Origin of the sequence: Planomonospora sp. ID67723 (genome assembly GCF_015711605.1) — a bacterium.
Classification (GTDB): domain Bacteria; phylum Actinomycetota; class Actinomycetes; order Streptosporangiales; family Streptosporangiaceae; genus Planomonospora_A.
On sequence record NZ_JABTEZ010000005.1, the window covers coordinates 55,318 to 112,718 of the forward strand.

The 57,401-nt window shown below is 71.6% G+C and carries 49 protein-coding genes (2 of these 49 only partly in view); 26 read left to right on the forward strand and 23 right to left on the reverse strand.

Features of this window, described 5'->3' with window-relative positions; genetic code table 11:
- From HS041_RS31160 to HS041_RS31190, 7 genes are all read right to left on the reverse strand, one after another.
- On the reverse strand, window positions 1-402 hold the 5' portion of the coding sequence (locus HS041_RS31160) for a PadR family transcriptional regulator (protein ID WP_196444449.1). It extends 309 nt beyond the left edge of the window; the window shows 402 of its 711 coding nt (coding positions 1-402); the start codon lies at window positions 400-402; the stop codon falls past the left edge of the window.
- 49 nt (window positions 403-451) lie between these two features.
- Window positions 452-1,249: a DUF4097 family beta strand repeat-containing protein gene (locus HS041_RS31165; RefSeq protein ID WP_196444450.1), complete on the reverse strand. Its 798-nt coding sequence runs from the start codon at window positions 1,247-1,249 to the stop codon at window positions 452-454.
- Window positions 1,250-1,334: 85 nt separating this feature from the next.
- Window positions 1,335-1,511: a DUF6104 family protein gene (locus tag HS041_RS31170; RefSeq protein WP_176728604.1), complete on the reverse strand. Its 177-nt coding sequence runs from the start codon at window positions 1,509-1,511 to the stop codon at window positions 1,335-1,337.
- Between the two features lie 112 nt (window positions 1,512-1,623).
- A complete protein-coding gene (locus tag HS041_RS31175) occupies window positions 1,624-5,286 on the reverse strand; it encodes a multifunctional oxoglutarate decarboxylase/oxoglutarate dehydrogenase thiamine pyrophosphate-binding subunit/dihydrolipoyllysine-residue succinyltransferase subunit (RefSeq protein ID WP_196444451.1) in 3,663 nt (1,220 codons plus the stop codon).
- A 317-nt stretch (window positions 5,287-5,603) separates the two neighbouring features.
- On the reverse strand, window positions 5,604-6,269 hold the full coding sequence (locus HS041_RS31180; RefSeq protein WP_196444452.1) for a B3/B4 domain-containing protein: 666 nt from the start codon (window positions 6,267-6,269) through the stop codon (window positions 5,604-5,606).
- A 37-nt stretch (window positions 6,270-6,306) separates the two neighbouring features.
- Window positions 6,307-7,974, reverse strand: coding sequence for a GH39 family glycosyl hydrolase (locus HS041_RS31185; protein ID WP_196444453.1), 1,668 nt, complete (start codon window positions 7,972-7,974; stop codon window positions 6,307-6,309).
- Window positions 7,975-8,405: 431 nt separating this feature from the next.
- The gene (locus tag HS041_RS31190) at window positions 8,406-10,889 is read right to left on the reverse strand and encodes a glycoside hydrolase family 9 protein (protein ID WP_196445046.1); all 2,484 of its coding nucleotides are present in this window, start codon (window positions 10,887-10,889) and stop codon (window positions 8,406-8,408) included.
- Window positions 10,890-11,256: 367 nt separating this feature from the next.
- Here HS041_RS31190 and HS041_RS31195 point away from each other — a divergent pair, with 367 nt between their 5' ends.
- Window positions 11,257-13,011 (forward strand): sensor histidine kinase, encoded by a 1,755-nt coding sequence (locus tag HS041_RS31195; protein ID WP_196444454.1) that lies wholly within the window; start codon window positions 11,257-11,259, stop codon window positions 13,009-13,011.
- Here the strand turns inward: HS041_RS31195 and HS041_RS31200 are convergent.
- Window positions 13,000-13,896 (reverse strand): glutathione S-transferase family protein, encoded by an 897-nt coding sequence (locus tag HS041_RS31200; protein WP_196444455.1) that lies wholly within the window; start codon window positions 13,894-13,896, stop codon window positions 13,000-13,002. The two genes, HS041_RS31195 and HS041_RS31200, sit on opposite strands and share 12 nt — an antisense overlap.
- A 110-nt stretch (window positions 13,897-14,006) precedes the next feature.
- Here HS041_RS31200 and HS041_RS31205 point away from each other — a divergent pair, with 110 nt between their 5' ends.
- The 4 genes from HS041_RS31205 (at window position 14,007) to HS041_RS31220 (ending at window position 18,765) form a co-directional block, all read left to right on the forward strand.
- Window positions 14,007-15,059, forward strand: a complete 1,053-nt coding sequence (locus HS041_RS31205) for an MBL fold metallo-hydrolase (RefSeq protein WP_230880046.1) — start codon at window positions 14,007-14,009, stop codon at window positions 15,057-15,059.
- Window positions 15,060-15,279: 220 nt separating this feature from the next.
- The gene (locus HS041_RS31210) at window positions 15,280-16,044 is read left to right on the forward strand and encodes an alpha/beta fold hydrolase (RefSeq protein ID WP_255530153.1); all 765 of its coding nucleotides are present in this window, start codon (window positions 15,280-15,282) and stop codon (window positions 16,042-16,044) included.
- A 19-nt stretch (window positions 16,045-16,063) separates the two neighbouring features.
- Window positions 16,064-17,326, forward strand: coding sequence for a PP2C family protein-serine/threonine phosphatase (locus HS041_RS31215; protein ID WP_196444457.1), 1,263 nt, complete (start codon window positions 16,064-16,066; stop codon window positions 17,324-17,326).
- Between the two features lie 92 nt (window positions 17,327-17,418).
- A complete protein-coding gene (locus HS041_RS31220) occupies window positions 17,419-18,765 on the forward strand; it encodes a GAF domain-containing sensor histidine kinase (protein ID WP_196444458.1) in 1,347 nt (448 codons plus the stop codon).
- On the opposite strand, the gene HS041_RS31225 is transcribed toward HS041_RS31220, so the two are convergent.
- Window positions 18,658-19,716, reverse strand: coding sequence for an NAD(P)H-dependent amine dehydrogenase family protein (locus tag HS041_RS31225; RefSeq protein ID WP_196444459.1), 1,059 nt, complete (start codon window positions 19,714-19,716; stop codon window positions 18,658-18,660). The two genes, HS041_RS31220 and HS041_RS31225, sit on opposite strands and share 108 nt — an antisense overlap.
- A 243-nt stretch (window positions 19,717-19,959) precedes the next feature.
- On the opposite strand from HS041_RS31225, the gene HS041_RS31230 reads away from it, so the two are divergent.
- The 6 genes from HS041_RS31230 (at window position 19,960) to HS041_RS31255 (ending at window position 27,045) form a co-directional block, all read left to right on the forward strand.
- A complete protein-coding gene (locus tag HS041_RS31230; RefSeq protein ID WP_196444460.1) occupies window positions 19,960-20,856 on the forward strand; it encodes an SDR family oxidoreductase in 897 nt (298 codons plus the stop codon).
- A 270-nt stretch (window positions 20,857-21,126) separates the two neighbouring features.
- The gene (locus HS041_RS31235) at window positions 21,127-22,632 is read left to right on the forward strand and encodes a sugar ABC transporter ATP-binding protein (RefSeq protein WP_307845534.1); all 1,506 of its coding nucleotides are present in this window, start codon (window positions 21,127-21,129) and stop codon (window positions 22,630-22,632) included.
- Window positions 22,629-23,726, forward strand: coding sequence for an ABC transporter permease (locus HS041_RS31240; protein WP_307845535.1), 1,098 nt, complete (start codon window positions 22,629-22,631; stop codon window positions 23,724-23,726). The genes HS041_RS31235 and HS041_RS31240 overlap by 4 nt, the downstream gene beginning before the upstream one ends.
- A 66-nt stretch (window positions 23,727-23,792) precedes the next feature.
- Window positions 23,793-24,863: a substrate-binding domain-containing protein gene (locus HS041_RS31245; RefSeq protein WP_196444462.1), complete on the forward strand. Its 1,071-nt coding sequence runs from the start codon at window positions 23,793-23,795 to the stop codon at window positions 24,861-24,863.
- The gene (locus HS041_RS31250) at window positions 24,860-26,041 is read left to right on the forward strand and encodes a Gfo/Idh/MocA family protein (protein WP_307845536.1); all 1,182 of its coding nucleotides are present in this window, start codon (window positions 24,860-24,862) and stop codon (window positions 26,039-26,041) included. Before HS041_RS31245 ends, HS041_RS31250 begins: the two co-directional genes overlap by 4 nt.
- On the forward strand, window positions 26,038-27,045 hold the full coding sequence (locus HS041_RS31255; RefSeq protein WP_196444463.1) for a sugar phosphate isomerase/epimerase family protein: 1,008 nt from the start codon (window positions 26,038-26,040) through the stop codon (window positions 27,043-27,045). The genes HS041_RS31250 and HS041_RS31255 overlap by 4 nt, the downstream gene beginning before the upstream one ends.
- A 76-nt stretch (window positions 27,046-27,121) precedes the next feature.
- Here HS041_RS31255 and HS041_RS31260 read toward each other — a convergent pair whose 3' ends face one another.
- The gene (locus HS041_RS31260) at window positions 27,122-27,955 is read right to left on the reverse strand and encodes a dioxygenase family protein (protein ID WP_196444464.1); all 834 of its coding nucleotides are present in this window, start codon (window positions 27,953-27,955) and stop codon (window positions 27,122-27,124) included.
- A 284-nt stretch (window positions 27,956-28,239) separates the two neighbouring features.
- On the opposite strand from HS041_RS31260, the gene HS041_RS31265 reads away from it, so the two are divergent.
- Complete coding sequence (locus HS041_RS31265) at window positions 28,240-29,172, forward strand: AraC-like ligand-binding domain-containing protein (protein ID WP_196444465.1); 933 nt, start codon at window positions 28,240-28,242, stop codon at window positions 29,170-29,172.
- Between the two features lie 196 nt (window positions 29,173-29,368).
- Here the strand turns inward: HS041_RS31265 and HS041_RS31270 are convergent, their stop codons facing one another.
- The 3 genes from HS041_RS31270 to HS041_RS31280 are packed head-to-tail and all read right to left on the reverse strand — an operon-like array spanning window position 29,369 to window position 31,143.
- Window positions 29,369-30,454, reverse strand: coding sequence for a Zn-dependent alcohol dehydrogenase (locus HS041_RS31270; RefSeq protein WP_196444466.1), 1,086 nt, complete (start codon window positions 30,452-30,454; stop codon window positions 29,369-29,371).
- 10 nt (window positions 30,455-30,464) lie between these two features.
- The gene (locus tag HS041_RS31275; protein WP_196444467.1) at window positions 30,465-30,659 is read right to left on the reverse strand and encodes a ferredoxin; all 195 of its coding nucleotides are present in this window, start codon (window positions 30,657-30,659) and stop codon (window positions 30,465-30,467) included.
- A gap of 19 nt (window positions 30,660-30,678) precedes the next feature.
- Window positions 30,679-31,143, reverse strand: coding sequence for a pyridoxamine 5'-phosphate oxidase family protein (locus HS041_RS31280; RefSeq protein ID WP_196444468.1), 465 nt, complete (start codon window positions 31,141-31,143; stop codon window positions 30,679-30,681).
- 77 nt (window positions 31,144-31,220) lie between these two features.
- On the opposite strand from HS041_RS31280, the gene HS041_RS31285 reads away from it, so the two are divergent.
- Window positions 31,221-31,877 (forward strand): class I SAM-dependent methyltransferase, encoded by a 657-nt coding sequence (locus HS041_RS31285; protein ID WP_230880047.1) that lies wholly within the window; start codon window positions 31,221-31,223, stop codon window positions 31,875-31,877.
- A gap of 44 nt (window positions 31,878-31,921) precedes the next feature.
- Here HS041_RS31285 and HS041_RS31290 read toward each other — a convergent pair whose 3' ends face one another.
- The 4 genes from HS041_RS31290 to HS041_RS31305 all read right to left on the reverse strand — a co-directional run bounded on the left by HS041_RS31290 (window position 31,922) and on the right by HS041_RS31305 (window position 36,222).
- The gene (locus tag HS041_RS31290) at window positions 31,922-33,049 is read right to left on the reverse strand and encodes a DUF1702 family protein (RefSeq protein WP_196444469.1); all 1,128 of its coding nucleotides are present in this window, start codon (window positions 33,047-33,049) and stop codon (window positions 31,922-31,924) included.
- A 103-nt stretch (window positions 33,050-33,152) separates the two neighbouring features.
- Window positions 33,153-34,202 carry a prenyltransferase gene (locus HS041_RS31295; protein WP_196444470.1) on the reverse strand — a complete coding sequence of 350 codons (1,050 nt, stop codon included), beginning with the start codon at window positions 34,200-34,202 and terminating at the stop codon, window positions 33,153-33,155.
- A gap of 35 nt (window positions 34,203-34,237) precedes the next feature.
- Entirely contained in the window at window positions 34,238-34,951 is a 714-nt protein-coding gene (locus tag HS041_RS31300; protein ID WP_196444471.1) for a class I SAM-dependent methyltransferase, read from the reverse strand.
- Between the two features lie 26 nt (window positions 34,952-34,977).
- On the reverse strand, window positions 34,978-36,222 hold the full coding sequence (locus tag HS041_RS31305; RefSeq protein ID WP_196444472.1) for a glycosyltransferase family 4 protein: 1,245 nt from the start codon (window positions 36,220-36,222) through the stop codon (window positions 34,978-34,980).
- Between the two features lie 304 nt (window positions 36,223-36,526).
- Between HS041_RS31305 and HS041_RS31310 the strand changes: the two genes are divergently transcribed.
- A complete protein-coding gene (locus HS041_RS31310; RefSeq protein ID WP_196444473.1) occupies window positions 36,527-37,555 on the forward strand; it encodes a GDP-mannose 4,6-dehydratase in 1,029 nt (342 codons plus the stop codon).
- A 25-nt stretch (window positions 37,556-37,580) separates the two neighbouring features.
- Here the strand turns inward: HS041_RS31310 and HS041_RS31315 are convergent, their stop codons facing one another.
- The gene (locus tag HS041_RS31315) at window positions 37,581-38,327 is read right to left on the reverse strand and encodes a hypothetical protein (RefSeq protein ID WP_196444474.1); all 747 of its coding nucleotides are present in this window, start codon (window positions 38,325-38,327) and stop codon (window positions 37,581-37,583) included.
- A gap of 202 nt (window positions 38,328-38,529) precedes the next feature.
- On the opposite strand from HS041_RS31315, the gene HS041_RS31320 reads away from it, so the two are divergent.
- Window positions 38,530-39,519 (forward strand): polyprenyl synthetase family protein, encoded by a 990-nt coding sequence (locus HS041_RS31320; RefSeq protein WP_196444475.1) that lies wholly within the window; start codon window positions 38,530-38,532, stop codon window positions 39,517-39,519.
- A gap of 10 nt (window positions 39,520-39,529) precedes the next feature.
- Here HS041_RS31320 and HS041_RS31325 read toward each other — a convergent pair whose 3' ends face one another.
- Window positions 39,530-40,729: a cytochrome P450 gene (locus tag HS041_RS31325; protein ID WP_196444476.1), complete on the reverse strand. Its 1,200-nt coding sequence runs from the start codon at window positions 40,727-40,729 to the stop codon at window positions 39,530-39,532.
- A gap of 486 nt (window positions 40,730-41,215) precedes the next feature.
- Here HS041_RS31325 and HS041_RS31330 point away from each other — a divergent pair, with 486 nt between their 5' ends.
- From HS041_RS31330 to HS041_RS31360, 7 genes are all read left to right on the forward strand, one after another.
- On the forward strand, window positions 41,216-42,058 hold the full coding sequence (locus tag HS041_RS31330) for a fumarylacetoacetate hydrolase family protein (protein ID WP_196444477.1): 843 nt from the start codon (window positions 41,216-41,218) through the stop codon (window positions 42,056-42,058).
- A complete protein-coding gene (locus HS041_RS31335; RefSeq protein WP_196444478.1) occupies window positions 42,055-43,398 on the forward strand; it encodes an L-fuconate dehydratase in 1,344 nt (447 codons plus the stop codon). Before HS041_RS31330 ends, HS041_RS31335 begins: the two co-directional genes overlap by 4 nt.
- Window positions 43,391-44,137: an SDR family NAD(P)-dependent oxidoreductase gene (locus HS041_RS31340; protein ID WP_196444479.1), complete on the forward strand. Its 747-nt coding sequence runs from the start codon at window positions 43,391-43,393 to the stop codon at window positions 44,135-44,137. Before HS041_RS31335 ends, HS041_RS31340 begins: the two co-directional genes overlap by 8 nt.
- Window positions 44,138-44,208: 71 nt before the next feature.
- The gene (locus tag HS041_RS31345; RefSeq protein ID WP_196444480.1) at window positions 44,209-45,264 is read left to right on the forward strand and encodes a sugar ABC transporter substrate-binding protein; all 1,056 of its coding nucleotides are present in this window, start codon (window positions 44,209-44,211) and stop codon (window positions 45,262-45,264) included.
- Entirely contained in the window at window positions 45,264-46,784 is a 1,521-nt protein-coding gene (locus HS041_RS31350; protein ID WP_196444481.1) for a sugar ABC transporter ATP-binding protein, read from the forward strand. Before HS041_RS31345 ends, HS041_RS31350 begins: the two co-directional genes overlap by 1 nt.
- A gap of 25 nt (window positions 46,785-46,809) precedes the next feature.
- Complete coding sequence (locus HS041_RS31355) at window positions 46,810-47,829, forward strand: ABC transporter permease (protein WP_196444482.1); 1,020 nt, start codon at window positions 46,810-46,812, stop codon at window positions 47,827-47,829.
- Window positions 47,830-47,833: 4 nt separating this feature from the next.
- Complete coding sequence (locus HS041_RS31360; RefSeq protein WP_196444483.1) at window positions 47,834-48,781, forward strand: aldo/keto reductase; 948 nt, start codon at window positions 47,834-47,836, stop codon at window positions 48,779-48,781.
- 151 nt (window positions 48,782-48,932) lie between these two features.
- Here the strand turns inward: HS041_RS31360 and HS041_RS40260 are convergent, their stop codons facing one another.
- The 4 genes from HS041_RS40260 to HS041_RS31380 all read right to left on the reverse strand — a co-directional run bounded on the left by HS041_RS40260 (window position 48,933) and on the right by HS041_RS31380 (window position 52,712).
- Window positions 48,933-49,607, reverse strand: a complete 675-nt coding sequence (locus HS041_RS40260) for a FadR/GntR family transcriptional regulator (RefSeq protein ID WP_196444484.1) — start codon at window positions 49,605-49,607, stop codon at window positions 48,933-48,935.
- Window positions 49,608-49,645: 38 nt separating this feature from the next.
- A complete protein-coding gene (locus HS041_RS31370; protein ID WP_196444485.1) occupies window positions 49,646-50,668 on the reverse strand; it encodes an MBL fold metallo-hydrolase in 1,023 nt (340 codons plus the stop codon).
- Between the two features lie 35 nt (window positions 50,669-50,703).
- Window positions 50,704-51,861 carry a steroid 3-ketoacyl-CoA thiolase gene (locus tag HS041_RS31375; protein ID WP_196444486.1) on the reverse strand — a complete coding sequence of 386 codons (1,158 nt, stop codon included), beginning with the start codon at window positions 51,859-51,861 and terminating at the stop codon, window positions 50,704-50,706.
- Window positions 51,862-51,992: 131 nt separating this feature from the next.
- Window positions 51,993-52,712, reverse strand: coding sequence for a TetR family transcriptional regulator (locus HS041_RS31380; protein WP_196444487.1), 720 nt, complete (start codon window positions 52,710-52,712; stop codon window positions 51,993-51,995).
- Between the two features lie 189 nt (window positions 52,713-52,901).
- On the opposite strand from HS041_RS31380, the gene HS041_RS31385 reads away from it, so the two are divergent.
- The 4 genes in view from HS041_RS31385 to HS041_RS31400 are tightly spaced (each overlapping or abutting the next) and all read left to right on the forward strand, a layout consistent with a single transcriptional unit that may run on beyond the window.
- Window positions 52,902-54,701 (forward strand): AMP-binding protein, encoded by a 1,800-nt coding sequence (locus tag HS041_RS31385; protein WP_307845537.1) that lies wholly within the window; start codon window positions 52,902-52,904, stop codon window positions 54,699-54,701.
- Window positions 54,701-55,813, forward strand: a complete 1,113-nt coding sequence (locus tag HS041_RS40265) for an acyl-CoA dehydrogenase family protein (protein WP_196444488.1) — start codon at window positions 54,701-54,703, stop codon at window positions 55,811-55,813. Before HS041_RS31385 ends, HS041_RS40265 begins: the two co-directional genes overlap by 1 nt.
- Window positions 55,813-56,967, forward strand: a complete 1,155-nt coding sequence (locus HS041_RS31395) for an acyl-CoA dehydrogenase family protein (protein ID WP_196444489.1) — start codon at window positions 55,813-55,815, stop codon at window positions 56,965-56,967. The genes HS041_RS40265 and HS041_RS31395 overlap by 1 nt, the downstream gene beginning before the upstream one ends.
- On the forward strand, window positions 56,964-57,401 hold the 5' portion of the coding sequence (locus HS041_RS31400; RefSeq protein ID WP_196444490.1) for a bifunctional MaoC family dehydratase N-terminal/OB-fold nucleic acid binding domain-containing protein. 546 nt of this gene lie beyond the right edge of the window; 438 of the gene's 984 nt are visible here — the first part of the coding sequence; it begins with the start codon at window positions 56,964-56,966; its stop codon lies off the right edge, out of view. The genes HS041_RS31395 and HS041_RS31400 overlap by 4 nt, the downstream gene beginning before the upstream one ends.

Sequence of the window (57,401 nt, forward strand, 5' to 3'; positions counted from 1 at the left end):
CTCCCTGCCGCTGCGGCGTACGTCCCGGGCCATCTGGGTGAGCTCCTCGCGCAGGGACCGGACCGTGTCGCGCACGTCCTCCTTGACCTCGCGGGCGATGTCGCGGACGGAGTCGGAGATCTCCTGCTCCAGCTCGGCCAGCTCGTCCAGGCGGTCGTTCAGCTCGGCCCGGCCCCGGTCGGTGAGGGAGAAGACCTTCTTGCCCTCCGAGACCTCGTGGGTGACCAGCCCCTCCTCCTCCAGCCGGGCCAGGCGCGGGTAGACCGTGCCCGGCGAGGGGGAGTAGACGCCCAGGAAGCGGTCCTGGAGCAGCCGGATCACCTCGTAGCCGTGCCGGGGGCTCTCGTCCAGGAGCTTGAGCAGGTACAGCCGGAGCCGTCCGTGCCCGAAAACGGGGCTCATGGGGTCTCTCCATCCGTCGGGGCGGCGCCGCGCCCTCCGGTGTGCTCGTTCATGCCGGCTCTCCTCTCAGCAGCGTGACGTCGGCGGACACGGTGGTGGCCGTCAGGGACGCCATGCCTCCGCCGATCCGGCCGGACACAGTTTTCAGGCCCGGCTGGCTCGAGTGGCCGAGTTCGGAGAAACCCGTGCTGATCCTTCCCGAGGTGGAGCGGATCGTCACGTCCGTCTCCACCTCGTGCGGGAGCCGTACCACGATCTCGCCCGAGACGCTGTTCAGCGTGACGTGCCCGGTCGGCGGGAGGTCGAGGTCGGCGGTGATCCGGCCGGAGACCGTGGTGGCCTTCAGCCGGCGGGGCGTGCCCCGGGCCACGGTCAGCTCACCCGAGACGCTCTTGAACGACAGGTCGCCGACGAGGCCGCGGCTCTCCACCGCGCCGGAGACGGTGTCGGCCTGGACCTCTCCGCTCACCCCGTCGAGCACGATCTCGCCGGAGACGCTCTTGACCGAGGTGCGGGCCTCGAAGCCGGCGACCACGGCCGAGGCGGAGACCACTCCGGCGTTGACCGGGCAGTCCTTCGGGACGGTCAGCGTGAGCACGGTCCGGCGCCGGCCGGGGCGGAGCCAGCCGAGCAGGCCGTCCCAGGTCAGGTCCTTGTAGGCGACCGTGAGCGTGCCGTCCTCATCGTGGGTCACGATGAGGGGCGGATCGCCGACCTCGGCGACCTCCAGGCTGGGCGGGCCCTCGCTGGCCAGCACGGCCAGCTTGCCCGCCACCACCCGCACGTTCAGCCTGCGCACCCCGTCGAAGGTGAGCTGCTCGGGCTTGTCGATGGTCCATTGACGCATGTCGGCGACCTCCTTGTAGAAACACGATATGTCGTGTCGTGGGGAAGGTCAAGATATGTCGCGTCAGCGGGTCGCGACGCCCGGGTCACTCGTCCTCGTCGTCGAGCCGCGCCAGCCAGGTGGCCAGCCGCTCCACCGGGGTCTCGAACTCGGGGTTCAGGTCCACGAACTCGCGCAGCCGCTCGGCGAGCCAGGTCATGGTGACCTCTTCCTCGCCGCGGCGGGTGACCAGTTCCTCGATACCCCGATCGGTGAAGTACATCGTTCTCCCTGTCGTGAATTTCCTGGTCGTTCTTGGTGGATAACGCGGAGGTCCCCCGCAGGCGTTCCTGCGGGGGACCTCCGGCGCCGGTGACCACCTGGTGATCAGAGGGTCAGGCGTAGACCTCGTCGAGGATCTGGGCCAGCTCGGCCTCGTGCGCGGAGTGCGAGCCGGTCGCCGGGGACGAGTTGGCCCTGCGGGAGACCCGCTTGACCGGACGGCCGCCGAACGTGTCGGACCGCTCGGCCATCCTGAGCGTCAGGAACGGCCACGGGCCCATGTTGGCCGGCTCGTCCTGCGCCCAGATCAGCTCGACCCCGTCGCCGTACCGGGCCAGCTCCGTGGCGAGCGGGTTGGCCGGGAACGGGTAGAGCCGCTCCAGGCGGACGATCGCCACGTCGGTACGGCCCTGCTTCTCCCGGGCCGAGGCGAGGTCGTAGTAGATCTTGCCGGAGCAGAGCACGACCTTGCGGACCTCCGCGGGGTTCACCGTGGTGTCCCCCAGCACCGGCTTGAACGAGCCCGAGGTGAACTCGGAGACCGCCGAGACCGCCGCCTTGTGCCGCAGCAGCGACTTGGGCGTGAAGACCACCAGCGGGCGGTGCCGGTTCGACTTCGTCTGCCAGCGCAGCAGGTGGAAGTAGTTGGCCGGCAGGGTCGGCTGGGCCACGGTCATGTTGTCCTGGGCGCACATCTGCAGGAAGCGCTCGATGCGGGCCGAGGAGTGGTCGGGGCCCTGGCCCTCGTAGCCGTGCGGCAGCAGCAGGGTGACGCCGGAGCGCTGGCCCCACTTCTGCTCGCCCGCGGTGATGTACTCGTCGATGACGGACTGGGCGCCGTTGACGAAGTCGCCGAACTGCGCCTCCCAGCAGACCAGGGCCTCGGGACGCTCCACGCTGTAGCCGTACTCGAAGCCGAGCGCGGCGTACTCGCTCAGCAGCGAGTCGTAGACGTAGAACTTCGTCGTGCCCTCGTTGAAGGTCTTGAGCGGGGTGTGCTCGGCGCCGGTGACCCGGTCCACCAGCACGGCGTGCCGCTGGACGAAGGTGCCGCGCCGGGAGTCCTGGCCGACCAGCCGGACCGGGTGGCCGTCGATCAGCAGCGAGCCGAAGGCCAGGGTCTCGCCCATGCCCCAGTCGATGCGGTCCTCGGCGACCATCTGACCGCGGCGCTGGATCACCGGGAGCAGGCGCGGGTGGACGGTGAAGCCCTCCGGCAGGTTGAGCTGGGTGTCGACGATCCGCTTGACGGTCTCCTCGGAGACGCCGGTCGGCGTGTCCTCGTGCGACCAGGGGATGGCCTCCAGGTCGGCCGGACGGTGGAACTCGCCGGTGTGCTCCCTGATCGCCTCGCGGGTCTCGGCGAAGGCGTTCTCCAGCTTGGCCTGGTAGTCGCGCAGCGCGCTCTCGGCCTCCTCCACCGTGATGTCGCCCCGGCCGATCAGCGCCTCGGTGTAGAGCTTGCGGGTGGAGCGCTTGGCGTCGATCAGGTCGTACATCAGCGGCTGGGTGAAGCTCGGGTTGTCGGCCTCGTTGTGACCGCGGCGCCGGTAGCAGATCAGGTCGATCACGACGTCCTTGCGGAACGCCTGGCGGTACTCGAACGCCAGCCGGCCGACCCGGACCACGGCCTCGGGGTCGTCCCCGTTGACGTGGAAGATCGGGGCCTGGATCATCCGGGCCACGTCGGTGGCGTAGACGGAGCTGCGCGACGAGGCGGGCGAGGTGGTGAAACCGACCTGGTTGTTGACCACGATGTGCACGGTGCCGCCGGTGCGGTAGCCGCGCAGCTGCGAGAGGTTCAGCGTCTCGGCCACCACGCCCTGTCCGGCGAAGGCCGCGTCGCCGTGCACGAGCACGGGCAGGACGGTGAAGCCCTCCTCGCCGCGCTCCAGCAGGTCCTGCTTGGCGCGGACCACGCCCTCCAGGACCGGGTCGACCGTCTCCAGGTGGGAGGGGTTGGCCACGACGGAGGCCTTGATCTTGGATCCGTCGGGCGAGACGAAGTCGCCGGTGGCGCCCAGGTGGTACTTGACGTCGCCGGAGCCGTGGGAGCTGCGCGGGTCGATGTTGCCCTCGAACTCACCGAAGATCTGGCCGTAGGACTTGCCCACGATGTTGGCCAGCACGTTGAGCCGGCCGCGGTGGGCCATGCCGATGACGGCCTCGTCGAGCTGGTCCTGGGCGGCGGCGCAGAGCACCGAGTCGAGCAGCGGGATCAGCGACTCGCCGCCCTCCAGCGAGAAGCGCTTCTGGCCGACGAACTTGGTCTGCAGGAACGTCTCGAACGCCTCGGCGGTGTTGAGCCGCTCCAGGACGCGCAGCTGCTCCTCGCGGTCGGGCTTGGCGTGCGGGCGCTCCACCCGCGCCTGGATCCAGGCCCGCTCCTCGGGGTTCTGCATGTGCATGTACTCGACGCCGATGGTGCGGCAGTAGGAGTCGCGCAGCACGCCGAGGATCTCGCGCAGCTTCATCAGGGGACGGCCGCCGAAGCCGCCGGTGGCGAACTCGCGCTCCAGGTCCCACAGGGTCAGCCCGTGCGACTTGATGTCGAGGTCGGGGTGCTTGCGCTGCTTGTACTCGAGCGGGTCGGTGTCGGCCATCAGGTGGCCGCGGACCCGGAAGGCGTGGATCAGCTCGATGACGCGGGCGGACTTGGCCACGTCGTCGTCGTGCGTGGTCGAGATGTCCTGGACCCAGCGGACCGGCTCGTAGGGGATCCGCAGCGCCTCGAAGATCTCGTCGTAGAATCCGTCCTCGCCCAGCAGCAACCGGTGGATCTGGCGCAGGAAGTCGCCCGACTGGGCGCCCTGGATGATCCGGTGGTCGTAGGTGCTGGTGAGCGTCATGACCTTGCTCACCGCCAGGCGGGAGAGCGTGTCGGGGGAGGCGCCCTGGTACTCGGCGGGGTACTCCATCGCGCCCACGCCGATGATCGCGCCCTGGCCCTGCATCAGACGCGGCACCGAGTGCACGGTGCCGATCGTGCCCGGGTTGGTCAGCGAGATCGAGGTGCCCGCGAAGTCGTCGACGCCGAGCTTGCCCGCCCGGGCCTTGCGCACGATGTCCTCGTACGCGACCCAGAACTGGCGGAAGTCCATCTCCTCACAGGCCTTGATCGACGGGACCAGGAGCTGGCGGGTGTCGCCCTTCTGGATGTCGATGGCCAGGCCGAGGTTGACGTGCTCGGGCTTGACCAGCACCGGCTTGCCGTCGACCTCGGCGTAGGAGTGGTTCATCTCCGGCAGGGCCTTGAGGGCCTTGACGACCGCGAACCCGATGAGGTGCGTGAACGACACCTTGCCGCCGCGGCCGCGGGACAGGTGGTTGTTGATCACGATGCGGTTGTCGATGAGCAGCTTCGCCGGAACGGCGCGCACGCTGGTCGCCGTCGGGACCACGAGGCTGGCCTCCATGTTGGCCGCTGTCCTGGCGGCCGCGCCACGGAGTCGTACTTCCTCGGCACCGGCGGGCAACTGCGTCTCCTGCTTGGGCTTGTCCGCCGGGGCTGCCTCGGCCTTCGGCGCTGTGGGGGTGGTCGTCGCGGCGGCCGGAGTTGCCGGGGCCGTGGCGGGTGTCGGGGGCGCGGCGGTGGCCGCTCCCTGGGCCGCGGCTCTGCCGGACCCGGAATCAGGGGTGTAGTCAGCGAAGAAGTTCCACCAGGCGCGGTCCACGGACTCGGGATCCTGGAGGTACTTCTGGTACAGCTCGTCGACAAGCCATTCGTTTTGACCAAAGGCTGCCAGCGGGTTTGTCCGCGACGACTCAGACGACACGGCGGAAATCGCCCTCTTCCGCAGATCGGCGTTGATGATAGAGAACCTGTCCAAGGCTACTCTCCTGGACCTGGGCCCGCGCCAGTCTGGCCGCAGGCCCCCAAACGATCCTCTCAGAGTCGCTCAAACCGGTCACCCTCCGGGGGGCTGTCCGGAGGGTACGGCCATGCTCACCCTGATCAGGGTGGGCGAGCACCCGTGATCCAGGGTGAGCAATCACACGTTCACGGATCGTTCGGCGGGCGGTCACCGAAGGCGGGAGCGGGCCCCGCCGGTCCGTCCCGGTGCGGCGCCCGCGCCTGACGGCCCGTGCCCGTTCAGCCGGCGGTGACGAGCCGAGACTCGATCCGGACGCCGGGGGTGATCTCCTCCAGCAGTGCGGCCAGCTCGTCGCCCGCGGCCCTCAGCTCCTCCGGGGACATGGGCTCCAGCCGCTCCAGCAGGAACAGCGCGTCCACGGTCTCCTCGGTGATCCGGGTCCGCACGCACTGCCGCCAGTTCCACCGGCGGCAGGTGACGCCCCGGTCGTCGCGCCAGACCACCTCGCCGCTCTCCGGGTGGTCGACCGCGGGCTCGCCCTTCTCGACGACCTCGAACGGCTCGTCCCCGGCCGCCCGGACCAGCCTGGCCGCGCCCTCGTAGTGGGCCAGGTCCTCGCCGCCGATCGGCAGGCCGTGCCGGACGCTGATCGCGTTGTAGGCGTCGACCACGAGGTTGATCTCCGGCAGGGGCATCCGCCGTACCAGCGCGTCCACCGACGGCCGGGTCCGCTGCGGTTTGGCGCCGAACGCCCGGTAGGCCTCCCGCCACGCCTCGACCTTCGGGTCCTCGACCGCCACGGCCTTCTCCGCGGCCTCGGCCAGCCAGGCCCGGGACCTGTCGTCCGTCGGGCCGTTGCGCAGGCCGTACACGCACACGGCCAGCACCGCGAAGTCCGGCCTGAGCGCGGCGACGGCGGGGTCCACCCAGATGTCCTCGATCACGGACGCCAGTTTAGGGCCCCGCCGTCCCCGCGGCCGGTCACGGGCGGATGCCGCTCTCCATGAAGACCGGCTTCCCGCCCACGTTGACGACGGTGGGCGAGGACGTCCGCGGCTTGCCGGTCAGGGGCGCCCAGCGCTCGACCCGCCAGCCGGAGGGCACCTTGAAGGTCGTGACGGCACGCTCGTTCCAGACCATCTGAGCCGTGTAGCCGCCGGACCGGGCGAGCGTGACCACGTGCGTGCCCGCGCCGTCCACCGTGTGGCCGGTCATCCGGGCGCCGCGCAGCCAGCCGACGGTCCGGGCGTAGGCCCGGCCCACCCTGGAGGGCGTCCGGTTGTCCGGCTCGGCCAGGTCGAGGACCTGGTCTCCGTGGCGGTCCCAGGTGTACCAGTCGAAGCCGGACACGCCGTACGCCCAGAACAGCGCCAGCGCGCGGGAGGCCGCGCCCTCGGCCGGGCCGGAGACGGAGGTGCGGCCCATCGGCGCGCCCTCGGTGACCCGGAGGGGAAGCCCGCCGAGCCCGTGGGCCTTCATGATCTTCCGGACGTTCCTGATCCGGGGCAGGACGCCCTCCGGACGGAGGCCGAAGTAGATGTGCGACCCGACGACGTCGACGTGCTTGCCCGCGCCCGCGGCGAAGTACGCGTCGAGCCAGTTCAGGCCGTTGGTGGTGATGCCGGGCGAGACGATCTTCGCGGCGGGGTCGGCCTTGCCGATCTCCTCGGCCGCGACGCGGGTCAGCTCGGCGAGCTGGGCGGGGGTGCCGTTCCAGAACTTGGCGTAGTCCGGCTCGTTCCACATCTCGTACATCTGGATGCGGCCCTTGTAGCGGGTGGCCACCTCGCGCACGTAGCGCCGCCAGTCCTCGATGTCCTTGGGCATGGCGGCGCTTCCCGGGCCGTAGGCGCCGGCCTTCTGGTTGGAGGCGGCCCACGACGGGGGCGAGCCCAGCGTGTAGAGGACGGAGACGTCGTTGTCGGCGGCGGACTTCATGAAGTAGTTCATCATCTTGAAGTTCCACTTGCCCTTGCGGGGTTCGAGGTCGCGCCAGCGCACCCCGTTGTCCCACATCCGCCACAGGCCGAATCCGATGGACGGCCAGCTGTTGCCGTAGCAGCCCCGGCAGAGCATGTGCATGCCGAAGTAGTCGGCGGGGACGGGCCCCTCGGCGGGAAGGAGGTCGGGCGTCCCGGAGGAGGAGACCTCGGTCAGGCTCGCGTCGTCCACGAGGACGGTGCCGGTTCCGCCGAGGAAGATCCTGAACGAGCCGGACATGTCGTGCGGTGCGGTCCCGGTGGCCTCGATCTGCTGCCATCCGGTGCCGGCCCGCGTCGTGTGGACGGCGAACGCCTGGTAGAAGTCCTTCTTGAAGTCGTCGCTGCGCATCTGCAGGGTGACCGACACGGGGGAGACGGCCTTCACCCAGATGCTCGCCCTGTAGGTTCGCCCGCCGGTGAACCGGTGCGCCTGCGTCAGGTGGACCCGGCCCGGCTCGGCGTCGACCTGGAACCGCTGGGCCCGCTGCCCGCCGTGGGCCTCCTCCCCGTCCGGGCTGAAGCGCGCCTTCGGCGCGGGGGTCCCCCAGGAGTTGGGTCGCCAGCCCGGGGCCGTCCCGGTGTGCTCACCCTCGAATCCGGGGTTCTTCAGCAGCTCGGCGGGGGCCTGCGCGGTTCCCGTCCGGGGTCCTCCGGCGGCCTCGGACATCCCGGGTGCGGCGGATGCCGCGGCGCCCGTCGCGGGCCACAACAGGACGGCGGCGGCCAGTACGGCGCTCGCGCCCCGCGCCCGCGGGCGTCCCGGACGCCCCCGGCGTTCTGGGCGCTCCGGATGCGCCGGACCGCCGGGATCGGGAGACCCCCCTGTGATCCGTCCCCCGCGGGCGGGCCGGCTCACCCGCCCGGTCACGACCTGGTGAGTTCTTCTCTTCCACACCAATGGAACCTCCGACCTCATTGCTTTCAGGTGGGAGTCATGGTGGTACAGAGGTGAGGGCGATGTCCGACAGGTTGGGAAATTTCCGTAAATTACATGATCGAGTCGATAAATTTTGCCGATCAGCTGATTTCGTAGAGCCTGCTGCCGGTGCCCGTCCGCGCCCCCCCCGGGGCGGGCACCGGCGAAGGTCCCCCTCGGGGTCAGCGGCTGAGGGCGCCGTTGAGGATGAAGCGCTCCGGCTTGGGGTTGGGGCCGGGCGCGTCGGCGCCGATGAAGCCGAAGGTGACCGAGCGGCCTGGCTTGATGACCCGGTTGAAGTCCAGGTTCTTCGCCGTCACGGTCGCGCCGTCCTGGGACAGTTCGGCGCTCCAGTGCCTGCGCACCTGCTGGCCGCCGAGGAAGGACCACCTCAGCGTCCAGCCCTCGATCGCCTTCTCGCCGGTGTTGGTGATGGTGATCTGGGTGTTGAACCCGTCCGGCCATTGGCCGTGGTTGACGTAGGCGACCTTGACGTCGGCCGCCGGGAGGGGGTCGGCGAGGAAGGACGCGATCCAGGACAGCGGCGAGTTCCAGTTGATGGTCAGCTCGTTGGTGGACCACGACTCGATGTCGTCGATGTAGCAGAACTGCGGCTTGCATCCCTGGAGCTTGGCCTGGGCGACCGGGTCCTGGATGGCGGAGTTGGGGCCGCCGGACAGGGTGCCCTTCGGGGGGTTCGGCAGGCCGGGGTCGAGCTGGCGGGCGTACCACCGGCTGTGCTGGTTCTTGGACGCCACCTCGCCGTAGCCGGTCACGTAGGACTGGTTGAGCGCGTTGCGGCCGAGGATGTAGTCCATGCCCTCCAGCACGCCGTCACGATACTTCGCGGCGCCGCTGATGTCGTGCGCGACGGCCATCACGACCATGTTGTTGAGGACCAGGTTGTTGGAGCCCCAGTCGAAGTCCGGCGGGTTGTACGGCAGGCCGTACGGGTGGGCCTTCTGCACGGCGAGATACTTGTCCGCACCCTCGAGCACCGACTGGCGCACCCGCGCCCGGTCGGGCAGGGCGTTGGGCACGGTCGCGAGCTGGAGCCGGCCGAGCTGGGCGGTGTGGCCCCAGTCGAAGCCCCGGTCGAGCCAGATGTCGGCGGTGTGGTGCGGGGAGGCCAGGACGAACTCCTTGAACTCCTTCTCGCCGGTGGTGATGTAGAGCTCCGCGGCGGCCCAGTAGAACTCGTCGGTCACGTCGTTGTCGGGGTAGGCGCCGCCGCCCGTGCCGTCGGCCGGATCGGCGTAGCGGGCCGGGTCGGCCTTGGCCGCGGCCCACGCCTTCTTCGCCGCCGTGAGGTTCCTGGCGGCGAACTCGGCGTCGTACGGCGCGAAGAGCCGGGCCGCCTGGGCGGCGGTGGCGGCCAGGTTGAGGGTGGCGGCGGTGGAGACCGGGTGCAGCTCGCGCTTCTGCGGGTCGAGATGGGGCAGGAGCGGCAGGCCGGTCCAGGCGGCGTCGTGGATCTTGTGGTGGGCCATCCCGGCGTGCGGCTTGCCGTCGGGGACCTGCATGCTCAGCAGGAACTCCTGCTCCCAGCGGGCCTCGTCGAGGATGTCGGGGACGCCGTTGCCGCTCTCGGGGATGTCCAGGTCCCCGTCCTTGTGCGTGCCGTCGGCCTTGGCGCGCTCGAAGGCGGACATGATCTGGTGCACGGAGATGCCGCCGTTGACGACGTACTTGCCGTGGTCGCCCGCGTCGTACCAGCCGCCGCTGACATCGAGCGTGTAGTCGCAGACGCCCGGCTGGCAGGGCACCTCGACGTCGCCCTGGTTCGGGGCGACCCCGGCGTGGCCGGCGGGCCTGCCGTACCCCGGGCGCAGGCCGTCGAGGATCTCGGTGCCGCTGCGCTGGGTGTAGTAGAACTTCAGCGCGTCGGTCTTCATCTCGTCGTAGAGGCCGGCCGCGATGTCGAACGGGCGGCTGGTCTCGCCGTCGGCGGTGAGCGTGTAGCCGGTGCCCGGGGCGGTGACCGAGCCGAAGTCGATCGAGTGCACGTTCTGGCCGGAGCTGGCGTCCACGCCGCGCGGGACGGTCAGGCCCTCGGCGACGGACTGCCCGTCGCGCTCCAGCTTCCAGGCCACGGCCTCGGTCTTCTCGGTGACCACGGTGGCGTTCTTCGGGCCGGTGGGCAGGTAGCCGACCATGTTCACCCGGACACGGGGGCCCGTGTCGGGCGTGTAGACGTCGGGTTCGGCGCCGCCCTTCAGAGAGACGTCGTCCAAGCAGAACCTCCAGGGGGTCGCGCTGCCGCCGACCTGGAACGCCACCTGCGCGTTCGGCAGGTCCACGGGCGAGGTGAACGTGTACGAGTAGTCGTTGCCGGACACGCTCAGCTCGGGGTTGACCGCCAGGAACTGGGTCCAGGGGTCCACGGGAAGCTGGATCAGGGCCCTGGCGACCCGGCCGGGGGTGGCCGTGCCGAAGAACGAGTATCCATACGTCTCGCCCTTGACCAGGGCGACGTCGTTCTGGCCGACGATGACGTCCCAGGGGTTGGCGGTGCCGCCCGGGATGTCAGCGCACAGCCGCCCGCCGTCGGCCTCCAGGGCGGTGTTGGCCGTGCTCCACCAGGAAGCCGTGCCGTTGTCGAAGGTGCCGTTGATGATCTGCTCGGGGCCGTCGGCCGCCGCGGGGAAGGGGGCCATGACGACCATGGCGGCGGAGACGGCGGCGGCCGCGGTGAGGGCGAGCCAGGTGGGGGGTCTGATCACAGGGGGTTCCTTCGGGTGTGACACGACCGCGTGGGAGCGCTCCCACGATTGGGGTGTGTCGATTGTTTCCAGCGGGTTCCCCAGCCGTCAACCGCCGGACCGCCGACCGATCCTGCCGACCGGCACGATGTCTGATTTGCCCGATGAAACTTTCACTCGCCCACCCGAGTGGATCCCGCCGGGGTACGGCCGGCCTTCCGCCGTCTCCAGGGGGCGTATGCGGAATTCCGCCGTTGGGCAATTTATCTGCCCGCCCGTGGTGGTCTGCGGGCCCGGCGGGCAGGGAGACCCACGGAGGAAAGGGGCGGGTGTGCCGGGCGGAGCGCGGGAATCGGAGCTGGTGGCGCTGCTCGGCAACGTCGCCGCGAAGATCCGCACCGGCGACGACCTGGAGTCCGCGGCGCGCGCGGCGCTGGAGATGGTGTGCGAGGCGACCGGCTGGCGGGTCGGCCACCTGTACGTATGGGACGAGGCCGACGGGCGGTTCGTCCCGTCGGATGTCTGGGCGGGCGCGGTCGAGGAGTTCGCGGACCTGCGCGAGGTGACCGCCACGACCCGCTTCGCCCCGGGGACGGGGATCATCGGTCACGCGGCGAAGACCGGCAGGCCGGTGTGGCTGCACGACGTCACCTGCGATCCGGTCTTCCTGCGGGCCCGGCAGGGCGTGGACCTGGGCGTGGGGGCGGCGCTCGCGTTCCCCGTCACGGCCGCCGACGGGGTGGTGGCGGTGCTGGAGTTCTTCTCCCACGAGGTGATACCGCAGGACGCCCAGCTGATGCGCGTGACGGCGAGCCTCGGCCACCACCTCGGGCTGGTGGCCGACCGGTGGCGCGCCCGCCAGGAGGTCGAAGCGGCCCGGACGCGGCTGGAGCAGATCATCGGCACGTCGGTGGAAGCGTTCGTGTCCATCGACGCCGACGGGCACATCATCGACTGGAACACCGCGGCCGAGCGCATGTTCGGCCTCACCCGTGAGCAGGCCCTCGGGCGGGTGATGCACGAGACGATCGTGCCGGCCCGCTACCGGGGCGCCGACGAGGCCGGCCGGGTCCGGTTCCTGGCCACCGGGCGGTCACAGGTGCTGGGGCGGCGGCTGGAGCTGGCCGCGCTGCGCGCCGACGGCAGCGAGTTCCCCGTCGAACTGGTGATGTGGGCCACGCGCGAGGGCGACGCCCGGACGTTCAACGCCTTCATCCACGACATCACCGACCGGCGGCGGGCCGAACACGCCCTGAGGGAGGCCTACGAGCACGAGCAGACCACCGTGGCCCGGCTCAAGGAGCTCGACCGGGCCAAGGACGACTTCGTCGCCGCCGTCAGCCACGAGTTGCGCACCCCGCTGACCGTCATCATCGGCTACCTGGAGATACTCGGCGACGACGACCTGCCCCTCGGCCAGCGGGACCGGATGCTGAGCACCATGACCCACAACGCGATGCGGCTGCGCAAGCTGATCGAGGATCTCCTGGCGGTCAACACCGTCACCGGCGGCAGCCTGGCGGTCGATCCCGTTCCGCTGGCGGTGGCGGAGGTCCTGGACGAGGCGCTGCGGGAGACGGCCGCCGAGATCCAGTGCGCCGGCCACCGGGTCCGGGTGCACGTCGACCCTGCCGTCCCCCGCATCCGCGCCGACCGGGGTCTGCTGGTGGGGGCGGTGGGCGCACTGCTGTCGAACGCCGCCAAGTACTCCGCGAACGACACCCCGATCACCGTGCGCGCCTCCGTAGCCGACACGGACGTGTCGATCGCCGTCATCGACCACGGCGCCGGCATCGCCGAGGACGAACTGCCGCGGGTGTTCGACCGGTTCGCGCGTGCCCGCTCCACCCGTGACGAGGCCATCCAGGGCGTCGGGCTGGGGCTCACCATCGCCAAGGCCGTCGCCGAGGCCCACGGCGGCACGATCACCGCCACCAGCACCCCGGGCGAGGGCTCCGTCTTCACCCTCGTCCTGCCCGCCTCCGGCCCGGGGCCGGAGGCGGGTCCCGGCGAACCGGCGGACGACCGGCGGGCGGCCGCAGGGGAGTCCGGCCGAGGACTTCCCCCAGGTCCCTCAGGGAGCTGACGTCCAGTCGAGCTCCGGTCCCCTGGGCACGATCCGCGTCGGGTTGATGTTCGTCTGAGTGATGAAGTAGTGCCGCTTGATCTGGTCGAAGTCGGTGGTGTCGCGGAAGGCCGGGATCGCGTACAGGCGGCGGGCGTAGGCCCACAGCTCCGGGTAGTCGACCAGGCGGCGGATCGCGCACTTGAAGTGCGAGTGGTAGACCGCGTCGAACCTGGCGAGCGTCGTGTAGAGCCGCACGTCGCTCTCGGTGAGCGCGTCCCCGTGCAGGAAGGGGCGGCCGGCGAGCCGCTCCTCCAGCATGTCCAGTGTGGTGAAGACCCCGACGACCGCCTCGTCGTAGGCTTCCTGCGAGGCGGCGAACCCGGCCTTGTAGACGCCGTTGTTGAGCCCGTGGTAGATCGTCTCGTTCAGGGCGTCGATCTCTTCGCGGAGCGCGGCGGGATAGAGGTCGGGGGCGCCCTCGGCGTGCCAGGGGGCGAAGGCGGTCTCCAGGGTGAGCGTGATCTGGAAGTAGTCGTTGGTGACCAGGCGCCGCGCCGTACGGTCCCAGACGCAGGGCACGGTGTAACGGCCCCGGAAGTCCGGGTCGGTGGCGAGGTAGAGCTCCGAGAGGTATTCGGCGCCGGTGACCGGGTCGCCGCCGGGGACCCGCCAGCCCTTGTCGTCCCTGATCGGGTCCACGATCGTCACGCCGACCGCGTCCCGGAGCCCGAGCAGCTCGCGGACGATGAGCGAGCGCTGCGCCCACGGGCAGGCGTAGGAGGCGTAGATCTGGTAGCGGCCGGGCTCGGGCGGATGCTCGCCGCCCTCCTCGATCCGGGCGGTGAACCGGTTGGGCTGGCGGACGAAGCGGCCGTCGCCCACGATCTCGTTTCCCAGCTTCATGGTTCCACCGTATGACGCCGCGCGGTGCCCGGAGGAGCCCGTACGGCGCCCCCGAGTAGAACATGATTCGGTCCAGGGGGCACAATCGGGGGCGTCGAAGGGAGGCCGGGATGGCCATGGTGACGCCGGCGAGTCAGGCGCAGCGGGAGGCGTGGACGAGCGGGGGCTTTCCCGAGGTGGAGCGGGTCCGGCCGGGGCTGTGGTCGATCCCGGTGCCGCTGCCCGCCATTCCTCTGCGCTACGTGCTCGTCTACGCCCTGGAACTGCCCGGCGGGGTGGCGATCATCGACGCCGGATGGAACACCGACGAGGCGTACGGCGCGCTGGCCGCCGGGCTGAAGGTCGCCGGATACGAGATGACCGACGTCAAGGCGGTCCTGGTCACCCACATCCATCCCGACCACTACGGGCTGGCCGGACGGATCCGCGAGGTGTCGGGGGCCTGGATCGGGCTGCACCCGGCCGACTCACGGCTGCTGCGCGACCGCTACGACGACGACGCGGTCGACACGCTGGTGGCGCAGGAGCGCGCGCTGCTGGTGCGCTCGGGAGTGCCCGGGGCGACTCTGGACGAGCTGGCCGGGGCCTCGATGATGATCCGGCACTACGTGACCATGGCCAGGCCCGACCGGCTGATCGAGGACGGCGACCGGCTCGACCTGCCGGGCTGGGACCTCCAGGCCGTCTGGACGCCCGGCCACTCGCCGGGCCACCTGTGCTTCGTCGAACGGGGGCGGCGGCTGCTGTTCTCCGGCGACCACGTGCTCGCGAAGATCACGCCGATCGTGGCGGTCCACCCGCAGTCCGCGCCCAACCCGCTGGCCGACTACCTCGAGGCGCTGGCGGTGGTGCGGAAGTTCGACGTGGACGAGGTGCTGCCGGCTCATGAGTACCGGTTCCTGGAGCTGGCCGAGCGGGTCGACCATGTGATGGCCCACCACGAGGAGCGGCTGGCCGAGATCGAGGCGGCGGTCGGCGCGGCCGGCGGGATCACCTGCTGGGACACCGCGACCAGGCTGACCTGGTCGCGGCCGTGGGAGACCATCCCGTCGTTCATGCGCCGGGCGGCCAACAACGAGACCCTGGCCCACCTCGTCTGGCTGGAGGCCCGCGGCCGGCTGCGTCGCGTCCCCGGTGAGCCCGATCTCTGGTATCCCGCCTGACCGCCGCGGGAGGTTTGCCGCAGGTCCCGCCGGGGAGTCCGCCGGACGGGTGCGGGTGCGGGTGCGGGTGCGGGTGCGGGTGCGGGTGAGGACCCGCTCCGGGCCGCGGCCGCCCCATGCCTGCGCGTAAGATAACATGCAATTATTCATTAATATCGCATTCGCGAATAACGGGTGGCTTGTGGCAATTAGGAGTAAAGAGCGCAACAACATTAATTTCTTGGGGAACCCTGCGGGAAGGCCGATTCTTTTCTCCCATGGATTCGGCTGCGACCAGAACATGTGGAGGTTCGTCGCACCCGCTTTCACGGACCGGTACCGGGTCGTGCTGTTCGACCACGTGGGCGCCGGGGCGTCCGATCTCGCGAGTTACTCCTTCGAGCGTTACTCCTCGCTCGGCGGCTACGCGCGGGACGTGCTGGAGATCTGCCGGGAGGCGGACCTGGAGGACGTCGTCTTCGTCGGTCACTCGGTCTCCGCGATGATCGGCGTCCTCGCGGAGATCGAGGAGCCCGAGCGGTTCGGCGGGCTGGTGCTGGTGGGCCCGTCTCCCTGCTACATCGACGACGGGGACTACGTCGGTGGATTCACCAGGGAGGACATCGACGAACTGCTCGAGTCGCTTGAGAGCAACTATCTGGGCTGGTCGAGCGCGATGGCGCCGATGATCATGGGAAACCCGGACCGTCCCGAACTGGGCGCGGAGCTGACCAACAGCTTCTGCCGCACGGACCCCGCGATCGCCCGGCACTTCGCCGGCGTGACCTTCCTCTCGGACAACCGGGCGGACCTGCGCCGGGTGAGGACGCCGACGCTCATCCTGCAGTGCTCCAACGACGTGATCGCGCCCCAGACGGTGGGCGAATACGTTCACCGGGCGATTCCCGGCAGCGAACTGGTCGTGATGGAGGCGAGCGGCCACTGTCCCAACCTGAGCGCTCCCCAGGAAACCGTGGACGCGATCCGCGCGTTTCTGGGTGATTGAACGACGACGGGAAAACGGAATGCCTTCCGCGGGCCGATCGGGCGAGGACGTGCGCCGGGCGCGGCGCCGTCCGGCGGCGGAGGGTGTCGACGAGAACCTCGAAGATCTGTATGAGAACGCGCCGTTCGGCTACCTTTCCACGCTCATGGACGGGACGATCGTCAAGGTCAACACCACGTTCCTGACCCTGACCGGATACACCCGGGAGGAACTGGTGGGCCGGGCCCGCATCCAGTCCCTCCTGCCGGTGGGCGACCGGATCTTCTACGAGACGCACTTCGCCCCGCTGCTGGCGATCCAGGGGCAGGTCAGGGAGATCGCGGTCGAGCTGAAGAGCGCCGGGGGCGCACGGCTGCCGGTTCTGCTCAACGGGGCGGTGCGGAGACCGGCTCCGGACCGGCCGGCGCTGGTCCGCTTCTCCGTGGCGCCGGCGACCGACCGCAGGGAGTACGAACGCGAACTGCTGCGGGCACGGCAGCGGGCCGAACGCTCCGAGGCCGAGACCCGCCAGCTCGCCCAGATCCTCCAGGCGAGTTTCGTGCCGCCGGAGCTGCCCCCGGTGCCCGGAATGGACGCCGCGGGGGTGTACCGGCCCGCCGGGCGAGGCGACGAGGTGGGGGGCGACTTCTACGACCTCTTCGAGACGCCGCGGGGCTGGGCCCTGTCCCTGGGGGACGTGTGCGGCAAAGGGGCGCAGGCCGCCGTGGTCACCGGCCTGGCACGGTACACGCTGCGCACCGCGGGCATGCAGCGCACCCGTCCACGCGACGCCCTCGCCCTGCTCAACCAGGCGGTCCTGCGTGAGCGCACGGACCGCTTCCTGACCGCGGTCTACGCCCAGATCGACCGGGACGGCGGGGAGGGGCCGCGCGTGACCTTCTCCCTCGCGGGGCATCCCCCTCCCGTCCGGGTCGCGGCCGCGGGCGGGATCGAGCCGGTGGGCCGCCCGGGGACGCTGCTGGGCGTCTTCCAGGACCCGGCCCTGCACGAGAGCGTCGTGGATCTGTCGCCGGGCGACGTGCTCGTCTTCTTCACCGACGGGATCATCGAGGGGCACGGCGCGGCCGACCTGTTCGGAGAGGAGCGGCTGGCGGGCACGCTGGAGGCGACCCGCGGCCTGGACGCGAAGGGCATCGCCACCCGCCTCGTGGACGAGGTGGTGTCGTTCCAGTCCGGGCTTCCGAGCGACGACATCGCCGTCCTGGTTCTGCGGGTTCCCCGCGAAGCCCCGGTTCCGGACACACCGGAGGGAGTCGAGGGGCCGGGCTCCGGCCTGGCATAACCTGTTGCTGAGTCGGCGCGTCACGGGTCCGGAGCCGCGGTGCGGCCGACTCTGGAGCCCCTGTTCCGGGGCGGGGACGCGGGGGAGGCCCGATGGTGGAGACGCCGGTACCGCCCGACGAGGCCGAACGGGTACGGGAGCTGGAGGAGCTGGGGGTGCTGGAGGCCCCGCTGGAGCCGGACCTCGACGCCATCGCCATGCTGGCCGCGCACGTCTGCGGGGCGCCCATGGCCCTGGTCAACCTGCTGGACGCGGATCGCCAGCACTTCAAGGGGCGATCCGGCGTCACCTGGACCGGTGCCGAGCGGGAGAGCGGCTACTGCCATCGCACCGTCTGCGGCCGGGATCTGCTGGAGATCCCCGACACGCTGGCGGACCCGGTCTTCAGCCGCAACGTCGTGGCCGAAGGCGAGCCGTACGTGCGCTACTACGCGGGCGTACCGCTGATCAGTAAACGCGGTCACGCCCTGGGCACGGTGTGCGTGCTCGACCACCGCCCGCGCCGGCTGACCCCCGAGCAGCAGCAGCTCCTGCGGACCCTGGCCGCCAGCGTCACCACGATGCTGGAGCTGTACCGCCACGCCGCCGGCTCGGGCGAGCCCGTCCCGCGCCCGCCCGATCTGGAAAGGCTGAGGGACCAGTTCCTGACCAGCATCAACCACGAGCTGCGCACCCCGATGACCTCCATCCGCAACGCCCTGCAGCTCCTGCAGGAGGGCGGGCTGGACGAGGCCACCGAACGCAGGTTCATGGCGGTGATGGAGCGCAACAACGACCGGCTGCTGCGACTGCTGGACGAGCTGCTGCTGACGGCCAGCCTCAACGCCGGGACGGCGGCCTTCGCCCCGGAACGGACCGACCTGACGGGCGTCGTGCGCCTCGCGGTCGATGACGTCGCCGACGCGCTCCGGAGCAGAGAACACGCCCTGACCGTGCAGACCCCGACGGAGGCGGTGGTGCGGGCCGACCCCGGGATGCTGCGGATCGCGCTGCGGAACGTGCTGGACAACGCGGTCAAGTTCACCACGCCCGGAGGGACGATCGCCGTGACGGTCACCGCCGGGCCCGAGCCGACGGTGGAGGTCCGCGACACCGGGATGGGCATCGGGGCCGACGACCTCGGGCACGTCCTGGAGGACTTCTACCGCGGAGCGGAGACGGAGGAGCGGGCGATCGACGGCACGGGGCTCGGCCTGTCCGTCACCGACAAGATCGTTCGCCTGCACGGGGGCGCCGTGCGGCTGGAGAGCGAGCCGGGCGAGGGCACCTGCGTCCGCCTCACCCTGCCCGTCCCGCCCGAGGCCCCGCCGGTTGAGTACGGCCCCGGCGGCTCAGGCGAGGCGGACGGTGCCGCGGCCGGTGGTGAGGGGGAGGTCGAGGGCGGTGCGGATGCCGGGCGGGGCGGCGCAGACGGCGGCGATGGTGTTGACGGCGTGTGAGGCGGCGCCGGCCAGGCCGTCGGAGACCTCGTCGACGCTGAGCGTCATCTGCGGGACGCCGTCGATGTGGATGCTGAAGCCGGGCTCGGACCAGCGGCGGACCCTGGTGGCGTCGGCCTTGTAGACGCACTCCACCGTCATGAAGGGGCGGCCGCGGACCAGGCCGGAGAAGGTCCAGTGGGAGGCGCACACCGTGTCCGGGCGGACCACGCCGGCCGCGATCTCGAACTCCTCGGTCGCCAGCTCGAACTCGTCGCTCTCCTCCACCTCGTCGAGCGCGACGCCGAGGGTGGCGGCCACCAGCTGCACACTCTCGGCGAACAGGGCGCGCTGGAAGGCGCGGAACGGGCGCACGGCGGTGCTGTAGTCCTTGGCCGACAGGGTGAAGCCCATCAGGCCGGTCACCGTCTGGCGGGAGGGGTGGCCGCGGAAGTCGGAGCACTCGCGGACGTAGATGTGGTCGATCCGGCTGGACAGCCCGGTGAGCGCCAGGGGGAGCAGGTCGCTCATGAAGCCGGGGTTGATGCCGGTGCCGTGCAGGGACGTCCCGCCGGCCCGGCAGGCCGCCTCCAGGCGCTCCACCACGCCGGGCCCGTGGCACGGGGGGTAGACGAACCCGGTGGTGGTGATGACGTTCTTGCCCGAGGCGAGCAGCGCGCAGATCGTCTCGACGTCCACCGTGTGGTCGCCGCCGAGGGACGACGCGGGCAGGGGCATGTGCAGGACGCAGTCGGCCTCCAGCGCCAGGATCCGCTCGACCTCGTCGGTGCAGGCGACGCCGGTCTCCGGCAGCCCGACGATCTCGCCGGCGTCCTTTCCCGCCTTGGCGGGGTCGTAGACCAGCACTCCGGCCAGCTCGAACTCGGGACGGGTGATCAGGCTGCGGAGCGAATATCTGCCTACGGCGCCCGTGGCCCACTGGACCACGCGGAGGGGCGGCGACAAGGGCATGCGGGGCCTCCAGCCCGGATGGGGGGCGGGGCCGTGCTGGTAGGTGTGTCTTCTTTGACCCACGCCAGGTGCGGGGCAAAAATCCTACCAGGGGAACGCCTCTTCGATCACTGTCCGCGGCGCCTCATCACGCTGACCTTTCCCGGCCCGCCACGCGTCCACCCCTCCAGCTCATGACGCCGGGGGTGCGGTCAGGCTATCCTCGGGCAGGACTAGAATTTTATTCTCGTGGGAGGGCTGCTGATGTCAGAGCTGCGGTTTGACGGCAAGGTCGCGGTCGTCACGGGCGCGGGGCACGGACTCGGCCGGGCTCACGCGCTGTCGCTGGCCGAGCGCGGGGCCAAGGTGGTCGTCAACGACCTCGGCGGCGCGCTGGACGGCACCGGCGCGTCCAGCGGACCGGCCGCCGAGGTGGTCGAGCTGATCGTCAAGAACGGCGGCGAGGCGGTCGCCAGCACCGACAACGTCGCGACCCCGGAGGGCGCCCAGGCGATCGTGCAGTCCGCGATCGACGCCTTCGGGCGGGTCGACATCGTCGTCAACAACGCGGGCATCCTGCGTGACAAGTCGTTCGGCAAGATGACGGTCGAAGAGTTCGACGCCGTCATCGCCGTCCACGTCCGAGGCTCGTTCCTGGTCAGCCACGCGGCCTTCCCGTACCTCAAGGAGCAGGGCTACGGCCGGATCGTCAACACCTCCTCGCCCGCCGGGCTGTTCGGCAACTTCGGCCAGGCCAACTACTCCACCGCCAAGATGGGCCTGGTCGGCCTGACCAAGACCCTCGGCATCGAGGGGGCCCGGGCCGGCATCAAGGCCAACGCGATCGCCCCGATCGCCTGGACCCGGATGACCGAGGCGCTGCTCCCAGCCGAGTTCGAGGCCAAGTTCACCGCCGAGCGGGTCAGCACCCTGGTGACGTTCCTGGCGCACGAGTCCTGCGAGACCAGCGGCGAGGTCTTCAGCGTCGGCGGCGGCCGGATCGCCCGCGTGTTCGTGGCCGAGGGACCCGGCTGGAAGCAGGACGACCACACGGTCGAGGACATCAGGGACAACTGGGAGGCCATCATGGCCGAGCAGCCCTACCTGACGCCGACCACCCTCGGCGAGCAGGCCGGCGCGTCCATGAAGGCCATGCTCTAAAGCCCCAGCTCCAGGACCGCAGCTCCAGAGCGGCTCCGGAGACCGGGGTCCAGGGGCTCGCGCAAGGTCGGCGGCGGGCCGTACCCGCCTGGTCGTCGGAGCAAGCCCCCTGCCGGAACCGCGGCAGGGGGCTTCTTCATGCCCGAGACTTTTGCAGAAATCGACGGAAGTCTGTCGGTCATCAGATAAAAGGTCTTCCCAAACGGCCAGAACAGAGTTAGCTTCTGCATCACAAACTCCGCATCTGGAATGTGCTGGGACGGAGGGACCGTGTCCGCAGAACCTCTGCTGCTGATGCGAGGGATCGTCAAGCAGTTCCCCGGCGTCCGCGCGCTCGACGGGGTCGACCTGGAGGTACGGCGCGGCGAGGTGCACTGCCTGCTCGGTCAGAACGGCGCGGGCAAGTCCACGCTCATCAAGATCCTCTCCGGGGCGCACCAGCCGGACGAGGGCACCATCACCCTCGGCGGCGAGGAGGTGCGCCTGACCGGCCCGACCACGGCCATCCGGCTCGGCATCTCCACGATCTACCAGGAACTGGACCTGGTCGACGGGCTGAGCGTGGCCGAGAACGTCTTCCTGGGCCACGAGCGGGCCCGGCTCGGCTTCGTCCGCCAGAGCGAGGCCAACCGGGCCACCCGAGAGCTCCTCACCCGGCTCGGCCATCCCGAGATCCGCCCGGCCGCCGAGGTCGGTCGCCTCTCGCCCGCCGCCAAGCAGGTGGTCAGCATGGCCCGGGCGCTCTCCCGCGACACCCGGCTGATCATCATGGACGAGCCCTCGGCCGCCCTCGCCCACGACGAGGTCGCCAACCTCTTCCGGATCGTCCGCGAGCTGACCTCCCAGGGGGTCGCGGTCGTCTACATCTCCCACCGGCTGGAGGAGATCCGCGAGATCGGCGACCGGGTCACCGTCCTGAAGGACGGCAGGACCGCCGCCGTGGGCCTCCCGGCGGACCGGACGCCCACCTCGCAGATCGTCTCCCTGATGACCGGCCGCACCGTCGAGTACGTCTTCCCGCCCCGCCGCGCCCGCCCCGCCGCCGGGCCCGAGGTGCTCCGGGTGGAGGGGCTGACCGTGCCCGGAGTCGTCGAGGACGCCTCCTTCACCGTCCGGGCGGGCGAGATCGTGGGCCTGGCCGGGCTGGTCGGCTCGGGCCGTTCGGAGATCATCGAGGCGGTGTACGGCGCGCGCCGGTCCTCGGGCGAGGTGGTGCTCGAAGGCCGCCCGATGGGGCGCGGCGGCACGGCGGCCGCGGTCAGGCGCGGCATGGGCCTGGCCCCCGAGGAGCGCAAGGCCCAGGCGCTGCTGCTGGACCAGAGCGTCGCCCGCAACATCACGCTGGCCGGGCTCGGCAGGTACTCCCGGCTCGGCTGGCTCGACCGGCGCCGGGAGAGCGCGGAGGCCCGGAAGCTGATCGAGACCCTCGACATCCGGCCGGGCGACCCGGATCGGCCGATCAAGACGCTTTCCGGCGGCAACCAGCAGAAGGCGGTGTTCGCCCGCTGGCTGGTCGGCGAGCGCAGGCTGCTGCTGCTGGACGAGCCCACGCGCGGGGTGGACGTCGGAGCCCGCGCGGAGCTGTACGCCGTCATCCGGAAACTGGCCGACCAGGGCATCGGGGTGCTGCTGGTCTCCAGCGAGGTGCCCGAGGTCCTGGGCCTGGCCGACCGGGTGCTGGTGGTACGCGAGGGCCGGATCATCCACCAGGCCGACGCCACGGACCTGGACGAACACCGGGTGCTCGACATGATCATGAAGGGGAGCGCGCTGTGACCGACGCCCGCGGGCCGCAGGCCCACGAGAAGTCACCGGCGGGTGCGGAACCGGCGGACGCGGCGCGTCCCGCGGCGGAGGAACCGCAGACCGGCGGGCACATGCGGGCGGAGGTCCGGGCCCGCAAGCCGTCCGCGCCGCCGGGACCGCTGGCCCGGCTCGGCGAGGCCCGGCACCTCGGCCTGGTCCTGGCGCTGGTGCTGCTGGCGGCCGTCGGCCTGGTGACCCGGCCGGAGAACTTCGCCACCGCCTCGAACCTGGTCAGCATCCTGTCGCTGGCCGCCACCATCGGTGTGATCACCGTCGGCATGACGTTCGTGATCATTGGTGGCGGCATCGACCTCTCCGTCGGTGCGATCATGGCGCTGGCCTCGGTCTGGGCCACCACGCTGGCGACCCAGTCCTACGGCCCGTTCGTGATGATCGTGTGCGCGGTCCTGGTCGGCACCGGAGCGGGCCTGGTCAACGGCTTCCTGATCGCCTACGGGCGGATGGTGCCGTTCATCGCCACCCTGGCCATGCTGGTCGCCGCCCGCGGCCTGGCCCAGCGCATGTCGGACCGGAAGACCCAGCTGGTCCAGCAGGGCAACGAGGCGATCGTGGAGCTGTCCACGACCCGCGTGCTCGGCCTGCCGCTGCTGGTCTACGTCTTCGCGCTGGTGGTGGCGGCGGGCTGGGTCGTGCTCAACCGAACGACCTTCGGCCGGCGCACCTACGCGGTCGGCGGCAACCCCGAGGCCGCCCGGCTGGCCGGCATCGACGTGCGGCGGCACACCCTGATGCTCTACGCGCTGTCCGGCCTGTGCTGCGGCATCGCCGCCGTCCTCATCATGGCCAGGACCACCACCGGCTCCTCCACCCACGGGGACCTGTACGAGCTGGACGCGATCGCCGCCGTCATCATCGGCGGCACGCTCCTCACCGGCGGACGCGGCTCGATCATCGGCTCGATCCTCGGCTTGCTGATCTTCACGCTGATCACCAACCTCTTCATCCTCAACGGGCTCAACACCAGCGACCAGCTGATCGCCAAGGGCCTGATCATCATCGTGGCCGTGCTGCTCCAGCGGCGCAGCCTCGAATCCCGGACCTGAGACCCGCGCCCCGCGGACCGGTCAGGGGCCCGCGGGGCGCGTCAAGGAACTCGAAGGAGAACGGCCATGTCCAACAACCCACTCGCCCGCCGGGGGTTCCTCGTCGGCGGAGCGGTCATCGGCGCGGGAGCGCTGGTCACCGCCTGCACGAGCAACGAGCCCGCCGCCCAGCCCGGTCCCGCCGGCTCCCAGCCCGCGGGCGCCCCCGCCCCCGGCACCGACAACGACAAGCCGGGTGAGAAGGTCGTCATCGGCTTCTCGGCACCGGCGGCCGACCACGGCTGGATCGCCGCGATCGCCAAGAACGCCGAGGCGGCGGCCAAGCAGTACGGCGACGTGGAGTTCAAGCCGGTCGAGCCGACCAACGACATCAACGCGCAGATCTCGGCGGTCGAGTCGCTGATCGCGGCCAAGGTCTCCGCGCTGGTGATCCTGCCCAACGACGGCCAGCAGCTCAACCAGATCGCCCGCCGGGCCAGCGACGCCGGCATCCCGGTGATCAATCTGGACCGGATCTTCCCCGACAAGCTCTCGTACCGGACCTGGATCGGCGGGGACAACTACGGCATGGGCGTGGCCGCGGGGCACTACATCGGCAAGAAGCTCAAGGACAAGGGCGTCGCGAACCCGGTGATCGTGGAGATCCAGGGCATCGCGACGCTCCCGCTCACCCAGGACCGGAGCAAGGGCTTCGCCGACGCGCTCAAGTCGTACGGCTTCAGCGTGACAGCCCAGCAGGACGCCCAGTTCACCGTGGAGTCCGGCACCGAGGTGGCCGGCAACCTGCTCCAGGCGCACAAGAAGATCGACGCGCTGTGGAACCACGACGACGACCAGGGCATCGGCGTGCTGGCCGCGATCAAGGAGGCCGGCCGGAACGAGTTCTTCATGGTCGGCGGCGCCGGCTCGGCCAACGCGATGCGCGACATCCAGGCCGGCTCCGGCGTGCTGGAGGCCACCGTGACCTACAGCCCGACGATGGCCTCCTCGGCCGTCAAGCTCGCCCGGCTCATCGCCCAGGGCAAGGGCATGAGCGACCTGGTGGAGAACCAGGTGCCGCAGTCGATCACGCTGGCCTCGGAGACCGTCACCAAGGACAACGTCGCCGAGTACCTTCCGCTGGGGTTCGAGTCGTGAAGCAGTCCATCGGGGTGGGCATGGTCGGGCACGCGTTCATGGGGCGCGTGCACTCCCAGGCCTGGCGGAGCGTCTCCGCGTTCTTCGACCTTCCGGTCACGGTGTCGATGGCGGCGCTCTGCGGCCGTTCACCGGAGCGTACGGCGGCCGCCGCGGCACGGCTCGGCTGGGTCTCGGCCGAGACGGACTGGCGGCGGCTCATCGAGCGGGACGACGTCCAGCTCGTGGACGTCTGCACGCCGGGTGACTCGCACGCCGAGATCGCGATCGCCGCGCTGGCCGCCGGCAAGCACGTGCTGTGCGAGAAGCCGCTGGCCAACACCGTCGCCGAGGCCGAGGCGATGGCCGAGGCGGCCCGCGAGGCGGCGGCGCGGGGGGTGCGGGCCATGGTCGCCTTCAACTACCGCCGTGTCCCGGCCGTCGCCTTCGCCCGCCGCCTGGTGGCCGACGGCCGCCTGGGCGAGCTGCGCCACGTGCGGGCGCAGTACCTGCAGGACTGGATCGTGGACCCGGAGTTCCCGCTGGTCTGGCGGCTGCGGAAGGACCGGGCGGGGTCGGGCGCGCTCGGCGACATCGGGGCGCACATCATCGACACCGCCCAGTTCGTCACCGGCCAGCACCTGACGGGCGTCTCGGCGCTCACCGAGACCTTCGTCAAGGAACGCCCCACCGAGGAGGGGACGGACGGTCCCGGCGGGCTGGCGGGCGGGAGCCGTACCGGGGAGCGGGGGATGGTCGACGTCGACGACGCCGCGCTGTTCATCGGGAGGTTCGACGGAGGGGCGCTGGCCTCGTTCGAGGCGACCCGGTTCGCCTCGGGGCGCAAGAACGCGCTCCGGATCGAGGTCAACGGCTCGAAGGGAAGCCTGGCCTTCGACTTCGAGGCGATGAACGAGCTGTGGTTCCACGACCACACGCTGCCGGAGACCGAGGGGGGCTTCCGGCGGATCGTCGTCACCGAGCCCGGCCATCCGTACGCGGGGGCCTGGTGGCCGCCGGGGCACGGACTGGGCTACGAGCACACCTTCACCCACGAGGTGAAGGACTTCCTTGAGGCGGTCGCCGCCGGGACCGACCCCTCGCCGTCCTTCGAGGACGGCCTGAGGGTGCAGCGGGTCCTGGCGGCGGTGGAGGCGAGCGCGGCCGACGAGAGCCGCTGGACGGTGGTGCAGAGATGAGCAGGCCGATCACGCTGTTCACGGGCCAGTGGGCCGACCTCCCGTTCGAGGAGGTCTGCCGGCTGGCCGCGGAGTGGGGCTACGACGGGCTGGAGATCGCCTGCTGGGGCGACCACTTCGAGGTGGACAGGGCCCTGGCCGACGATTCCTACGTCGCGCGGAAGCTGGAGACGCTCGCCAAGCACGACCTGAAGGTGTGGGCGATCTCCAACCACCTCGTCGGGCAGGCGGTCTGCGACCACCCGATCGACGAGCGGCACCGCGCGATCCTGCCCGCGCGGATCTGGGGCTCCGGAGACCCGGAGGAGGTACGGCGGGCGGCGGCCGAGGAGATGAAGGACACCGCCAGGGCCGCGGCGAAGCTGGGCGTGGACACGGTCGTGGGCTTCACCGGGTCGCCGATCTGGCACACGGTCGCGATGTTCCCGCCGGTCCCGGCCTCGATGGTCGAGGCGGGCTACGCCGAGTTCGCCGACCGGTGGAACCCGATCCTCGACGTGTTCGACGAGGCCGGGGTGAGGTTCGCGCACGAGGTCCACCCGAGCGAGATCGCCTACGACTACCACACGACGGTCCGCACGCTGGAGGCGATCGGGCGCAGGGAGGCGTTCGGGCTGAACTGGGATCCGTCCCACATGGTCTGGCAGGACCTGGACCCGGTCGGGTTCATCCTGGACTTCGCCGACCGGATCTACCACGTGGACTGCAAGGACGCCAAGGTCAGGTGCGGTGACGGGCGGCGGGGACGGCTCTCCTCCCACCTGCCCTGGGCGGACATGCGGCGCGGCTGGGACTTCGTCTCGACCGGCCACGGCGACGTGCCGTGGGAGGACTGCTTCCGGGCGCTGAACTCCATCGGCTACGACGGGCCGATCTCCATCGAGTGGGAGGACGCGGGGATGGACCGTCTCGACGGCGCGCCCGAGGCGCTCGGGTTCGTCAGGAGGCTGAACGCCATCACGCCTCCGGCGGCCGCCTTCGACGCCGCGTTCGGCGGGGAGTGACGGCCGCCGACCCCGCGGCGCGCGGTGGCGACGGGCCCGAGCAGAGGACCCGTCAGGGATTCGGTCAGGGGTTCGGTCAGAGGCGCTGCCACAGGGCCGGGACGTTCGGGGGCTCCCAGCCCGCCTGGGCCGTGTGCGCCTGGAGACACCGGTAGGTCGCGCCGCCGTAGGTGACCTGGGCGCCGGCCGCGTAGGGGGTCCCGGCCTGCCAGGTGCCGCCTCCGCCGGTGGGGGTCGCCGTCGGCGTCGGAGTCGGCGAGCCCGTGCCGGCGACGTTGAGCACGAAGTCGAACGTCGCCTCCCGCCCCGACCCGACCGTGCGCACGTTCATGAGCAGCGACGGGTCGTAGATCGTGTCGGTGTTGTTGCGCGGCTCGCCGGGGAAGTAGAGCTGCGTGGTCAGGATCTGCGGCCGGCCGGGGGCCTGCAGTTTGACGTGGATGTGCCGGGTCCGGCCCGGGTAGAGGCCCGGGACGACGGTCGTCAGCCGGTAGGCGCCGTTGGCGTCGGTGTAGAGGTGGCCGCGCAGGGTGTAGCGGACGTTGTCGTAGGCGCCCATCGTGTCGGCCTGCCAGAAGTCCAGCAGCACCCGGCTGAGGGGCTGGCAGGCGCGGTTGAAGACATGGCCGCTGAGGACCAGGCGCGTGCCGGAGACCCCGGCGGTGAGATCGTCGCGCTCGGGCGAGTTGGGCTTGAAGTACGGCCCTTCCGTCTGGGCGACGGTCGTCCTGCCGGGGGTGCAGGCCAGCGGCTCGTCCACCGCCGGAGCGGCGCCCGTGGCGGCTCCCGCCGTGGCGACGGTGGCGCCGACCACGGCGGGGACGGCCAGGGCGCCCACCCCGACCGCGGTGATGAACTGCTTACGGCTGAGGCCGGGCTCCTCGCCGGATACGTGAGGGTTCTCGGGCATGGATGCTCTCCTTCGGACAGCGGCGGTCGACCGCGCTGGGGGGCGGCGCGGTCCGTCCCGTCCTGACGTGTATATCCACCGGTCCGTCCGGAGACTTGGCTGCCAGCGCCAGGTTGTTGGCGGGCGGTGCCAGGCCGCCCGCCCATGCGGCGGTACGGCGCCGGCGCCGGCGTCAGGCCAGCGCCAGGGCCGGGCATAACACCGTGCTGGAGATGCGGATGAGATTTCCGCCGGGCCGAGGCGGGGGGAGAGGCTTGGGCCGTCACCGCGACGAGGAGACGGTCATGCCCACGTTCGTCAGCACGGCCGGCCACCCGGTCCGGGACCAGGCCGCGTTCTGGCAGCACCTCGTGTCCGAGGCGTTCGGCCCGCTGGAGCTGCGGACCGAGGCCCGCGAGGGGTTCGCCGGCCGGATCGTCGGCCGTACGCTCGGCCCGGTCCAGGTGAGCGAGGTGCGCGCCCCCGCCCACGTGGTCAGCCGCGCCGCCCGGCACGTCCTGCGCGACGGGCGGGAGCACTACAAGCTCTCCCTGGTGCTGCGCGGCTCGGGTGTGGTGGAGCAGGCGGGCAGGCACGTCGAGGTCGGCTCGGGGGACCTCGTCCTGTACGACCTGGCCCGCCCGATCCGGTTCGCGCTGCGTGAGCACCACCTGCTGGCGCTCACGATCCCCCGGTCGGTGATCCCGCTGCCCCCCGCCCACGTGGCGACCTTGGCGGGCACGGTCCTGGGCAGCCGCTCGGGTCCCGGGCGGCTGGCCGTCTCGTTCCTGACCGCGCTGGCCGCCGACGGCGACGCCGCGGAGGGACCGCACGGCCCGCACGTCGGCGAGGCCCTGGTCAGTGTGGTGACCGGGGCGATGCGCGAGCGGCTGGACGGCGTGCTCCCGGCCGCGGGCGCCCACGCAGAGCTGCTGGAGCGGATCGGGGACTGGATCGAGCGGAACCTGCACCGTCCCGACCTGTCCCCGGCGGTGATCGCCCAGGCCCACCACGTCTCGGTGCGCCAGCTTCACCGGATCTTCCAGGCGGCGGGCACCACGGTCGCCGCCCACGTGCGGGCCCGCCGCCTGGACCGCTGCCGCCGCGAGCTGTCGGCCGTGGACCGCGGCGAGCGGGTGAACGCGATCGCCGCCCGCTGGGGCTTCCACGACCCGGCCTCCTTCAGCCGCGCCTTCCGCCGGGCCTACGGGGTCGCGCCGCGGGACTACCGCGGCTGACGGAGGGGCCGCCGGGGCGAAGAGGGGCGGGGGAGGAGCCGACGGGGATTCCTGCGGCCGGTCGATCGTGCGGGTGGGGTGCGGCGGCCGGGCGAACACGGTCCGCGGCGTCCGGGTGATCCGGATGCCGCGGGCCGTACCGCCCCGCCCGTACCGTTACGGGCCGTACCGTTGCGGGCGGGGCGGCACCGCCCCGTCAGTCCAGGACGACGACCTGGCGCAGGACCTCGCCGCCGCGCAGCGCCGCCACGGCGTCGTTGAGGTCGGTGAGCCTGATCCGGGCACTGATCATGCTCTCCAGGTCGAGCTTGCCGGCCTTGTAGAGCCCGGCGAAGAACGGGAAGTCGCGGCGGACGTCCGACCCGCCGTACAGCGAGCTGAGGATGTTCTTGCCCTCGAACAGCAGGTTGAAGGCGGTCAGCGGGACGGTGTCGTCCATCGCGCCAGCGCCGACGACGACCACGTCGCCGCCGCGCCGCGTCGCCTGCCAGGCGGTCATGATGGCGGCGGACTTGCCGACCGCCTCGAAGCCGTAGTCGAAGCCCTGGCCGCCGGTCAGCGTGCCGAGCGCGTCCATGAGCTGGTCGGGTGTGATCGCGTGGGTGGCGCCCACCTTCTTGGCCAGCTCGTGCTTGGACTCCAGCGGGTCGATCGCGCAGATCGTGGTCGCTCCGGAGATCCGGGCGCCCTGGATGATCGACAGGCCGATGCCGCCGCAGCCGACCACGGCCACGGTCGAGCCCGCCCGTACCTTGGCGGTGTTGAGAGCCGCGCCGACGCCGGTGGTGACGCCGCAGCCGATCAGCGCGGCCACCTCGAACGGGACCTCCGGGTCGACCTTGATCGCACCTTGCCAAGGCACGACGATCTCCTCGGACCAGGTGCCGCACCCGGCCATGCCGAACGCCGGGGTGTCGCCGCCGTAGCGGAAGCGGGCGTTGACGAAGCTGTCCATGACGTAGGTCATGCACAGGAACGGCTGGTTGACCAGGCAGTTGGGGCAGGTGCCGCAGGCGGGGGTCCAGTTGACGATGACGTGGTCGCCGGGCTGGACCGTGGTCACGTGGTCACCGACCTCGACGACCTCTCCCGCGCCCTCGTGGCCGGGGACGACCGGCAGCGGCATGGGCAGCACGCCGCTGATCACCGACAGGTCGGAGTGGCAGACGCCGGTCGCCCTGACCTTGATCCGGACGTCCGCGGGGCCCATCGGGGCAAGGGTGAAGTCGTCGCGGATATCGAGTTTGTCGTCGCCGGCGGCATGTAGAAGCGCACCACGCATGGGGTCCCTCCTAGTTCTCCTCAAGGGAGAGAGCGGCTTTGGGGCAGGACCGCACGGCGTGCCGCACGCGGTCCATCATCTCCGGCGGCGGCTCAGGCAGCAGCAGGTGCAGCTGGTCGTCGTCGTCGAGCTCGAAGACCTCCGGGGCGAGTCCCATGCAGACGGCGTTGGCCTCGCAGACCAGATAGTCGACTTTGACCTTCATGTGAGCCTCCTCAACCGAGCTAGACCTGAGTGGCGAGCTTACGGTGGTCCCAGGAGATCACCCGGGTGGGCTCCACCACAAAGGCGACGCGCTTGCGGCCGGTGTAGGTGACGTACTCGGTCAGAAGCTCCTCGGCCTCCGGCATCCCCGCCATGCGCCTGGCCACGTTCATGCCGACGTCGAGGATGCCCGCGGAGTCGTCGATCCTGCGGGCGACGCCGTACACCAGGACGCCCCGCAGGTCGGAGTACTCCTCTCCGGCCTCGATCAGGCAGCTCACCCGGGCGTCCCGCTCGATGTTGCGCGTCTTCTGGGCCTTGCCGTAGGTCCAGAACGAGATCTTCCCGCCGGTCAGGCCGTAGAACATGGTCACCATGTGCGGTGTGCCGTCCGGGTTGATCGTGCCGAGCTGGAGCTTGCGTGACTCGGCGATGAAGGCGGTGATCTCGTCGTCGGACATCACGATGCGGGCGCGCTGGTTCACGGTGCAAAGTAGAACACGTTCCACCGTGCCGGGCAAGGGCCGTACGGAATGTTGTTCGGCCTGGGTAGGCTGCTCCGATGAGCAACGCCACCCCGCCCTCGATGCCCCCCGATCTGCTGGGCGCGGCCCAGCGCGCCAAGGGGTTCATGCCTCATCCCGAGGGTCTCGCCCTGTTCGAGACCGCGGTCGCGTACGGCCCGCTCGGGCCGATCTGCGAGATCGGCACCTACTGCGGCAAGTCGGCCGTCTACCTCGGCGCGGGCGCCCGCCAGGCGGGCTCGGTCGTCGTCACCGTCGACCACCACCGGGGCTCGGAGGAGATCCAGCCAGGCTGGGCGCATCACGACCCCACCCTGGTCGACCCGCGCTTCGGCAAGATGGACTCACTGCCCACCTTCCGCACCACGATCGCCTCCGCCGGCCTGGAGGAGGAGGTCATCGCGATCGTCGGCAGGTCCGAGCAGGTCGCGCGGCTCTGGAACACCCCGCTGGCGATGCTGTTCATCGACGGCGGCCACTCCGAGGAGCCGGTGACCGAGGACTACGAGGGCTGGGCGCCGCACGTCATGATCGGCGGCGCGCTGGTCTTCCACGACGTCTACCCCGACCCGGCCGACGGCGGGCAGGCGCCGTACCGCGTCTACCAGCGGGTCCTCGCCTCCGGGGCGTTCAAGGAGGTCAGGCGGGAGGGCTCGCTGCGGGTGCTGGAGCGGACCGGCCCCGGCATCGGCTGAACCGGTCCCGCACCGGATCGGTCCGGGCACGGGCCGGACCGCCCTCAGGAGAGGCGCCCGCGGCGGGTCCAGGCCTTGCGGACCCCGGCGCGCCAGGCCTGATAGTGCTCGCTGCTGTAGGCGTTGTGGCCGAGCGCGATGAGCGCGGTGTCGGTCCAGCCGGCGGCCTCGTCCACCTCCGCCCCGCACAGCACGGGTGCGGCGTCGATGGTGTGCCCGGGGACGACTCCGGAGATCAGCCGGGCGGCGCAGCCGAAGGCACCGCCCTGGGCGAGGTGCGCGCGGAACCCGCCGCCGGCCGCGGCCTCCTCCAGCCGCTCCAGCGCGGCAGGGGTCGCACCCCCGGCGTACACGGCGGCCTGGCCGACGCCGCTCCACAGGTCGGGGTGGCGTCCCGCGGGGAACTCGGCGATGCGCAGGACGACGTCGTCCACCCCCGCGCACTCGTGGAACCAGAGCATCCGGCCCAGCCCCTGGTCGAAGACGGCCCTGCGGGTCCGGTCCATCAGCCCGGCGGTGCGCTGCCGCCCGACGGTCCGGTCGGCGGCGGCGAAGCCCTGGTGGAAGCCGAAGCCGTCGAAGGCCAGCCAGCGCAGCAGCGGATGGACCGCGCGGATGCCCCACATCGGCCGGAGCCGGAGACGGGCGTAGGCGCGGCCGGCGCCGATGTGGACCATGTGCGGGTAGCGCATGCCCTGCCCGCTGAGCAGCTCCCGGAGCCGCCGCCCGCCGGTCATCGTGAGCACGTCCAGCGTCGCGCAGGCCATGCCCGCGCCCTCGTAGGCGAACCCGCGCAGTTCCTCGGCGAGGTCGTCGATCCGCCCGATCTCGCCTGCGAGGGTCGCGTTGAAGCCGGTCAGGAAGGAGCGGCAGCCCGCCTCCAGGCGGTCGCGGGCCGTGCCCAGGCGGAACCGGAGGCTGCCGAAGTCGGCCCGGCCGGGGTCCTGCCAGAGGAGGCCGCGCGGGCCGCCCGGACGGAGCGGTCCGGGCGCGTCCGGTTCGGGCGCGTCCGGCACGGCGCACCCGGGTGTGACCGGCACGACGCATTCGGGCGCGACCGGTGCGGCCGGCTCGGGGACGGCCGCCACGACCGGCTCGGGGGCGACGGCCTCGGCGACCTCGTCGGCCTCGTCGCGCTGAGCCACTGCTCCGGTGCCCTCCGCGTTGCTCACGGGTCCCGACCGTAGCCACGGGGGGCCGGGCCCTCAAACACCTCGGGCCGTGGATCGGGCAAAGAGCCGGGAAAGGAATCGGGCGCGGGGACGGGGAGGGGCGTCAGCGGGAGTGGGCGTGGCTGCAGCCGCAGGCGGCCGTGGGGCGGCCCGCCGGGTACGTGCCCGCGTCGCGGAAGACGCCCGCGCCCGGGGTGCGGCCGGACAGCGCGTCGGCGGCGAGCACGACGGCGGCCGCCGTGTAGGCCGAGCGCTCGTGCGGGAACCACTTCTCGTTCACGAACTGCCAGCCGGTCCAGTAGGAGCCGTCCTCGTGCCGCAGGTGCTGCATGTCGGCGAAGAGTTTCAGCGCCCGCTCCCGCTCGCCCAGGGCGTCCAGGGCCAGCACCAGCTCGCACGACTCCGCCCCGGTCACCCAGGGCTGGTCGGAGACGCAGCGGATGCCCAGGCCCGGCTCGACGAAGGTCTCCCACTCCTCGGCCAGCCGGGCGTGGGCCGCCGGGCCGCGCAGCGCGCCGCCGAGGATCGGGTAGTACCAGTCCATCGAGAAGCGGCTCTTGTCGGCGAACGCCTCGGGGTGGGCGGCCAGCACGTGGCCGAGCTGGTCGGCGGCGAGCTCCCAGTCGGGCTGCGGGTCGCCCAGGTGCTCACCGAGCAGCACGCCGCAGCGCAGGCCCTGGTAGATCGAGGAGCACCCGGTCAGCAGGGCGTACGGCGCCGCCCGGCCGTCGGCCGCGCGCTCCCAGACGATCTCGCCCCGGGTGGTCTGCAGCCCGACCACGAAGTCCAGCGCGGACCGGACGACCGGCCACATCTCCCGGGCGAACCCCTCGTCCCCGGTGACCAGCAGCTCGTGCCAGACGCCCACCGCGACGTAGGCGGCGTGGTTGGACTCCCCGCCCTTCTCGACCGCCTGGCCGCCGACCAGCTTCATCGGCCAGGACCCGTCGGCCCGCTGGGTGCGCGCCAGCCAGGTGTAGCCCCGGCGGACCGGCTCGGTCAGCCCGGCCACGCTCATCGCCATCAGGCACTCGACGTGGTTCCAGGCGTCGACGTGGCCCTCCGGCCACGGGACGCCGCCGTCGGCCTCCTGCACGGCCGCGATGCTCCGGGCGGTCTCGACGACCCGATCCCATTCGAGCGGCAGACTCACGTGACCTCCCCTGCCGGCCGTGTCGGTCCGCTCACTCACGAGGGCTTCCGGACGTAGAGCACCACGCTCTTGCCGATGAGCGGGTTGAGCACGGCCTCGGCGATGCGGGTGGCGGCCGGGCGCTTCATGATGTCCCAGACCAGGATCTCGTGGTACGCCTTGGCCAGCGGGTGGTCGTCGTTGTTGACGCCGACCGCGCACTTGATCCACCAGTACGGCGCGTGCAGGCCGTGGGCGTGGTGGTGCGGGCCGATGGCGAAGCCGGTCGACTTCAGCTTCGCGCTGAGCTCGGCGAGCGTGTAGATCCGCACGTGCCCGCCGGGGGCGGTGTGGTAGTCCTCGTCCAGCGCCCAGCAGATCCGCTCGGGCAGGAAGCTCGGCACCGTGATCGCGGCCTGGCCGCCCGGCTTGAGCACCCGGAAGATCTCCCGCATCGCCGCCATGTCGTCGGGGATGTGCTCCAGCACCTCGGCGGCGATCACGCGGTCGAAGCTGGCGTCCTCGAACGGCATGTCCAGCGCGTCGCCGGTCACGGTCTCGGCCGTGGCGCCCTCGGGCACCTCGCCGGCCTTGTCCATGGCGGTGAACATGCTCGCCACGCCTTCCAGCTCGGCCGCGTCCATGTCGAAGGCGACCACGTCGGCACCGCGGCGCAGCACCTCGAACGCGTGCCGCCCACCGCCGCAGCCCAGGTCGAGTACTCGGGTGCCGGGCCCGACGGGCAACCGGCCGAAGTCGACGGTCAGCACTTGCCGCTCCTTGCAGGGGTTGATGGTTACTTCGCGCGCCGGGCCTGGATGGCCTCGCGGTAGGCCTCCACGGTCCGCTGGGCGACGACGTTCCAGGTGAAGCGCTCCATGACCCGGTCGTAGCCCTTCTTGCCGACCGCGGCCCGCTCCTCGGGGGAGTCGTGCAGGCGGCGCAGTACGGAGGCCAGCTCCTCCGGATCACCCGGGGCGACCTGGATGGCCGCGTCGCCGACCACCTCGGGCAGCGCCCCGGTCCGCGAGGCGACCAGCGGGGTGCCGCAGGCCATGTGCTCGACGGCCGGGAGCGAGAACCCCTCGTAGAGCGAGGGAACGACCGATATCTCCGAGGTGGCGATCAGCTCGCCCAGCTCGTCGTCGGAGATGCCGTGCACGAACCGGACCCGGTCGGCCAGGGAGAGCTCGGCGACCAGCTTCTCGGTCGGGCCGCCGGAGGTCGGCTTGCTGACCACGGTCAGGTTCACGTCGCGCTCGGTGGCGAGCTTGGCGACCGCGCGCAGCAGCGTCGCGACCCCCTTCATCGGGGAGTCGGCGCTGGCCACCGCGACGATCGAGCCGGGCCGCTTGGGCAGTTCCGGGCGCGGGTGGAAGTAGCGGGTGTCCACGCCCAGCGGGATGAGCCGCATGTTGGCCTGGGGGACGTTGAAGTCGCGGTGGATGTCGGCGAGGGACGACTCGCTGACGGTCAGGATCGGGTTCAGCCTCGGGGCGACCTTGGCCTGCATCCGCACGAAGCCGTACCACCGCCGCAGCGAGAGCTGCTTGCGCAGCGGCGCGGCCTTGAGCTCGATCCGCCGGTCCACGCTGATCGGGTGGTGGATGGTGCCGACCACCGGGAACAGCTTCTGGATGCCGAGCAGGCCGTACCCGAGGGTCTGGTTGTCCTGGACCACGTCGAAGTCGCCGACGCGCTTGGCCAGCTCGCGGCGGGCCCGCAGGGTGAAGGTCAGCGGCTCGGGGAAGCCGGCGGTCCACATGGTCGCGACTTCCAGCACGTCGATCCAGTCGCGGAACTCGCGCGGGTGAGGGGTGCGGAAGGGGTCCTCGTCGCGGTAGAGGTCGAGGCTGGGAACCTTGGTGAGGACGACGCCCTCGTCCAGCTCGGGGTACGGCTGGCCGGAGAAGACCTCGACGTGGTGCCCGAGGGCGACCAGCTCACGGCTGAGGTGGCGCAGGTAGACACCCTGGCCACCGCAGGTCGGCTTGCTGCGGTAGGACAGCAGCGCGATCCGCAGCGAGTCCGCATCTGGCACGGCAACCCCTTCCTCATCCTGTCCGGCGAGGACAGGTACCGTGAAAGATGACCTTAGACCTCGGACCCTACCATTCGGTAGTTCTCTCCTCCTTAATGTGGAATTGTGCTCAACGCCACCTTCACAGGGTGCGAACTGCGGCGTTAGCCTGACCGGACCGGGATCGGTGGAACGTGTTCTAGTTGTGTCGCGGCCGATGACGTGCTCGCATCAGGGCAGAGCGGTACATTCGCCAGTCACACGGCACACTGTTCGGGCGACGACATCCGGGCGACAGCCCCGCCCGACGAGCGAGGAGGACGCGTTGGCCAGGCGCGCGCTGATCACCGGTATCACCGGGCAGGACGGTTCCTATCTGGCCGAGTGCCTGCTGGAGCTGGGCTACGAGGTCTGGGGTCTCGTCCGGGGGCAGGCCAACCCGCGCGTCTCCCGGGTGCGGAAGCTCCTGCAGGACGTCCAGCTCGTCCGCGGCGACCTGCTCGACCAGGGCTCGCTGATCTCGGCCGTGGAGAAGGTCCAGCCGGACGAGGTCTACAACCTCGGCGCCATCTCGTTCGTGCCGATGTCGTGGGAGCAGGCGGAGCTCACCGCCGAGGTCACCGGCATGGGCGTGCTGCGCATGCTGGAGGCCATCCGCGTCTGCTCGGGCATCTCCTCCTCCAGGAGCGCCAACGGCTCCGGCCAGATCAGGTTCTACCAGGCGTCGTCCTCGGAGATGTTCGGCCAGGTCCGGGAGACCCCGCAGGCCGAGACCACCCCGTTCCACCCCCGCTCGCCGTACGGCGTGGCCAAGGCCTACGGCCACTTCCTGACCCAGAACTACCGCGAGTCCTACGGCATGTTCGCCGTCTCCGGCATCCTGTTCAACCACGAGTCCCCCCGCCGCGGCGCCGAGTTCGTCACCCGCAAGGTCTCCCTCGGCGTGGCCCGCATCAAGCTCGGCCTCGCCTCGGAGCTGCGCCTGGGCAACCTGGAGGCCCGCCGCGACTGGGGCTACGCGGGCGACTACGTCCGTGCGATGCATCTGATGCTCCAGACCGAGCGGCCCGAGGACTACGTGATCGGCACCGGCCGTACCCAGTCGGTGCGCGAGCTGGTCGAGGCGGCCTTCACCGCCGCCGGCCTCGACTGGGAGCGGTACGTGGTCTGCGACCAGGCCCTGCACCGCCCGGCCGAGGTCGACCTGCTGTGCGCCGACCCCAAGAAGGCCCGCGTCCAGCTCGGCTGGGAGCCCTCGGTCTCCTTCGAGGAGCTCGTCGCCATGATGGTCGAGGCCGACGTCAGGCTCCTGTCCGAGGGCGGCGACCCCGACCAGGACTCCTCCTGGCCCTGACCTCGGCCGGCGGGGCGGCGCGGTCCTAGAGGACCGCGCTCCCGAGGATCACGCACACGATGCACACCACGAGCGAGACCGCCGCCACCACGCCCCCCACGATGAGCGACACAACGAAGGTGCGTTCGAGGGCGAAGCCGAACGCCAGGATGGCGGGCACGAAAGCCAGGACGAACGGGGCAAGGGCGAGCAGGCCCACGTTGCCCACGACGCCCCGGGCTCCCGTGGGCACGACGCGGTCGCCCTCGGGGATGAGCGCGGCGGGGAAGACCTCGCCCGCCTCCGCCTCGGGCACGGTGGCGACGGTGATCGGGTCCCGCGCCGGGTCGTCGAAGACGAACCACGCCCGGCAGTCGTACTCCCCCTTGCCGACGCGCTCGCAGGAGAAGACATGGGCGGTCCCGGGCGTGCCCTTCCAGCCGAGCGCGACCTCCAGATCGGGACGGGTGGTCGAGATGACGGTCCAGGCCAGCAGCGAGAGCCCGGCCGTCGAGAAGAGCATCATCCCCATGGCGCCGAGGATCTCCTTGAAGGTGCGGCGCTGTTTGACTCCCCGGCGCGCCTCCTCCTTGCGGCGGGCCTCCTCCGCGAGGCGGGCCTGCTGCAGCCGGTAGTCCTTCCTGGACTGGCCCCGCTGCCGGGGGACGACGGGCACGGCCGGCTCGGAGGCCGGGGACCCGGCCGTCTCGGGAAGGGCGTCGCGGGAGGGCCGGCGGGCGCGCTTCTTCGCGGGCCGGGACCGCCCGCCGGCGGCGTGTGGCGCGTTGGACATGCCCCTGATCGTGGCCGAGGGCACTTGGGACTCACCTGCAACCCATTGGGAGCGGGGGGCTCCCGGCAGGGCTCTCAGCGTCCGCTCAGCACGGCTCAGCGTCTCCTCAGGGTGATCAGGGCACCGTGGTCCCCGGGATCCCCCACAGCCCCGATCCCGCACAGTCCCGGTCCCTCACGGGGCCCGCACGGAGGAGTCCGCCATGCTCGCCCACACCGCGCGTCCGGGACGCCCGGAAGAGATCCTCTCCACCCCGGCCCTCACCGCCGGACTGCGGCAGGTGGAGAGACGCCTGCGCCGGTTGAGCACCTCGTCCCGGCTGCCACTCGTCAACCGCGCGGCCGGGCGGATCACCGGCGCGGGAGGCAAGCGGCTGCGGCCCGCGCTGACCCTGGCGACCGCGCTCGCGCTGGGCGGGCGGATCGACCGCCGGACGGTGTCCGCCGCGGCGTGCGTGGAGCTCGTCCACACGGGGTCCCTGGTCCACGACGACCTGATGGACAACGCCGCCGAGCGGCGCGGGGTGCGGACCGTCAACGCCGAGCTGGGTGACGCCGGGGCGCTGCTCGTGGGTGACTTCATGCTGGCCAGGGCGGGACTCGCCGCGCTCTCCTCGGTCTCCAGGGCGGTGGCCGAGACGCTGGCCGCCGCCGTCGTCGAGCTGGCCGAGGGGCAGTTCCAGGAGACCGCCGCGCTCTTCGACGCCGGCCGTACCCCCGAGGACGCCCTGTGCTCGGTCCGCCGCAAGACCGCCTCGCTGTTCCGGGCGAGCTGCGTGGTCGCGCATCCGCAGGGACGGGCCATGGCGGAGTACGGCGAGCGGTTCGGCGTGATGTTCCAGATCCTCGACGACCTGCTCGACCTGGCCTCCACCGCCGAACTGCTCGGCAAGCCGGCGGGCAACGACCTGCGGCAGGGCGTCTACAGCTTCCCGCTGCTGACGGCGGTGGAGCGGGACTGCGCGGACCTGCGCCCGTTCCTGGGACGGAGGCTGACCGAGGACGAGATCGCGATCGTCCTCGCCCGGCTCCGGAACAGCTCCATGGTCGAGGACACGATCGAGCACTGCCGCGGCCTGGCCGCGGACGCCCTCGCCGTGCTGCCGGTCGTCGCCGACCCGGAGGCCGCCGCCGTCCTGTACGGCCTGCCGCCGGCCTACCTCGGCCGGGCCGAGTCGCTGCTCGTGCGGTGAGAGCGCCCTCTCAGGCGAGCGTGACCGGCAGCTCCTTGATGCCGTTGATGAAGTTGGAGCGCAGGCGGCGGGCCGGTCCGGCCTGGGCAAGGCCCGGCAGGCGCTCGGCCAGCACCTCCAGGAGCACCCGCAGCTCCAGCTTGGCCAGGTGGTTGCCGAGGCAGAAGTGCGCCCCGCCGCCGCCGAAGCCGATGTGCGGGTTGGGGTCGCGGCCGATGTCGAAGACGCCGGGCGCGTCGAAGACGTCCTCGTCGCGGTTGGCCGAGCTGTAGAAGACCACGATCTTGTCGCCCTCGGCCACCTCCTGCCCGCCGATCACCGTGTCGGCGGTCGCCGTACGGCGGAACAGGTTGACCGGGGAGGCCCAGCGGACGATCTCGTCGGCCGCGGTGCGGGCCAGGGAGGGGTCGGCCACCAGCCGGGCCCACTGGCCGGGGTGCTCGAAGAGGGCGAGCATGCCGCCGGAGGCCGCGTTCCGGGTGGTCTCGTTGCCCGCGACGACCAGCAGCAGCACGAACAGGTCGAACTCGTTCTCGTCGAGGGCCTCGCCGTTCTCGGCGGGCTGCAGGAGCTTGGTGATGATGTCGTCCCGGGGTTCGGCGCGCCGCCGGGCCGCCAGCTCGTTGGCGTAGGCGTAGACCTCCGCCGCCGCGGCCTGGCCCTCTTCGGGGGTGGTGGCGTAATCGGGGTCCTCGGCGCCGACCAGCCGGTTGGACCAGTCGAAGAGCTTGCCCCGGTCCTCGACGGGCGCACCGAGCAGTTCACAGATCACGTAGAGCGGCAGCGGGGCGGCGATGTCCCGGACGAAGTCGGCCGACCCCCGGCCCTTGGCCTCGTCCACCAGGTCATGGCAGATGTCGCGGATGTGCTGTTCGAGCTGCCCGATGGTCCGCGGGGTGAAGCCCCGGTTGACCAGGGAACGCCGCCGGGTGTGCTCGGGCGGGTCCTGGTTGAGCATCATCATCCGCTGGAGCTCGCGGTCCTCCTCGGACACCTCGTTGAACAGCGCCAGCCTGCGGCTGGAGGAGAACAGGTCGGAGCGGCGGGAGACGTGGACCACGTCGGCGTGCCTGGTCACCGCCCAGAACGCGGGACCCTGCGCGTCGCCGGGGTGCCGGTAGACCGGGGCGTTGGCCCGCAGCCAGGCGAGCTGCTCGTACGGGGGGCCGTGCTGGGCGTAGAAGTCCTGGTCGACGAGATCGATGTCCATGGGCCCTCCTGCGTGACGCATGTGTGCCGGGAGGCGCGGACCATGCGGGCGCGGCTCATCGCCAGGCACTTGATCAAGCGCTTGGTCGGATACGCTTCTGAAACGTGTTCTATTACGGGTGCGGGGCGGCGTCAAGAGGCGCGGTCCGGCGGAGGGCGGCGGGCGGCGGGCCGCTCTCGCGCCCCGTGTGCGGCCGGGGTGATTGTGCGGAAACAGGTAGGTCATGAGATCCGAGGTCCGATCTCTCGTTCCGATCGATAAGGACCTGCCCCGGGTGTCCCGTCCCATTCCCGTCGACGCGTTTGTGCTGCTCACCTCCGGTGCCCTCGGGTGGGCGAGGCGAGGCGGGCGGCTCGTCGAACCCTCCGGCGGCTCTTCTCTGCGGTAACAGATCGGATGTATCGATCTGTGAGGTCTTGACATGTGACTTCGGCCTCAGCGAGCATCGCGGCACAAGACATCCGATGTATGAGCGAAGGGTGCGGTGTGAAGCTGCTGCGAGTGGGGCCTGTCGGCCTGGAGCGCCCGGCGGTGATGGACGCGGCCGGCGACCTCCGTGAGATCCCGGAGGAGATCGACGGAGCCTTCTTCGCCTCCGGGGGGGTGGTGCGCGTCCAAGAGGCGCTGGAACGGGGAGAACTCCCTCTCCTGGACGCCGGGGGGCTGCGGATCGGCCCGCCGGTGGCCCGGCCCGGAAAGGTCGTTTGCATCGGCCTCAACTACCGCGACCACGCGGAGGAGACCGGTGCGGCGCCCCCTGCCGAGCCGGTCGTCTTCATGAAGGCCCCCAACACGGTCATCGGACCTTACGACGAGGTTCTCATCCCGCGTGGCAGCGTCAAGACCGACTGGGAGGTCGAGCTGGCCGTCGTCATCGGGGAGACGGCCCGCTACGTGGAGACGCGGGAGGAGGCGCTCACCCGGATCGCGGGCTACGCGATCTCCAACGACGTCTCCGAGCGCGAGTTCCAGCTGGAGCGCGGCGGCCAGTGGGACAAGGGCAAGTCCTGCGAGACCTTCAACCCGCTCGGTCCCTGGCTGGTCACGGCGGACGAGATCCCCGACCCGCAGGACCTGGGCCTGCGGCTGCGGGTGGACGGCGAGCCGCGCCAGAACGGCTCGACCAAGAACATGATCTTCGATGTGGCGGAGATCGTCCGCTACCTCAGTCACTTCATGGTCCTGGAGCCCGGCGACGTCATCAACACCGGCACCCCGGCCGGCGTCGCGCTCGGCTTGCCCGGCACGCCGTACCTGCGCGCGGGCCAGGTCATGGAGCTGGAGATCGACGGGCTCGGCCACCAGCGCCAGACGGCGGGGCAGGCATGAGCCGGCGGATCACGGAGATGGAGAGCCACGACATCCGGTTCCCGACCTCGCTGCAGCTCGACGGCTCCGACGCGATGAACCCGGACCCGGACTACTCGGCCGCCTACCTGGTGCTCCGGACCGGCGACGGCTTCGAGGGCCACGGCTTCGCCTTCACCATCGGCCGGGGCAACGAGGTGCAGGCCGCCGCCATCAAGGCGCTGGAGCCGTACGTCCTCGGCAAGGACGTCGAGGATCTCGGCGCGCTCTGGAAGGACATGGTCCACGACTCCCAGCTGCGCTGGCTCGGGCCGGAGAAGGGTGTCATGCACATGGCGATCTCCGCCGTGGTCAACGCGCTGTGGGACCTGAAGGCCAAGCGCGAGGGCAAGCCGCTCTGGCTGCTGCTGGGCGAGATGTCCCCCGAGGAGATCGTCGCGCTGGTGGACTTCCGTTACCTCACCGACGCGCTCACCCCCGCCGAGGCCCTGGCCATCCTGCGCGCCGCCGAGCCCGGCCGGGCCGAGCGGATCGCGTACCTCAAGGAGCACGGCTACCCGGCCTACACCACCTCGCCCGGCTGGCTCGGCTACGACGACGAGAAGCTGCGACGGCTGTGCAAGGAGGCGATGGCCGAGGGCTTCACCCAGATCAAGCTGAAGGTCGGCGCCGACCTGGACGACGACCTGCGGCGGATGCGCATCGCGCGGGAGACCTGCGGCGGCGACTTCCCGATCGCGATCGACGCCAACCAGCGTTGGGACGTGGACTCGGCCATCGCCTGGGTGAACGCCCTGGCGGAGTTCCGGCCGCACTGGGTGGAGGAACCGACCAGCCCCGACGACGTGCTCGGCCACGCCGCCATCGCCCGGGGCATCGCGCCGATCCCGGTCGCCACCGGCGAGCACGTGCAGAACCGGACGGTCTTCAAGCAGCTCCTGCAGGCCGAGGCGGTCTCCTACCTCCAGCTCGACGCGGCCCGGGTCGCCGGGGTGAACGAGAACGTCGCGATCCTGCTGCTCGCGGCCAAGTTCGGCGTCCCGGTCTGCCCGCACGCGGGCGGCGTGGGCCTGTGCGAGCTGGTGCAGCACCTGTCGATGTTCGACTACGTCGCGGTCAGCGCGTCGATGGAGAACCGGGTGATCGAGTACGTCGACCACCTCCACGAGCACTTCGTCGACCCGGTGGTCATCAGGAACGGCGCCTACGCGGCCCCCAGCAGGCCCGGCTTCGGCGCGCAGATGCACGCGGCCTCGATCGCCGACCACACCTACCCCGACGGCCCGGTATGGAGGTCCCTGAATGGCCGAGCCGGTACGGAGATCACTGAAGGGATCACTGGCGGGATCGCCGATGGGTGAGTTCGACGGCCTGCGCGCCCTGGTCACCGGGGGCGGCTCCGGGATCGGCCTGGCCACCGCCACCCTGCTCGCCGAGCGCGGCGCGACGGTCGCCTGCCTGGATCTGAAACCGCCGGGAGATCCGTTCCTCGCGGTCACCGCCGACGTCACCGACGAGGGCCGGGTCCGTACGGCGGTCGCCGAGGCCGCCGAACGCCTGGGCGGCCTGGACGTCCTGGTCAACAACGCCGGGATCGGCGCCGCCGGGACGGTCGAGGACAACCCCGACGAGGAGTGGCGGCGGGTCCTGGACGTCAATGTGCTCGGCACGGTCCGGGTCACCCGGGCGGCCCTGCCGTACCTGCGCAGGTCGGATCATGCCGCGATCGTCAACACCTGCTCGATCGCGGCCACCGCGGGACTGCCGCAGCGGGCGCTCTACAGCGCCTCCAAGGGCGCGGTCCAGTCGCTCACGCTCGCGATGGCCGCCGACCACGTGCGCGAGGGCATCAGAGTCAACTGCGTCAACCCGGGCACCGCCGACACCCCGTGGGTGCAGCGGCTGCTCGACGCGGCGGCGGATCCGGTCGCCGAGCGCGCGGCGCTGGAAGGTCGCCAGCCGATGGGCCGCCTGGTGAGCGCGGAGGAGGTCGCCGCCGCGATCGCCTACCTCGCGAGCCCGCTGGCGGCCTCCACCACCGGGACGGTCCTGGCCGTCGACGGGGGCATGCAGGGCCTCCGCCTCCGGCCGGGTTCGTGACCGGCATCCCCGCCGGACACGACAGCGGCCCGGCGTAAACACCCCCCACCCGGTTCGAATCGAGGCAACGAATGAAACTCGGAACTGCGACCGCCGGGGCGGCGCTGCTCGCGACCGCCCTCACCATCAGCGCGTGCGGCTCGGCGGAAGGCCCGACGAGGGGCGGCGGGACCGCGGGCAAGCCCGCGGCCGGTGGCGGCAAGGTCGCGATCGACTTCCCGCGGGCCGACTCCGACTTCTGGAACTCCTACACCAAGTACGTCCCCGAGATGGCCAAGGAGCTCGGCGTCGACCTGATGCCCCCGACCAACTCGCAGAACGACGTCGCCAAGCTGGTCGCCAACACCCAGGCCCTCGTCGGCCAGGGCGCCGAGGTCGTCGTCATGGCCCCCCAGGACACCGGCGCGATCGCCTCCACGCTCGCGAGCCTGGAGACCAAGAACATCCCGGTCGTCTCCGTCGACACCCGACCCGACAAGGGCAAGGTGTTCATGGTCGTGCGGGCCGACAACAAGGCCTACGGCACCAAGGCGTGCGAGTTCCTCGGTGAGAAGCTGGGCGGCAAGGGCAAGGTCGTCCAGCTCATGGGGGCGCTGTCCTCGATCAACGGCCGCGACCGGGCCGAGGCCTTCGGCTCCTGCATGAAGGAGAGGTTCCCCGGGATCACGGTCTTCGAGGAGCCGACGGAGTGGGAGGGCACCAAGGCCGCCTCGATGCTCCAGACCCGCCTGGAGCAGCACCCGGACATCAAGGGCGTCTACATGCACGCCGGCGGCGTCCACCTGGCCCCGACCCTGCAGGTGCTCAAGGCCAAGGGCCTGATCCTGCCGCCGGAAGACCCCAAGCACGTCTTCGTGATCTCCAACGACGGCATCCCGCAGGAGTTCGAGGCCATCCGCAAGGGAGAGATCGACGCCACCGTCTCCCAGCCCGCCGACCTGTACGCGAAGTACGCGCTCTTCTACGCCAAGGCCGCCGCCGAGGGCAAGACCTTCCAGCCCGGTCCGACCGACCACGACAGCACGATCATCCAGCTTCCGAACGGGCTGGAGGACCAGCTCCCCGCACCGCTGGTGACCAGGGAGAACGTGGACGACCCCAAGCTCTGGGGTAACCAGGTCAAGTGATGAAATCTCATGACAAAGCCTCGGTGACCGGGGGCATCCCGGCCGTCGAGGCGCGGAACATCGTCAAGCGCTTCGGGCCGACGACCGCGCTGAACGGTGCCGAGATCTCCGTCACCGAGGGCGAGACGCACGCGCTGGTCGGCAGGAACGGCGCGGGCAAGTCCACGCTGGTCTCCATCCTCACCGGGCTCCAGCGGCCCGACGGGGGAGAGGTCCGCTTCGCCGGCGAGCCCGCCCCGCCGCTCGCCGACCGGGACGCCTGGCGGCGGCGGGTCGCCTGCGTCTACCAGAAATCGACGATCATCCCCACCCTGACGGTCGCGGAGAACCTCTTCCTGAACCGCCAGACCGGGCGGGGCCCGATCCGCTGGCGCGCCCTGCGCGCCCGCGCCAGGGACCTGCTGGAGCAGTACGGCGTCGCGGTCGACGCCGACGTCATGGCCGGCGACCTCGGCGTCGAGCAGCGCCAGCTTCTGGAGATCGCCCGCGCCCTGTCGTTCGGCGCCCGCCTCATCATCCTCGACGAGCCCACCGCCCAGCTCGACGGCCCGGCCATCCAGCGGCTCTTCGAGCGGATGCGGGCCCTGTGCGAGCAGGGCGTGACGATGATGTTCATCTCGCACCACCTGGAGGAGGTCTACGAGATCTGCCAGAGCGTCTCGGTCTTCCGCGACGCCCGGCACATCGTCACCGCCCCGGTCGCCGACCTGCCGCACCAGGAGCTCGTCGACGCGATGACCGGTGAGGCCACCGCCGCCTACGACTACCGGTCCCGTACGGTGCCCGCCTCGGCCGCCGTGGTGCTGGCGGCCCGCGGACTGACCCTCGACGGCCGCTACCGGGGCGTCGACCTCGACGTCCGGGCCGGGGAGATCGTCGGGCTGGCCGGGTCCGGCAGCAGCGGCAAGGTCGGCCTGGCCGAGACGCTGGTCGGCCTGCGCAGGGCCGACGCGGGCACGGTGACGATCGACGGCGCCGAGGTCCGGCCGGGTGACGTCCCGGCCACGCTGGCGGCCGGCCTCGGCTTCGTCCCCCAGGACCGTCACCGCGAGGGCTTCGTCCCGCTGCTGTCGATCGCCGAGAACGCCACGATGCCGATCGCGGGCAGACTCGGCCGCTTCGGCGTGGTCTCCCCTGCGCGGCGGCGCGAGCACGGCGCCCGGATGATCGCCGAGCTGGACATCAAGACCGCCGGTCCCGACCAGCCGGTGGGGGACCTGTCCGGCGGCAACGCCCAGAAGGTCGTCCTGGCGCGGGCGCTCGCGGATGACCCGAAGGCGCTCGTGGTGATCAACCCGACCGCCGGAGTGGACGTGAAGGCCAAGCACGCGCTCCTCGGCGCCGTGGAGGACGCGGCCGGCCGGGGGGCCGGCGCCGTACTGGTCTCCGACGAGCTCGACGACCTGCGGATCTGCGATCGGGTCCTGGTCATGTTCCACGGCGAGGTCGTCAGAGACGTGCCGCGCGGCTGGACCGACACCGAGCTGGTGTCGGCCATGGAAGGTATCGACAACCGATGACACGTCAACTGCCGGGAGGTGCCCGGTGAGCACGCAGACCTCGCCGAAACTCGTCACGACCGCCGCGGTCCCCGCCGGACGCGGGCCGCGCCTGGGGCGCTTCCGGGACCTCACCCTGGTCCCGGTGATCGTCGTCCTGCTGGTCGCGGGCTCGTTCGTGGACCCGATCTTCCTCACGCCGGGCAACCTGACCAACGTGCTCCAGCAGCAGTCGGCGCTGGCCCTGGTGGTCCTCGCCGAGGCGCTGATCCTCATCGCGGGCAAGTTCGACCTGTCACTGGAGTCCACCGTCGGCATGGCGCCCGCCGTGGGAGTGATGCTGGTGATCCCGGCGGCGGCCGGAGGGTTCGGCCTGGAGCTCCCCGGCATCCTGGCGATCCCGCTCTGCCTGCTCGTCGGCGGCCTGGTCGGGGCGTTCAACGGCTTCCTGATCATGAGATTCCAGCTCTCGGCCTTCATCGTCACGCTGGCCATGATGATCGTCGTCCACGGCCTCCAGCTCGGCCTCACCCAGGGAAAGAGCCTGTTCGAACTGCCCGAGTCGTTTCTCTACCTCGGCAGCGCGACGTGGCTCGGCGTCCCGGCGGCCATCTGGATCACCGGCGCGCTCTTCGCCGCCGGGATCACCGCGCTCGGCTACTTCCGGGCCGGCCGCTCGCTCTACGCCATCGGCGGCAACGCCGACGCCGCCCGCGCGGCCGGCATCCGGGTCGAGCGGGTCGTCTGGACCGTCTTCGTCATCGGCGGCGTGATCGCCGCGCTCGCGGGCGTGCTGGAGACCGGCCGCCTGGGCGGGATCAGCGCCAACCAGGGCGTCGGCTGGATCTTCATGGCCTTCGCCGCGGCCGTCATCGGCGGCGTCAGCATGGACGGCGGCAAGGGCACGATCCTCGGCGCGCTCACCGGCGTCCTGGTCATCGGCCTGGTGGAGAACATCCTGACCCTCAAGGGCGTGCCCGGCGAGTGGAAGCAGCTCGTCTACGGCTCGATCATCCTCGTCGCCCTGATGATCAGCCGCCTCGCGGGCGGCAAGGCCCAGGACTGACGCGATGGACCTGACCCTGAGCCGGTACGGCTTCGGCAGCGCCCCGATCGGCAACCTGTTCACCGCGGTGGACGACGACACGGCGCAAGCGGCGGTGGACGCCGCCTACGACGCCGGGATCCGCCTGTTCGACACCGCGCCCCACTACGGGCTCGGCCTGGCGGAGCGGCGGCTCGGCGCCGCCCTCGCCTCCCGCCCCCGCGACTCCTACACGCTTTCCACCAAGGTCGGCCGGCTGCTCGTGCCCTCCGCGCCGGGCGGCCGGGCCCCCGCAGGCCGGGACGGCGAGGGCTTCGACGTCCCGGCCGACCTGCACCGGGTGCGGGACTACTCCCGCGACGGGGTACGGCGGTCGCTGGAGGAGAGCCTGGACCGGCTCGGCCTCGACGCGGTCGACATCGTACTGATCCACGACCCGGACGAGCACTGGGAGCAGGCCGTCTCCGAGGCCTACCCCGCCCTGGCCGAGCTGCGCGACCAGGGGGTCGTCAAAGCGATCGGAGCCGGGATGAACCAGTGGGAGATGCTCACCCGGTTCGTCCGCGAGACCGACCTGGACGTGGTCATGCTCGCCGGCCGCCACACGCTGCTCGACCAGTCGGGCACGCGCGGGCTGCTCCCGCTCTGCCGGGAGCGCGGCGTCTCCGTGCTCGCGGCGGGAGTGTTCAACAGCGGCCTGCTGGCCACCGACGAGCCCTCCGGGACCTACGACTACGCCCCCGCCCCGGGCTCCCTGCTGGCCCGCGCCCGTTCGATCGCCGCCGTCTGCGAGCGCCACGGTGTCACCCTGCCCCAGGCCGCCCTGTCCTTCCCGCTGCGCCATCCGGCCGTCGTCTCCGTGGTCGCCGGCGCCCGATCCGCCGCCGAGGTCGCCCGCAACGCCGCCCTGACCGCCCGTCCCGTCCCCGAAGCCCTCTGGGACGACCTGGCCACCGAGGGCCTGATCTCCTGATCGGCTGCGGTCCCGAAGCGCCGAGACCCGAAGCACCGCCGTCGGCCGTACGAGCCCGGCGGCTTCCCGCCCGGGACAGGAAGGGCGTTCGTCACCTCCGGCGCCGCCCGGCTCGCCGTCCCGGTGCGGGGTCCGACGCCCCTGAGGTCCGTCAGGCGAGGGCGTTGCGGAGCCACTCCTCCACGCCGGCGATGTGGACGGTGGCCCAGGCGCGGGCGACCTCCGGCTGACGGGCGGCGATGGCCTCGCAGATCGCGGCGTGCTGCTCGCGGGTCTTCTCCAGGGCGTTCTCCTGGGTGAGGCCCCGCCAGACGCGGGCTCTGGTGGTCGGGCCGGAGAGGCTCTCGATGAGCGAGCAGAGCACCGCGTTGCCCGAGCCCTCCGCGATGCGCTGGTGGAACTCCAGGTCGTTGGCGACGAGCTGCTCGACGCTCGGGTCGGCGGGCAGGGAGCCGAGGATCCTGCGCAGCTCGTCGACGCCGGACTCGCTCATCCGCTCGGCGGCCATCGCGGTGGCGGCCGGCTCCAGGATCCGCCGGACCTGGAAGAACTGCAACACGGTGTCGTCCTGGTGGAAGTCGACGACGAACGAGAGGGCGTCCAGCAGGAGCCGGGGCTCCAGACTGGTCACGTAGGTCCCGTCACCCTGGCGCACGTCCAGCACGTTGATCAGCGCCAGGGCGCGCACGGCCTCCCGCAGGGAGTTGCGCGAGAGCCCGAGCCGCTCGGCGAGGTCGGCCTCTTTCGGCAGCCTGCTGCCCGGCGCCAGCTCGCCCGAGAGGATCATCTGCTTGATCTTGTCGATAGCGGCGTCGGTGACCGCCACGCTTCACCATCCCCGGGGGTCGCTCAAAGATCCGATGTCTAGGAGTGTAGGGCGAACGTGACCGGTTCCGCTCCCGGCGTGCGCCGGATCACCCCGCGCACCTCCAGCGCCCGCAGGTGCGCCGCGGCCTCCCCGGCGGCCATCCCCCGCAGCATCGCCGGCAGCTCCTCCCAGGGCCGGTTCCAGGTCATCCGCCCGGCGGTCTCCCAGATGGTGAGCGGTCCGCCGGCCCCCTCCAGCAGGACGGCCAGGGCCTGGAGCTTCTCCTCGTGGTGGGCGAGGATCTCCATCGCCCGCGCCCCCGCGTCCGGGAAGGCCCACTCGTGGGCGGGCAGCGCCTCCAGGCCGCCGAGCCCGGCGACCTTCCGCAGCGAGGCCAGGAAGTCGCCGAGCGGGTCGACGTCGGCGCGGTCGTAGGGGTAGACGCCGACGTGCGGGGTGATCCCGGGCAGCACGTGGTCGCCGGTGAACAGGCGGTCGGCGTCGGCGAGGTGGAGGCAGACGTGGCCGGGGGTGTGGCCGGGGGTCCAGACCACCCGGAGCCGGCGTCCAGGCAGGTCGACGAGGTCCCCGTCGCGGAGCGTCAGGTCGGGCACGGCGGGCGGCCGGGGCCGGTGCGCGGCCGCCTCCTCGACCTCGACCGCGTCCGCCCCCGCGCGTTTGAGCATGTCGGCCTGGAAGTCGCGGTGCGCGCCGTCCTCGAACTCGTGCATGAGCCGGACCAGGGCCGCGTCCGCCTCGTGCATGGCGATCCACGCACCGGACTCCTCCCGGACCTGCCCGGCGAGCCCGGCGTGGTCGGGGTGGAAGTGGGTGACCACCACGCCCCGGACCTCGCGCACGTCCACGCCCGCCGCGCCCATCCCGTCCCGGAGCGCCAGCCAGGCGTCGGGGTGGTTCCAGCCCGCGTCGACGAGGACGGGACCGGCGGGCGACTCGATCAGGTAGACGAGCGTGTAGCCGAGCGGGTTGCCCGGGATCGGCACGGGCACGCTCCACACCCCGCCGCCGAGGTCGGTCGGGCGCTGCTCGCTGTACGGCCTGCGGCGGGTCTTCACCATGTTCTCCTGTTCCGGCGGCGCCTCCTGAGACTCTCTCAGAGGCGTTCGAGGATGGTGGCGGTGGCCAGGGCCCCGCCCGCGCACATCGACACCAGCGCGGTCGAGGAGTCGGAGCGCTCCAGCTCGTGCAGGGCGCTGGTGACCAGCCGGGCGCCGGTGGCCCCGACCGGGTGGCCGATCGCGATGGCCCCGCCGTTGACGTTGACCCGGTCCATGTCCGGCTGGTGCACCGACGCCCAGGAGAGGACGACTGAGGCGAAGGCCTCGTTCACCTCGAAGCGGTCGATGTCATCCACGGTCATCCCGGTGGCGGACAGCACCCGGGCCGTGGCGTCCACCGGACCGTCCAGGTGGTAGTACGGCTCGGCGCCGACGAGCGCCTGGGCGAGGATCCTGGCCCGGGGACGCAGGCCGTAGCGGGCGGCGGCCTCCTCGCTCATCAGCAGCACCGCCGCCGCGCCGTCGGAGATCTGCGAGGAGGTGCCCGCGGTGTGCAGGCCGCCCTCGCCCATCACCGGCCGGAGCGCGGCCAGCGTCTCGACCGTGGTCTCGCGCAGCCCCTGGTCCCGATCGACCGTGCGGCTCTCGCCGGTCGGCTCGCCGTCCTCGCCGAGGACCGGTGCGCTCACCTGGACGATCTCCCGGTCGTAGCGGCCGTCGGCCCACGCCTTGGCGGCCAGCCGCTGTGATCGGGCGCCGAACCAGTCGAGCCGCTCGCGGGTCAGCCCGCGCCGCTGCGCGATCCGCTCGGCGGCGGTGAACTGGTCGGGCAGGTCGATGGACCAGTCGTCGGGCCGGGGCCGGGCCGGGAGCACGTTGCTGCCGAGCGGTGCGCGGCTCATCACCTCGACTCCGCAGGCGACGCCGACCTCGATGACGCCTGACTGGATGAGGGAGGCCACCAGGTGCACGGCCTGCTGGGAGGAGCCGCACTGCGCGTCGACCGTGGTCACGCCCGTCTGGTACGGCAGGCCGGCGTAGAGCCAGGCGTACCGCCCGACGTGGCCGCCCTGCTCGCCGGCCTGGGTGACGCACCCGGCGACGACCTGGCCCACGGCCGCCGGGTCGATCCCGGCCCTGTCGATCAGGCCCTTCAGCGCGGCGGCGAGCACCGCCTGCGGCTTCAGCCCGGCGAGCAGGCCGTTGCGCCTGCCGATCGGGGTTCGCACGGCCTCGACGATCACTGCACCCATCCGAGATCCCCTCGTCCGGCGGCGCGGAGCCTTCCGCCGGGGTGCACCGTGTGCGGGTGCGCCCGTCGCGGTCGCTCCCGCCGCTCCAGAACATCGCTCCAGTCGCCTTCCGAATGCGACTGTAACGCGTTCTAATTTCGGGCGGAAGGCGCGGCTGTGAAATCGGCGAGCAGGCGGGCCGCCGCGATCTCGACGCGGCGCTGGATCTGCTCGTGGGTGCGGCGCCCGCGCAGCATCTCCAGCAGTTCGTGGACCCAGACGCTGGCGAGCGAGCCCGCGAGGGCGAACTGCTCGTCGGTGGCGGTCTCGGCGGTGAGCCCCTCTCCGGCGACGCGGAGCAGCAGGTCCGTCATGCGGTCGCCGAAGGGCGTCTCCACCTCGGCCATGATCAGCGAGCGGATGAGCGCGTCGGCCAGCTCCGGCTCGCGCATCAGGCCCCGGGTCGCGCGCATGAGGACGTCGACCGCGCGGCCGGAGGGCGTGCCGGCGCTGGGGGGCCGGCGCTCGATGCTGCTCTCGAGGAGGTCGATCTCCTCGCCGACGACGGCGACGACCAGGTCCATCTTCGAGGGGAAGTAGCGGTAGAGCGTGCCCAGCGCGACGCCTGCCCGTTCGGCGACGGTGCGCATCTGCATGGCCTCGACACCGCCGCGCGAGGCGAGGGCGGCCGCTGCCTGGACGATGCGCTTGCGTCGCTGGTGCTGGCTTCTGGTGCGGACGCCGGTGGACGCCGGTTCGGTGTGCACGCCGGGGGCCCCCTTGGTCGTGGACGTGCCGGCTGTGCTCGGGGCGGACGTGCCGGCGGGGCGCGGGATGGCCGTCGCCTCGATGGTCGCATGCGGAGTACGCATGAGAACACGTTATCTGATTCTTGGATAATTCTACTGGTTACCCGCCAGTCACAAAGGTAGGCCGGTTTCCATGGCATATGTCCTATAAGGGCATGTTGTGGATCGTTGCCGTGGATTGATGCTGGACAAATATTAGAATCTGTTCTACTTTCCGAGCGACTGGCCTGAGCATCCTTGCCGGGAGGTGCTGTGTCGCTGGAAACGCCCGTGGAGACGCTGGCGGAACTGCTGGAACGGCGTGCCGGGGACGACCGGCCCGGCCTGCTCTTCGAGGACCGTGTGTGGAGCTGGCGGGAGTACATCGCGGAGTGCCGGGCCCGCGCGGCCTGGATGGACACCCGGAGCGCCACGGCGCGGGCCGGGGGCGGCACGGGGGAGGCCGCGGACGGGAGCGTCACCGGGGGTGCCACCGGCGAGACGGGTCACGGCGCCCCTGAGTCCGGCGCCCCTGAGTCCGGCGCCCCTGAGTCCGGGGCTCCTGAGTCCGGCGCCCTCCACGTCGGCGTGCTCTTCGACAACGTGCCCGAGCTGCTGTTCCTGCTGGGCGGCGCCGCCCTGTCCGGTCACGTGGTCGTCGCGCTCAACCCCACCCGCGGCGCCGCCGAGCTCGCCAGGGACGCCGACGCCACCGACGTGGACGTCATCCTCCACGACGCCGCCTACGCCGGCCTCGCCGCCCAGGTCGCCGCCCTCCGGAGCGCCGCCGCCGGACCTCCCGGCTCCGGCCGCGTCCCGCGACCCGGACCGGGACAGGAAGGCGACGGCGGCCGGCGGGACCGCGCCGCACGGACCGGGCCCGGAGACCTCGTGATGCTGATCTTCACCTCCGGCACCTCCGGGCGGCCCCGGGCGGTGCGGGTCACCCAGCGGAAGGTCGCGGTTCCCGGGACGAACCTGGCGGCGCTGCTCTCACCGGTGGACGTCGTCTACTGCGCGATGCCGCTGTTCCACTCGGGGGCGGTCATGGCGGCCTACGCACCCGCCGTGGCCTCGGGGGCCGCCCTGGTGCTCCGGCGCAGGTTCTCCGCCTCGGGCCTGATGGACGACGTCAGGCGGTACGGCGTGACCTACCTGCACTACGTCGGCAAGGCCCTCTCCTACGTCCTGGCCACCCCCGAGACGCCCGCCGACCGGGACAACACCCTGAAGATCGCCTTCGGGAACGAGGGGAGCGCCACCGCGACCAGGCGGTTCGGCGAACGGTTCGGCTGCCACGTCATCGACGCCTTCGGGTCCACCGAGACGGCGATCGCGATCACCCCGGACCCGGCCGGTCCGCCCGGCTGCCTGGGCAGGCTCCCCGACGGAGTGGAGATCCGCGACCCCGCCACCGGGGAGCGGCGCCCGCCGGGGATCATCGAGGACGGCCGCCTGGTCAACGGGGACGAGTCGATCGGGGAACTGGTCAACACCCGGGGTCTGGGCCTGTTCGACGGCTACTACAACGATCCCGAGGCCGACCGCGAGCGGATCCGCGACGGGGCGTTCTGGTCGGGTGACATGGCCTACGCCGACGCGGACGGCTACGTGTTCTTCGCCGGGCGGGGCACCGAGCGGCTCCGCGTCGACGGGGAGAACCTCGCGGTGGCCCCCATCGAGGCGGCCGTGCGCGAGTTCCCCGGCGTGGTCGAGGCCGCCGTCTACCCCGTCCCCGACGCGGCGGCCGGGGACCAGGTGATGACGGCCCTGGTCACGTCGGACGGATGGGACGCGGAGCGGGCCGGGGCGTTCGCGGCCTTCCTCGAACAGCGGACGGACCTGAGCCGCAAGGCGATCCCCCGCTACGTCCGCCTCAGCACCGAGCTCCCCCAGACCCCCTCGCACAAGGTCGTCAAGCGTCTCCTCGTCGCCGAGGCGTGGCGGACCGGGGACCCCGTCTGGTGGTGCCCGCCCCGCGAGCGGCGGTGGCGCCGGCTGACCCCGGATGACGCCGGCCAGATCGAGCACGAATTCGTCCAGCACGGCCGAGAGCACCTACTGGAGCGCTAGTGGATTTCAATCTTGACGAGACCCAGGACGACCTGCGCAAGCTCGCCGCCGACCTGCTCGGCCGGGAGGCCGCCACGCCCCGGATCGAGGCCCACGAGAAGAGCGGCGCGCCGTACGACGCGGGCCTGTGGAGCTCCCTCGCCCGGGCGGGCCTGCTCGGCGTCTGCCTCCCGGAGGAGGCGGGCGGGGCGGGACTCGGCCCGGTGGAGCTGGCCGTGATCCTGCGGGAGGTCGGCGCGCACGTCGCCCCCGTCCCCGTCCTGCAGAGCCTGGTCACGGCGATGACCGTCGCGCGGTACGGCTCCAGCGAGCAGCGCGAGGCCCTGGCCCCGCTGGCCGAGGGCGAGCTCGTGCTGGCCTCGGCCCCGCGCGGGCCCGGCCGCGACCTCGGCGCCGCCCCCACCGTCACCGCCCGCGAGGAGGGCGGTGACGGAGGGGGCGGGGGCTGGACCCTGCACGGCCGTACCGGGACGGTGCCCTACGGTGCGGAGGCGGCGAAGGTCCTGGTGCCCGCTGTGACGGAGGCCGGGACCGGGAACGGGATCGGCCTGTTCCTGGTCGAGCCGGCAGCGGCCACCGCGGCGTCCGTGCCGCTGTCCACCGGCGAGCCGGGCGTCGTGCTCACCCTGGACGGCGTCTCCGGCGAGCCGGTCGGCGCGGCGGACGGCGAGGCGTTCGCCGGGCTCCGCAGGCTGGTCACGGCCGGGACCGTCGCCACCGTCTCCGGCGTGCTGGCCGGGGCGCTGGCGCTGACCACCGGATACCTCAAGACCCGCAGGCAGTTCGACCGGGCGCTGGCCGAGTTCCAGGCCGTCACCGTGCAGGTCGCCGACGTCTACATCGCCGGGCGGGCGCTGGACGTGGCGGTCTGGTCGGGCGCCTGGAGGCTGGCCGAGGGGCTGGTCGAGGAGGCGGAGGCCGACCTGGCCGTCGGCGCGTTCACCGCCACCGAGACGGTCCTGTCCGCCCTCTACACCTGCCAGCACCTGCACGGCGGGATCGGGGTGGACGTGAGCTACCCGCTGCACCGCTACTTCGCCTGGGCCAAGCACCACGCCCACCTGCTGGGCGGTGTGGAGGCCCAGCTCGACACGATCGGAGCGCTCGTCTGATGCTGATCGACCTGACTCCCGAGCAGAAACGGCTCCGCGACGAGCTGCGGGAGTACTTCCAGGGCTGCCTGACCGCCGAGGAGCGCAGGAAGATCGCGCTCGACCCGTTCGGCGACGCCTACATGGAGCACTGCCGGGCCCTCGGCCGCGACGGCAAGCTCGGGCTCGGCTGGCCCGAGGAGTACGGCGGCGGCGGGTACGGCCCGCTGGAGCAGCAGATCTTCGCCAACGAGATCGCCAGGGCCGAGGTGCCCTACCCGATCATCACCGTGCAGACCGTCGGCCCGACCCTCATGCAGTACGGCACCGCGGCGCAGAAGGAGTTCTTCCTCCCGCGCATCCTGGCGGGGGAGTGCCACTTCGCGATCGGCTACTCCGAGCCCGAGGCCGGCACCGATCTGGCGTCCCTGCGCACCACCGCGGTCCTGGACGGCGACCACTACGTCGTCAACGGCCAGAAGATCTTCACCTCGGGCGCGCACTACGCCCAGTACATCTGGCTGGCCGCCCGCACCGACCCGGCCGCGAAGAAACACCGCGGCATCACGATGATGATCGCCGACTGCGCCGACCCCGGCTTCTCCTGGACGCCGATCGTCACCATGGACGGCCGGCACCACACCAACGCCACCTACTACTCCGACGTGCGCGTCCCGGTCGACATGGTCGTGGGCGAGGTGAACAAGGGCTGGGACCTGATCGTCAACCAGCTCAACCACGAGCGGGTCACGCTCGGCCCGGCGGGCAACATCGGTCACACCTACGACCGGTTCCTGCGCTGGGCCCGCAACACCGGCCTGATCGAGGAGCCCGCGGTGCGCAGGGCACTGGGCCGGGTGTACGCCTGCTTCCGCACCAACGAGCTGCTCAACTGGCAGGTCGCGGCCAACATGGACCTCGGCTGGCTGGGCGCGCCCGACGCCTCCGCCACCAAGGTCTACGGCTCCGAGCGCATGCAGGAGGTCGGCCGGATCGTCGGTGACGTCCTGGCCCGCTTCGGCGACCCGGCCGACCCCGAGACGGCGGAGTTCGCCGACCGGCTCGACCACGGGGTCAAGGGCGCGCTGGTGCTGACCTTCGGCGGCGGCGTCAACGAGGTGCAGCGCGAACTGATCGCGATGCTCGGCCTGAGCCTGCCGAGGCCGCCCCGATGACGGTGACCACGGACCCCTCCCTGCACGACCGGCTCATGGCGCTGGCCGAGCGGCAGACCGCGGTAGGGGAGGTCTTCGGGACCGCGGCGGCCGACCCGGTCAACGTCCCGATGATCCGGCACTGGACCGCGGCCATGGGCGACGCCAACCCCGTCTACACCGATCCCGCGGCGGCCGCGGAGAGCACGCACGGCGGGATCGTGGCCCCCCCGGCGATGATCCAGGTCTGGACCATGCCGGGCGTGAAGCGCAAGGAAGGACAGGCGGCGACCCCGGTCGACGACGTGCTGGCCATGCTCGACGGCAACGGCTACACCGGCGTGGTCGCGACCAACTGCGAGCAGACCTACCACCGCTACGTACGGCCCGGCGAGCGGCTCGTCCCGGCGACCCGATTCAGCGCTCTGACGGGCCCGAAGCAGACCGCGCTGGGC

Bases quoted from the DNA above. Each gene is read 5' to 3' on its own strand.
- HS041_RS31165 (WP_196444450.1), bottom strand. From the start codon at position 1,249: ATGCGTCAATGGACCATCGACAAGCCCGAGCAGCTCACCTTCGACGGG.
- HS041_RS31170 (WP_176728604.1), bottom strand. From the start codon at position 1,511: ATGTACTTCACCGATCGGGGTATCGAGGAACTGGTCACCCGCCGCGGC.
- HS041_RS31185 (WP_196444453.1), bottom strand. From the start codon at position 7,974: ATGTCCGAGGCCGCCGGAGGACCCCGGACGGGAACCGCGCAGGCCCCC.
- HS041_RS31190 (WP_196445046.1), bottom strand. From the start codon at position 10,889: ATGGTCGTCATGGCCCCCTTCCCCGCGGCGGCCGACGGCCCCGAGCAG.
- HS041_RS31200 (WP_196444455.1), bottom strand. From the start codon at position 13,896: ATGAAGCTGGGAAACGAGATCGTGGGCGACGGCCGCTTCGTCCGCCAG.
- HS041_RS31205 (WP_230880046.1), top strand. From the start codon at position 14,007: ATGGCCATGGTGACGCCGGCGAGTCAGGCGCAGCGGGAGGCGTGGACG.
- HS041_RS31215 (WP_196444457.1), top strand. From the start codon at position 16,064: ATGCCTTCCGCGGGCCGATCGGGCGAGGACGTGCGCCGGGCGCGGCGC.
- HS041_RS31220 (WP_196444458.1), top strand. From the start codon at position 17,419: ATGGTGGAGACGCCGGTACCGCCCGACGAGGCCGAACGGGTACGGGAG.
- HS041_RS31225 (WP_196444459.1), bottom strand. From the start codon at position 19,716: ATGCCCTTGTCGCCGCCCCTCCGCGTGGTCCAGTGGGCCACGGGCGCC.
- HS041_RS31230 (WP_196444460.1), top strand. From the start codon at position 19,960: ATGTCAGAGCTGCGGTTTGACGGCAAGGTCGCGGTCGTCACGGGCGCG.
- HS041_RS31245 (WP_196444462.1), top strand. From the start codon at position 23,793: ATGTCCAACAACCCACTCGCCCGCCGGGGGTTCCTCGTCGGCGGAGCG.
- HS041_RS31255 (WP_196444463.1), top strand. From the start codon at position 26,038: ATGAGCAGGCCGATCACGCTGTTCACGGGCCAGTGGGCCGACCTCCCG.
- HS041_RS31260 (WP_196444464.1), bottom strand. From the start codon at position 27,955: ATGCCCGAGAACCCTCACGTATCCGGCGAGGAGCCCGGCCTCAGCCGT.
- HS041_RS31265 (WP_196444465.1), top strand. From the start codon at position 28,240: ATGCCCACGTTCGTCAGCACGGCCGGCCACCCGGTCCGGGACCAGGCC.
- HS041_RS31270 (WP_196444466.1), bottom strand. From the start codon at position 30,454: ATGCGTGGTGCGCTTCTACATGCCGCCGGCGACGACAAACTCGATATC.
- HS041_RS31275 (WP_196444467.1), bottom strand. From the start codon at position 30,659: ATGAAGGTCAAAGTCGACTATCTGGTCTGCGAGGCCAACGCCGTCTGC.
- HS041_RS31285 (WP_230880047.1), top strand. From the start codon at position 31,221: ATGAGCAACGCCACCCCGCCCTCGATGCCCCCCGATCTGCTGGGCGCG.
- HS041_RS31315 (WP_196444474.1), bottom strand. From the start codon at position 38,327: ATGTCCAACGCGCCACACGCCGCCGGCGGGCGGTCCCGGCCCGCGAAG.
- HS041_RS31320 (WP_196444475.1), top strand. From the start codon at position 38,530: ATGCTCGCCCACACCGCGCGTCCGGGACGCCCGGAAGAGATCCTCTCC.
- HS041_RS31325 (WP_196444476.1), bottom strand. From the start codon at position 40,729: ATGGACATCGATCTCGTCGACCAGGACTTCTACGCCCAGCACGGCCCC.
- HS041_RS31335 (WP_196444478.1), top strand. From the start codon at position 42,055: ATGAGCCGGCGGATCACGGAGATGGAGAGCCACGACATCCGGTTCCCG.
- HS041_RS31340 (WP_196444479.1), top strand. From the start codon at position 43,391: ATGGGTGAGTTCGACGGCCTGCGCGCCCTGGTCACCGGGGGCGGCTCC.
- HS041_RS31345 (WP_196444480.1), top strand. From the start codon at position 44,209: ATGAAACTCGGAACTGCGACCGCCGGGGCGGCGCTGCTCGCGACCGCC.
- HS041_RS31350 (WP_196444481.1), top strand. From the start codon at position 45,264: ATGAAATCTCATGACAAAGCCTCGGTGACCGGGGGCATCCCGGCCGTC.
- HS041_RS31360 (WP_196444483.1), top strand. From the start codon at position 47,834: ATGGACCTGACCCTGAGCCGGTACGGCTTCGGCAGCGCCCCGATCGGC.
- HS041_RS31370 (WP_196444485.1), bottom strand. From the start codon at position 50,668: ATGGTGAAGACCCGCCGCAGGCCGTACAGCGAGCAGCGCCCGACCGAC.
- HS041_RS31375 (WP_196444486.1), bottom strand. From the start codon at position 51,861: ATGGGTGCAGTGATCGTCGAGGCCGTGCGAACCCCGATCGGCAGGCGC.
- HS041_RS31380 (WP_196444487.1), bottom strand. From the start codon at position 52,712: ATGCGTACTCCGCATGCGACCATCGAGGCGACGGCCATCCCGCGCCCC.
- HS041_RS31395 (WP_196444489.1), top strand. From the start codon at position 55,813: ATGCTGATCGACCTGACTCCCGAGCAGAAACGGCTCCGCGACGAGCTG.